This window comes from Chryseobacterium sp. WG14 (genome assembly GCF_024586945.1).
GTDB lineage: Bacteria > Bacteroidota > Bacteroidia > Flavobacteriales > Weeksellaceae > Chryseobacterium.
Genome location: NZ_JALCZD010000008.1, coordinates 173,014 through 217,518 on the forward strand (window position 1 = coordinate 173,014; position 44,505 = coordinate 217,518).

Genomic DNA, 44,505 nt, shown 5'->3' on the forward strand with positions numbered 1-44,505 from the left:
TTGGTGAAATGTGAAAAATTAGCACCTCCTCTTACTCCCAGGCTAAATGTTACCTGTGCAGATGAAAAGGCAGCCCAAAAAATAAGAGCCAGGAAATATAGTTTTTTCATGTTTTAATTTGCTTCCGTATCGGTTATCTGTACCAGTTTTATATTGATCTTAAAATCTTTGTGCTGCAGATTTAAGCTGTCCGCGAAGATATGCTTTTTTGCCTCAAAAGTAAAATCGATTTTTTCCTTATTATTCCTGGTATAAATGACTCTTTTCAGTAAGCCGCTTTCTTTATTAAAAAATAAATAATAGCCTTTATGATCGGTTTTTGATAGATAAATTTTGGCATTTTCATTCTCAAAACTTTCACTGATAGGATATTGCTTTTTTAAAAGTTCCCGAAAGTCGTTTTTAAGAAAATTGATGACCATCTTTTTGTCGAGATCAGGAAGAACATAATTCAGTTTAAAATCATGTTGCGAAATCTCAAAATCAATAAGCTTATTTCCAAAATCTGAAGTTAATGCGACCCGGTGTGTCGTTTCATTGATTTTTTTGATGATCAGAATACCACTTACATGATTCTTATAAATGTCTATCTGACACTTGTATACATAATCTTGGGGAGAAGAAAAATAAAGGTTTTCAACCGTTTTCTTTGATTCAGAAACAGGTTTTACATCCGTAAGCTGATAAGACTTACAGGAAATAATCCCTATTGACATCAGGCTATAAACTAAACTCAGACGCAGGAATTGAAGCATTGATCTTGGTATTTTTGAAAACAATATGGGTAGTATCTCCTGAGGCTTCTGTCATATTAACTTGTGAAACTGTTGACTGGTTCTTCGGGAAATACAGTTCAATCTGCTTGATATACTTCAGAAGCTGGGATGTTTTTGGAATGAATTTCGCCATATTGTAGTTTCCGCTCTTAAAATAAGTTACGGTGAATTCAGGATCACTGAACATCGTTCCATTAGAGCTTCCTACAATAAGTTTATTGATCTTTTCAAACGTTTTGCTCTTTGCATCTACCGAAGACTTTTTCCCCTGATCATTGATAAATATCTTATTATTTTTAAAAACAATGCTGTATTGATAAGGTTTTGTATATTTCCAGCTCAGCATATTCGGCGCCTGTAATGACATTTTTCCGTTCGTCACGATGTTCTTGTCCAAAAAGTCCATTTTTTTGGTTTGGGTAAAATCGCTTTGCAGCGTTCTGATCTCTTTGGTTTCAGAAGAAACTTTAGAGACAAAAGCTTTTGCTTCAGCTCCGGACATTGCTGTATTTTGAGCCGAGAAAAGACCTGATATTAATAAAAATGCTCCGAAAGCAATGTTTTTAATCATTTTTCTTTGAATTTGTAATTGAATCAATGGTAAAAGCTGCATACTTTTTATCTTCCAAAAATACTAATAAATTAACCAGTACACGGTAAGTCTTCTCCGATGTATCATGGAGAAGGATGATACTTCCTTTTTTTAAGCCTTTCGTTATTCTTCTGTAAATTTTCTTTTCATTATCAATAACGGTATCTAAAGAGCGGACATTCCATCCTATACTTTTTTTATGGGTTCTTTTAATTGCTTTTGCAATATTTGGATTGGTAACCCCGAACGGTGGTCTGTACAGCTGCGTTTTTATATTCCCGACTCTGTATATCACTTCATCACATTTTTCAATCTCTTCAATCATTTTAGAGGCAGATAAAAAACCTGTTGTGCTAGAGTGAGTCAGCGTATGATTTCCAATGGTATGGCCTTCTTCAATAATTCTCTGAAAAGTTTCCGGGTATTTTTCAATCTGTTTTCCGATACAGAAAAAAGTAGCCTTTATCTGATGCTCCTTTAGTAAATCTAAAAATTGGGGTGTAAATTCCGTTGGCCCATCATCAAAAGTTAAAGCCACTTCCTGAGCTCTTGTCCGCTTATGGGTGATACTGTTGACGAAATATCCCAGTTCAATATGGAAAGAACCCCAAACAACTACTGCAGAAAAAGCCAGAAAACATGCTATATATACCCAAGAGCCTCCATGAAACGCATAAATAAAAACGTTACAGAAAAGGTAAAATAGAATGAAGAAATAGTGTTTCATCGTTCGTTGTTTAATAGTTTATTCGTTGTATGATAAGCAAATTTACGAATAACCTTTTGCTTTCACTTCAGTTAAGCTTTTTCCAGTAATACGAGACTATGATCAGAACCTGCCAGATGATTATATAAAAGTATGTTTTTTACTTCACTTTTTGTATTTCCGTTGATCATCATTACCTCCGGAATCTGCTGTTCTTTAAGAATATGACAGGCCAGAAAAGTTGAAAAACCACTGGCTGTATTGAATTCTCCACTCAGATGTTTGTAATAGAGTAAAGCTGAATCCGGAAATACATCCATTGCTTGTTTATAATAAGTATCTGAAGCTTCATCTCCACTAAAGCCTAAAATGACCACATCAATATGATTACCGGATAGATTGTTTTTAGCTAAAAAATCCTGAATAAAACCCTGAGTCTCATTCAATTCTAATGTATTGATGATCTGAATGTCGGTAAGCTTTGCATAAGAACTCTCTGTCTTATTTTTTCCTACCACAAAAAAACTGGCTCCTTCGCCCCAGATCACTCCATCCGTTGTAGAATGTAAATAATCAGCAGGAAGGTCTTTTTCTTTTTTAATGATATTGTGCAGACAGTAGAGTTCCATAGTTCTGCCGGTCTGTTCATCGGTAGAGCCCACCAGGATATTTTCAGCTTCTCCATCTTTGATCTGAAGCTGAGCATCCAGTAATGAAAACTCCAGTGATGAAGAGGTATTTACATAGGTGAAATTGTAAGCGTGACACTGCAGTGCCAGAGCAATTTGCCCTGAAACGGTATTGTGAGTAGACTGGATAAAAAATGTAGGTGTTAAAAACTCCTCATGGTTATCAATCACATTTTTCAAAAACTTTTCAGAATCCTGGGAGCATCCCATTCCGGTTCCTACAATAATGGCGTCAGGCATCGTAATTCCTGCCTCCTGTAAAGCATAATGTGAAGCTGCGGAACTCATTTTTACGGTTTTAGACATTCTCCTGATCATAGCAGGCGGAATGAATTCCTTGTAATTAGGTTCTATCGCTTTGAGCATTTGTACCGAACTTTCCGGGGCAAGATTCTGTAGGATATTTTCGTTTAAAGTGTCCTGAACAGATATGCAGGATGCACTGTTGATGTAAACGGAACTCATGATTTTGAGAATATTAAAGTGGAACAGTTTCCTCCAAATCCAAATGAATTGGAAAGCACATGATTGATATCCTTCTTTTTAAGTTCAGTGACAGGCGTTAAATCAAATTCTGCCATTTTCGTCGTAAAGTTCAGATTTGGAAAAATAAGACTGTTTTGCATGGCTAAGATTGAAAAAACAGCTTCAATCCCGGCTGCTGCTGCCAGGGTATGTCCTGTAAATGCTTTCGTGGAACTGAATTCAGGAACCTTGTTTTCGCCAAAGATTCTGATCATAGCAATTCCTTCCGATAAATCATTATTAGGAGTGGCGGTTCCATGAACGTTGATATAGTTTATATCTTCTTTGGCTAATCCTGAAACCTTAAGTGCCTGCTGCATGGCTAAAAATGCGCCCTGTCCGTTTTCTGAAGAAGCCGTCTGATGATGGGCATCATTAGCATTTCCATAACCGGAAAGGTAAGCAAGAACTTTCTTGTTTTCTTTTTTTACAATTTCTTCAGATTCAAGCACCAAAAAAGCGGCTGCCTCTCCTAAGTTTAACCCTTTTCTATCATTGTCAAAAGGAGTATTATAAGAATCTGTAAGGATCATCAGTGTATTGAATCCATTCAAAGTAAATTTCGAAAGAGAATCAGTGCCTCCAACAATAACGCGGTCTAAAACTCCGTTTTTAATCAGCTTGGCCCCCATCATAATGGCATTGGCTGCAGATGAACAGGCGGTACTAATAGTAGAAACCATGCCTTTCAATCCCAGATAACCCGCGATCGCCAATGAGGAATTTCCGGCATCATGAGCGTCAATATATTTTTGCTTTTCAGGGAAGTTTTCATAAGAGTAGAAATACTTTTCAGTGATATCCATCCCTCCTACACTGGTAGAAGAAATCAATCCGGTTCTGTATCCGTTGATCTCTGAAATTCCGGCACTTTCTACTGCTTCTTTTGCGGCAACCATTCCTAATAAAGAAGTTCTTGTTACATTATTGTCTTCATCAAGCTGAAGCTTTTGTATAAGTTCTTCATTAGATAATTTTACTTCACCCGTTTTAATGGCTCCGGCATGGCGGGTTTCAAACATCTGGATATCTGAAATTCCGTGTTTCCCGGATTGTAGTGAAATAAAATTTTCCTCCACATTGTTTCCAATAGAGGAAATGATGCCCATTCCTGTTATGGCAATTTTTTGGCTCATTTTATTAGGTAATGTAACAATGTATCAATGTAAGAGTTTCCCAATTATTGGTACATTGTTACACCATTAGATTGTTATATTAATTTATTTTGTTCTGTTGTTTTCGATGAATTGAGCCATGATTTCGATAGATTGGAAAATTTCCTTTCCTTTTTTAGGATCAGCTAATTTTATTCCGTAATCTTTATCAAGAAGGACGATGAGTTCCAAAGCATCGATAGAATCAAGTCCCAATCCGCCTCCGAATAATGGATCTGTATCTTTGATTTCCTCTACAGAAACATCTTCAAGGTTAAGAACTTCAATAATTTTGTGCTTCAATTCGGTTTTTAAGTTTTCCATAAAAAGTTTTAATTTAACAATGTACCAATATAACAGTTTACCAATGCATTAATGACTTATCATTACTACATTTTCAGATTGCCAGATGGTTACATTTTTTATAAGGTTAGCAAATATACAAAAGCTTTATAATTTTCCTGAAACAATTCCGCCCAGCCACATAATACTTTGTTTGCTTTTCCGGACCGGAGAATCTGTTCCGAATAATTGTTTAAAAAATTTTCATCAAATTCATCCAAAACAAAAAAAGCATTCTCCGTCTGCATTTTGTGTTTGATGCTGATTTCACCCACGCAAATATTGGGCAAGGTGTAAACAAATACAGCAGGACTTGGAAAATAGTTTTCCTGAGAATTAATGCTTTCCTGATATTTGAAATCAGTATCAAGACTGGATGATGTGTTGGCAAGAACCAAAGCGGTCCGGCTATGATCTCCGTCTTGCAATATCATTTCAGCAGCAAGGAAGGCCAGTTTGCTTAAACTGTCCATTTTGTGGAACTTGGGATAATTCAGCCCCAGATTTTTATAAGCTTCTTTTGCAAATTCAGGAAAAGAATGTGTTTCACTTTCAAAAACAACGTTTCCATCAACGGCTATTTTTGAATTTTCCAGGGTGCAGGTGGTTATTTTCTTCATCATATTCATTTTAACATTTTTCCAATACCACTGCTGCATTACATCCTCCAAATCCTGAAGCAGTTTTCAAAATATATTGAATGGTTGCAGTCTTATTTTCTCTGATAATATTAAGGAGTTGGGATACGCCCATTTCTTCAAAATTCTTAGACGGAAGCAATGTATTGTGGCGGGCACTCTCCATTGAAATAATGCTTTCCAGCAATCCGGAAGCTCCAAGACAATGTCCGTAAAAACCTTTCATGCTGTTTAACGGAGCATTTTGAAGTTCCATTCTGTTGAATGCAATAGCTTCCATTTCATCATTGTACAGGGTGGCCGTTCCATGAGCCGAGATAAAATCAATTTGCTCCGAAGAAACCTTTGCTTCTGTCATGGCATTTCTGATGCTGGCATACAGGCCGTCTCCGGTTCTTGAAGGTCCGGAAATATGATTGGCATCATTGACCGCGGAGTCACCTAAAACTTTAAATCTGAATTTCTCATTTTCAGAGGGAGAGAAGGTGATATATACCGCTGCCCCAGCTTCTCCGATATTTATTCCGTTCCGGTTTTTGTCATAAGGCTTACAGGGCTCTGTACCAAGGGCCTGGAAAGAATTAAAGCCCGAAATCACAAATTCTGTAATTTCATCTCCTGCGATCACAAAAGCGTCTTTATAGTATCCTGCCTGAATCATATTTTTGGCAACAGCAATAGCCATTACTCCGGAAACACAGGCATTGGAAACAACAATGGGTTTAGTTTTAAACCCAAAGAAATCTGCAATTTTCTGTGCTAACACAGCAAGGTAAGCACCTTCGGGTAAAACAGTCTGATTTTTTAATAAACTCACATTTCCTTTTGTGGTGGAAAGGATAAGTGCCGTGTTTGCTGTGACAGGATGGTTCTCTATCAAAGGTTTCAGGCTTAGAAGGATCATCTTCTCCAGCCTTGTGAAACTTTGATTTTCAAAGTTTTTACTGAATTCTTCGTTCAGCTTTTCAGAATCAATCATAGAGGCGTAAACAGCTTCCTGATTTTCTGTAATTTTATGCAGTGCTACTCCTGATTTCCCTTCTAACAGTGAACTCCAGTTGGAATTTACATTAAATCCAAGAGGAGTAACACAATTGTAATCTGTAATAAAAATTTCCTTCATCATGATAATCCCATTTTATCTTTCCAGCTTTGAAAAAACTCCGGATTGTAAAGACATAAATTTCCTTCGCTGTCCAGGAATACCTGGATGGTTTCTCCACTGCAAACCAGTTTGTCCTCCTGGTTGAAAAGCTCATATTTGTAGATCAGCTTGGCTGAAACTGTATTAATAAATGTAGTGACAATTCTGAAGGTCTCACCATATTTTAAAGGAAGAAAATGCTCACAGGTACTTTTTACAATAGGCGTTACAAATCCTGCCTTCTGAATATCAAGATATGTAAGGCCATGCTGACGGCCAAAGGCCTCTCTGCCATCTTCAAAATAAACAATATAATGACCATGCCAGACAATTCCCAGCGGATCTGTCTCATTGAACCGTACCCTTACTTCTTCGGTACAGGTTAATATGTTTTCTTTAGACTGCATTTTTTCTTTTCTTCCTATATTTTTTTCTTTCTGTGAGGTTCAGGAAACTCCTGATTTAAACATTATGGAGTTTTCTTTCGTAAAAAATCGATATGGATATGGTGGCAAGGTAAAATACAAATAAAAATACTAATTCTTTAGCAATTCCACCAATTCCGCTGTTCCTTAAGATAATGTCGTAATAAGCATTCAGCCCCCAGTTCATAGGAGAAAATTTGGCTACAGTCTGCATGAATTCAGGCATTAAAAATACAGGAACCCATATCCCTCCTATAGCGGCCAACACAACAACGGAAGTGGCTCCAAAAGGTGCCGACTGCTCCTGGGTATCCGCTATGGTACCCAGCAAAACACCAAATCCAATGGCTGCAAGCCCTGAAAACAAGGTTACCGTAATAAGTTGAAACATTTTTCCGGAAACATCAAATGCCGGAAGATCCATATAAGGGAAAAGATAGATTCCTACTGCTGCCATCAGTAAAAACTGGATGATGCAAATGATAAGATAGGTAAATGTTTTTCCTAAAATATGAACGAAATAGGGAGTAGGGCTTATTCTTGCCCGCACGCTGGTTCCCTGGCTCTTTTCTTTTACCAGATTGATAGATAGCGGAACAACAATGAAAAAGATAGCAAAAAGGGCCCATGCAGGAACGTTATGCTGAACGGAATTCGGCATCACATCCATTTTTCCTTTCTTAGGGGTGATCTCTTTAAAACTGATCAGATTTTTATTCTCGCTGAGGTTCTCTGTTGTTCCCAGCTGCTCCTGGAATGCTTTATAAATTTTTTTATTCTCGATTTCAAAAACCATCTTATTGACAGAATTTATGACAGAATTTTTGAATCCTGCATTGGTAGCAGGATCAAAGTATAAGTGAATTTCTTTTGTTTTTGAATCCGGTTTTCTGACTGCTGCAGAATCTGTTTCCAATCCAAATGAACTTACTATCGTCTGAACTTTTGAATCAATATTGGAATTGAGATCTTTCGTCAGATTTTCAGGAATGATAATGGCCATCTGATAATCTCCTGAGAAAACTGCTTTCTGAGCAGACTTTTCGTTGAAATTGGTCAGTAGCAGGAATGTCTTGCTGTTTTCCAGTTCCCCTTTTATACTTTTGGAAACCTCTGACTTGTCATTGTCAATAAAAATAATCGGGATTTTTGAGCCTTCAAGGTTTTTAAAGGTAGAATCCTGAATCAGGGTAATGGTAACAATTAAAAGTAACGGCATCACAAAAATGATGACTATTCCTCCGATATCTCTTTTCAGAAGAAGAATTTCCTTAATAAAGCTTCTCCACAGTTTATACAACAACATCTCTTAATTCTTTTCCGGTTAATGAAATGAAAACATCCTCCAGGTTTTCGGCGTGAGCAATCTGAGAAACCAGCTCTTCAGGGGTTCCTACAGCATGAATTTTTCCTTTATCAATGATGGCAATTTTCGTACAGAATTCTTCGGCCTCGGAAAGGTGATGTGAAGTATAAATGATACAAGTCCCATTTTTATTCAGTTCCTGAAGAAAATCAATAATCACTTTTTTGGACTGAACATCAACTCCTACCGTAGGTTCATCCAAAAATAAAACTTTCGGGTTATGAAGTGTTCCTGCGATGAGGTTACAACGGCGTTTCATTCCTCCGGAAAATTGTCCCACCTGTTTATCGGCAAACTTTGAAAGCCCCATCATTTCCAGGGATTCATCAATAGTTTTGAGGAGCTGTTTATGTTTTAATCCATACAGGCTTCCGAAAAACATGAGATTTTCTCTTGCCGTAAGCGTAGGATAAAGTGCATATTCCTGAGGGACAATACCAATGATCTGTCTGATTTTAAAATTATCCTTCTGGGGAGACAGCCCATTGATCAGGAATTTCCCGGAAGTGGGCTTGATAAGTCCAGAGAGCATGGAAATAAGGGTGGTTTTACCGGCTCCGTTAGGTCCAAGAATTCCGTAGATTTCATTTTTGTCAATATTCAACGTGATATCATTGACAGAAAATTCATCAGAATTTTTGTATTTTTTATATAGATTTTTAACCTCAATCATATTTTCTGCCATATCAGATTGCTTTTCTCAGTTTTTTATAGAAAGCTTCTTCGAGATCTGCAATATGAAGCATTGTTTTTGAAAGTTCATTGTAGATATTGCTTTTTGAATTTCTGTTTTTATACACTCTGGCAATGTCTACAGCAAAATCTCTCCAAAGGTCACCAATAGCTGTAATTTCCTGTGACAGTTCTTTTAACTGTTCATTTTTGAGGATTACTGCCGCTTCCTGAAGAAAGGCTCCGTAAATAAATCTGAAGCCACCTCCGCCGGTCCCTATTTCTTCCTGCATTCTGATCAGCTGCCCCAGATAGTGGTTGGTTACCTTTGTGCCTTTCTTTTCTGCCCATTTAGGGATGCTTTTGGCTACCCATCTCATGGCTCTCACACCAATAAGCGGTACCGGTGCCAGCATATTTTTACAGGTATCTTTGATTCCTTTCTTTATAGCTTCTTCAAGATTGATATTTTGAGGAACATAGACAGGATAATACATATGTCCTTTTGGGGGAAGGGCTCCTTTGGCATATCTTACTTTTTCCAGTTCGGCTTCCGAAAGTGAGGTGACATAATCCATGACAGGATCACTGATCAGGAATTTTCCGTCTTCTTTACCATATACCACAAGGTTGTGGGCATTGAAGTGAAATTTATATTCTTCAGGGAAATATGTAAGGTTGAAAACTCCTACCTGTAGCCCTGTAGGGATATTGTGCTCAAGATTTCTTTCCAGTGCTTTTTGAGCGTCCTGAGGATTGGAAAATTTCTCTCTCTTGATTTTAATTCCCAATCTTTTGGCTGCTTTGCTAAAAATAGCACCGGGCATCGGACGATAGCTGAAGCCAGGCGCAAAATTCACCTTTAAAAAGGGAAGATAGACGAAAAATAATCCGGAACCTATTCCGAAGATCATAGGCTCACTTAGTTTCAGTCCTTTATTAAGCAGTAGATTAGAAGCAACACCGTTTTCGCAATGCGCAGTCTGATGGTGTTCAAAGTTTAATTTCATTTGCAGCTTTTATCTTTTTCATTGGTTCAATGGAATTTTGCATAGAATGCTTCCATTTATTTCCCATCGAAGTTTTTTAATTCATCCACTGAAATTCCAAATGCATCAGCATATTTTTTCAGTGCAGTTTCGCTTAGTGTTGTAAATATTCTGGGCTTAAAATGTCTTTTCACCCTCCATTGCCACATTCCTACATAAGAGGCAAGTACTCCAAGATCCATTTTATTCAGCTCCATAAAATAAACGATAGGACTTACAGTTTTATTGGTAACGTTTTGCTTGGCTTCCTCAATTCTTTCATAAATGAGCTCCATAGATTCATCCAAAGCAGCTTTCTTTGCATCCCAGCCTGTGCTGTTTGCTGTAGTATAGTTGTTATTTTCGTCCGTTACATACAGTACTTCTGTCATGTTGGCGGATTTCAGGTTGCTTTCGTCTTGAGGTAGGTCTTGTTTTTTCATCTAAATAATACTATTTTTTAGATTCCAGATGAAAAATAGTTCACCTGTTTTGATTTTTTTAATCAGTTGGCTAAAATAGTGAAAATACATTATATGTAAATCATATTAAATTTTGAGGAGTTATTGTCGTGGAGTATAGTTATATGGAAGGATAATTTTGAGTTTTTATCAAGTTTGATCGAATATGTTTTTAGCTTTTACTATTATTTTAATTTAAACATAACTCATCGGAAAGAATATCATCCTAACCTTCAATAGGCTTTTATTATTTGTCTTGTAATGGATTTGCTGTAACAAGTGTATTGTATTGTGAGACTAATGTTTTTGAGAAATCTGATTATAAAAATTAATTGTTAACTACCAACTATGAAGAAATTTTTTATTTCTGTTTCGCTTTTCTGCATGTTAAGTGCAATGGCACAGAAATTCGAGACACAAAAACTTACGGATGCCCAAGGGTATACCTATGAAACGGTAAAGAATGATCAGGCCGGTGTAAGAGTATATACTTTGAAAAACGGACTGAAGGTTTATCTTGCAAAAAATGAAGATGCTCCGAGAATTCAAACCTATATTCCTGTAAGAACAGGATCTAATAATGACCCAGGTGATAATACAGGATTAGCCCACTACCTTGAGCATATGGTCTTCAAGGGTACATCCAATCTGGGAACTCAGGACTGGGCAAAGGAAAAGGCTTTGCTACAGCAAATTTCCGATCTTTATGAGCAGCATAAAGCTGAAAAAGATCCTGCAAAGAAGAAAGAACTTTACAAAAAGATAGATGAGGTATCTCAGGAGGCTTCAAAATATGCCATTGCCAATGAATATGACAAGGCAATCTCTTCACTGGGAGCAACAGGAACCAATGCCCATACGTGGCTGGATGAAACGGTTTATAAAAACAATATCCCATCCAACGAACTTGAAAAATGGCTGAGAGTAGAAAAAGAGCGTTTTTCAGAATTGGTACTGCGTCTTTTCCATACAGAGCTTGAAGCGGTGTATGAAGAGTACAACAGAGCTCAGGATAATGACGGACGTCTTGTAAACTATGCTTTAATGGAAGCTCTTTTCCCTAAACACCCGAACGGGCAGCAGACAACGATTGGAACTTCAGAACACTTAAAGAGCCCTTCAATGGTAGCAATTCATAAGTATTTTGATACCTATTATGTTCCTAATAATATGGCTGTCGTATTGGTGGGAGATATTGACTTTGACAAAACTATAAAATTAGTTGATCAATATTTTGGTGCTTTCAAATACAAAGACCTTCCGATGAAAAAGATGGTAACAGAAGAGCCTATGACAAAAGTGGTTTCCAGAGCTGTAAAAAGTCCGTCTACACAAAGAATGACCATGGCATGGAGAACAGATTCTTATGGAAGTCAGGAAGCAAGATTGGCAGATGTTGTTGCAGAGATCTTAAGTAATAATGGTGATGCCGGATTAATTGACCTTAATATTAATCAAAAGCAAAAGACCCTTGGAGCAGGTGCCTACGAATCACCGTTCAAAATGTATGGTCTGTTTGCGTTGACCGTAACTCCTAAAGAAGGGCAAAGTTTTGACGAAGCTAAAAAGTTATTGCTTGATCAGCTGGATCTTGTGAAAAAGGGACAATTTCCGGACTGGATATTCAAAGCTATTATAAATGATAAGAAAGTTCAGCGTATGAAAGGCTGGGAAACGGCAGACGGGTTAGCTACAGAACTTTACGATTCTTACATTAAGGGAAGAACATGGGAACAGGAACTTGATGAGATCAATCAGTATGAGAAGATCACAAAAGCTGATGTGGTAAAGTTTGCCAATGAATTCTTTAAAGATAATTACGTAGTCGTTTATAAAGAAAAAGGAGTCAATGATAAGCTTGTAAGGGTAGAAAACCCGGGAATTACTCCCATTAAACTGAACAGAGATGTTCAGTCTCCTTTTCTTAAAGGTATTTTAAGCACAAAAGTAGCTGAAATCAAGCCTGAGTTTATTGATTATAAAACAGCGATTCAAAACTCACAAGTGAAAGATAAGACGGTAAGTTTTGTAAAAAATAAGTATAATGAAATTGCCCAGGTAAGTTATGTTTTTCCTTTCGGAACGGATAATGATAAAGAACTTTCTATTGCAGGATCTGTTTTTGGATATCTGGGTACAGACAAATATACTCCCGAGCAGTTAAAAGAAGAATTCTATAAATTGGGAATCAGCAACAGCATCAGAACTTCCAACGATCAAATGATCGTTACCCTGACCGGTCTTGAGAGCAATATGAAGAAAGGGGTAGAGCTGATGAATCACTGGATGACGAATGTAAAAGCAGATAAAGCAATATACAGTCAAACCGTAAAAACGATCCTGGAGGCCAGAGCTGCAGGGAAGAAAGATAAAGGGAGAATCATGGCTGCTCTTTCGAATTATGCCAAGTATGGTAAGGATTCAAGAATGACGGATATTGTGTCTAAAGAGCGTCTTGAGAGCATAGATGTTACGGAGCTTATCAAAAAGATTAAAACACTGAACCAGTATCCTTATCAGATATTCCTTTACGGACAGGATCAGTCGGGGATGGAGAAAGCGGTTAAGCCTTATGTTGTGAATGCAAGCCTTCAGCCTGCAAAAGCTAAAGAATATGCAGAACCTGCCACAACGGGAAAGGTGTATTTTACCAATTATGATATGGTGCAGATGGAGATGGCGAAAGTGGCAAAAGGAAGTACGGTAAACCTTAGCAATTTTGGAAAATCAAATGTTTTCAACGAATACTTCGGAAGAGGCCTTTCCTCAATTGTTTTCCAGGAGATCAGAGAAAGTAAGTCTTTAGCCTATTCAGCCTATGTTTCTTATGGTAATGCATCAGAAAAAGGACATGCAAATTATGTTACCAATTATATAGGAACACAGTCTAATAAGCTTCCTTTGGCGGTAAGTGCAATGAACGATCTGATGGTAGAATTACCACAAATCCCAACACAGTTTGATAATGCAAGAGGTTCCGCACTGAAGCAGATTGCTTCCAACAGAGTAAACAGAACGAATATCTTCTTTAGCCAGCTTGCACTGAAAAAACTGGGTATTGATTATGATATCAGAAAAGATACTTATGCAGAAATCCAGGGGCTTACATTGCCTCAGCTTACAGGATTCTACAATACAGAAGTGAAACCTGTACAATACAATACGGCAATCATCGGTAAGAAAGAAAACCTGAATATGGAATCGATCAACAAAATGGGTGAATTCCAGGAAGTGTCTCTTGAAGAGATCTTCGGATATTAATCTTTTGGATCATATAGTCAAAGGTGAGGCAGGAATGTCTCACTTTTTTATTGTTCATATGAGCTTGTTTGTGATGATGCATGTTCCACGGATTTGTATAATGTTTCACGTGAAATACATCCGTATGATATTTTTTTTATCAAAGCCTGGAGTGACTTTTTTATCATGTAATTATTTGAAATGTAGTGTTTTGTGATTTTGTTCAGGAAGGGCTGTTGCCTTTATAACTCCGTATTTTTCAGATTTTAATGACAATTTTATTAGATTGTAACAAAATATATTACCGCTGAATTATAAGTCTGACTGTTATGAAAGAGATTAAGCATTGTGCTGTTAATAAAAAACAAAAGCTGTAACGTTGAGGTACAGCTTTTCCTATTGTATTTGGAATTAATATTACGATTTTACTTCCTGGATAAAAAGGTTGATATCAGCTCTGATTAATAATTCATCATGATTGAACGTTTCGCAGAAGATGTGGCAAATGTTTTCAAACTGGGAAACAAGCGAAGCTTTTGAAATGATTTTATCTCCCACTTTCGGAAGGGCAAAAACCTCAATTTTTTTGATATTGGTAATAAAACCGATCACTTTCGTATCTGCTTCAGGATTTTCGAAAAAACTCTGTCCAAGAATGGAAGAACAGGTTTGTGCCAGATTTTCAATCAGCCCGGCTTCAACGAATTCATTGTTATGAACAAAGATATTCTCTTCTTTTATTTCAAAGGAAGTCACAACTTTTTCTTTGGTTAATTCCAAGATATGGTCAGCCATCAACATCGGTTCACGATGAGGCAGAAAGTTGTGTATATTGATCATTTGGTCTTCCCTGATTTCCATTAGAATTATTTTACAGCAGTTTTCATTTGAGATTTTGCAATCACATCACCATTTAATCTGGTGACGATATCTACAAGTGTTACTCCCATTACTTCATTAAGAATGGTAACTTCTGAGATAAGACGATCTCCGGTTTTAGGAAGTACCTCCGCTTCAAAAGATTTTATAGCTCCAATATATCCTGTAGGAGCTTCTTTCCCCAGCAGGAAATATTTATAACCTGTGTGTAATGCAACACTTTGTGCCTGATGTTCTATCATACCTGAAGCCTGAAAAATTCCGTTCTGAACAAAGAGGTTGTCTTCTTTTATTTCAAATCCGGAAATCAGATGCTTTTCAGAGTATTCTGTAAGCTCATGTACCATTACAAAAGGAAATCTTTGAGGAATAAGGCTTTCTACAAAATCTTTATCGGATGTTGGCAGTCTGTTCTCCATTAGCAAACAGTTAATAAGGCGCAAGAATAAGCAAATCTTCCACTTTCAGGAACACAAAGAAGTACTTTCTCTCCTTTTTTCAGTTTGCCGGAATTCATGATTTCTTCTAATGCAATAAAAATAGAACCTGCACCAATATTTCCGACATCAGAAAGATTGTAGAACCATTTCTCCCAAGGGAAATCCATTCCTTTTTTAGCAAACTCATCTTTTAAGCCCTCTTTAAAATAACCTGAAGAAATATGAGCCAAAACATGGTCTATTTTTTCAGGATCCAAATTATGTTTGTCAAAAGATGATCTTAAACTTTCTGCTCCTTTTACCAGAATATATTTATCAAGGATTTTAGTATCCTGTTTTAAGGCAAAGATAGATTGCTTTAACCATTCATCAGATGAATAGTCTGCCCATGATTGTAAACTTCCGTCTTCCTGCTTTTCGCATCCGGCATACATACATGCTTCAATTTCATGAGCATAAGAGTAGAAATCAATAAAATCTATTTTTAAAGAGATCTGATTTTCCCGGGGTTTATTTTCTAACAGGAAAGAACCTGCTCCATCAGAAAGCATCCATCTCAGGAACTCCCTTTTGAAAGCAATAATAGGTCTTTCTTCCAGTAATTTTAAATTCTCAGCTTCATGGTTGAATTTATCAGCAGTCATCCATGCAGACATTCTCTCAGAACCCGCACATACAGCGCTTTCGTGTACACCGGCTTTTACAGCAAGAAATCCGTAGTTAAGGGCATTCATCCCGGAATTACAAAGACCTGTAGCGGTATTAATCTCGATAGATTTTCCGATATTCAGCTCCCCATGAACCATAGAAGCGTGTGAAGGCTGTATCTGGTCCGGAGAAGTTGTTCCTACAGATAATAATTTCATATCCTGCTTTTTGAAATTTTCATCAAAAAGACCTTCGATTGCCTTTGCTGTAATCTGCGCATTGGTGTGCGTAGAATTCCCTTCTTTATCTAAAGCGTAATATCTTGTTGTGATTTTATTATTTCTTAAAATAAGTGTTCTTGCTTTAGAAGGCGCATCATTGATCAGACCAAGATAGGTCTCCATTTCATCATTCGATACCGGCTCATTGGGTAAGTATGTTGATGCTTTTGTTATAAATACGTCGTACATTCTATTTTAAATTAATTCCTTGTAAATATCTTTTTTGTTTTTGTCTTTTAAACCAAAATATGGGGGTTGTAAGCAGATGTAAAACCAAAACGATTGGTGAGATAATCCATATCGCTGCCATCAAATATACCTTAAAGAATTTTATCAGCAATGGACGTTTCTCTTTTTTCTTTATAATCAGATTGGACCAAACGGTGAAAATTTTATTTCCTACCTTTTCTACCCGTACCAGAAACGGACGGATCTCAACGGCTCCGTTTTTTACCAGATCTGGCTGTAAATTCTCCAGATCATTATCTTTAAAATGCTTTTTAATGATTTCTCCATACTTCACAGATCCTGTAATCTCTTCATCAGAAATACCGGCTGCAGGAAGTATTCCCGACTTTTCTTTCTGCCCTGTAGTCAGCCATCGTAAGATCGTTAGTACACTGGTATAATTGTCATGTCTGTCTACCAGGGCTATATTTCCAACAAGGTTGGCTTTTAAGTCTTTTAAATAGACCTTAAGTTTCTCCTGGGAAAGCATCCACATATTTCTTGTCCCGGAAATGGTAACAACAGGGGTGTCTTTAAGAATTTTCTCTGCATACCCACTTTTCAGGAATGAAATAATAGGAATAGATGGCGTTAAATACCATACCTGATAACCAAACAGGATGAGGTCATACTTTGTATTCAGTACCTCTTCCGATGGAGGGAGTATTTCTTTAGGGATCTGAAGATAAGACTCCGGGAAGGTATTGAAAAAAACATCACCTGGCCAGGGAAAAGGAAAATCTTCCTTCAGCTGAATGTTGTAATAGGTAACATGATATTCTTCCTTCTGAGCTTCAAAAGGTCTGGCAATATTTCTCACAATATCTTCCAGTTGGCCGGTTTGTGAATAATATATTACAAGTATGTTTTTTTTCATTACTATTTTTTAACGGTTACAAAAATATGTTTTTCATATTTATTATTCAGCCTTAAATACTTTTAATGAGTCAGAACTGAATTTTAATGTATAATTTTCGTTTTTAAATGATGCATTATTTGCATTAACAAAAATGATAATTTCCGGAAGAACCTGAATGGTGTTCACGGAAAAGCTGTCGTCTGAAACAAGAAGGATATCTATTTTTTTATTGACTTCTGAAAGATCTTGTATATAGTGAAGCTTCCTGCTTTTCACCAGATAAGTTTGAGAGGCAACTTCTCTTTTTTCACTGTTTTTAATGAATGAAAAGATTTTTCTGCTTGCCTGATAAAGCACCAGTAAAGCATCTTTTTGCCCAAAATCATTTGCTATATGCAGAATATTGGCGTCTTTAGGAATGTGTTTATTGAGTTCAAAATAAACAGATTTATAGGTGTTGAAATCTTTTTTTACTTCTTGTACCACATCAGTGTTCTTATATAAGTAGCTTAGGAACAATTTCTTTTTAAAATAATTCTCATCCTCAAGTTCTTCTCTCAGCCTGGCAAATTCATCCCTGAAATAGGCATTGATCTTTTTTGTTCTTTCAGAATAGTTAGTCCCAAAGCTTGTATCATCTTTGCTGATTCTGTTTCCTACTTTTACAGTAATACTTCCGTCATAAATAATAAAATCTCCTTTCGGCAATACTTCAGAATTCCCATGAATATAAAGAGGCAGAATATCTAAGCCAAACTGCTCAGCAAGATAGAATGCTCCTTTGTGGAACCTTTTGACATCATGAGTATAAGAGCGTTCTGCTTCAGGAAAAACAACAAGGGAATATCCCTGGTTAACCTTTTCCTTCAGTTTATCCATTCCATTTTCAATACCCTGTGAAACGGGGTAGAAACCTAATGCTTTTACCAGCTTTCCAAATACAGGAGATTCATATACCCAGTCATTGACCAGGTAAATGATTTTGTGAGTAGCCATAGCAATAGCCAGAGTGTCTAAAAATGAAGTATGATTGGCAATGATCACTGCCGGTTTGCTAAAATCCTCAGAAGTATTTCTGATGACTTTCTTCCTGACAAAGGGATTTGAATAAAGTACCGACGTTAAAAAACGGGCTAAGATCAGTTTTATAATATCCAATGTTTTTCCTTTAGCATTTTTAACGAAAAAACTTCCGAAGGCTGAAAATAGCAATCCTCCCAATCCATAATATAAAAATGATAAAAATGAATTAAGAAATAGCCTGAATGTAATAGGAGAAAGCCCCTTTTTTGCTCTGTTGGTAATTAAGAACCTAAACCAGAACGGATATAATGTTGAGGTAATGATAATCACGGAGAACATCCCGATTAAAGCAACCAGTGCTAAAGAATGTAGTGCCGGATGCTTGGCAAAGATCAGGGATCCAATGGAAAGTATCGTAGTGAAAACTGCCAGGATAATGGACGTTCTGTAGGTTGGAAGTTCGTTTTTTCCTGTAGTATGCTCTTTTTGCATGGCCTGTGTAAGGAAAATACTAAAATCATCACCTACTCCAAAGACTAATGTACATACTACTGTACTGAAGATATTGAGTTCCAGACCTAGAAAATAAAGGATTCCTGCTGTAACAATTCCGGTTAAAACAATTGGAAACATGGTAAGAATAGTCAGCTCAAAATTTCTGAAGAAAATAATAATGGTTAAAACGATGGCTAAAAGAGAATAGTTGATTAAAGTACTGAAGTCTCTTTTCAATAAACCAAGGAAATTTTCATTCATTTGCTGGCGGTCAATAGCGAGAGCATCATGTTTCTTTTCAATATCTTTAATGAAAGTATCTCTTTTGTTTTCGTCAACCTTTACAATATTTGAAACTGTGTAAAAACCGTTTTCGTGGCTTAAGAATTCTGAAATCTGTAATGCCTTTACCCTTTCATAGTCCTTCAATGTTAAAACTGCGTATTTTTTATGTAAAACATCATTAAAATGATCAAAAGCCGAACTGTTGAAACCAAATTTATTTCCGTTGCTGATCAGCTCTGCAACGGTGTTATTCTTTTTGTTGGTATCCCAGAAACGTTCCCATTCGGCCAATTTCTTTTGTTGATCTTTTTCGGAAAGTACAATATTACCAATTGAATTGTAGCTTAAAATTTTTCCATCTTTTTTCTCTTTTTCAAGAAATTGGCTCAACTTTGAGTTCCGGGCCAATGCTTCTTCTTCGGAATTTCCGTACGAGATGGTGTATATCGACTTTGAAGTGATGTCTGAAAGCTTCTGGAGTTTAGCCTCACTTATTTTCAGCTCTTTGGGAATGTAATTCAGATCACCAATATCTTCATTGAAGCCTACATGCCTGAAGCCAAATAAACAGGCAAGAATAATTAAAGAACAGCCAATAAGTAGAGGTTTGTTTTTTTCATAAGGATATGAACCAATCCGGTCTATGAAATTTGTATTGTGCTTTTCCGATGTTTTTTTAGGCTTATAAAGCTGAGGTACGATGATCAATGCACTGATAGACGATAGAATAACAGTGATAGCTGCAAAAAGACCGAGGTCCTTCAATGCTTCAGAGCGTACAAAAACCAGACATAAAAAAGAAACAGCCGTTGTTGCGCTGCTAAGGATGATGGGCTGTGTAATATCCTTGTAAAGCTCTTCAATATTATTGTTGTGCTTATAATGAGTGAGGATATGCAAGGCATAATCTATGGTGATTCCAATGAGAATAGCTCCTACACTTAATGAGATGGCTGAGATTTTATCCTTAATAAAATACAGTATCAATAGGGCGAGCAGCACAGAAAATACAGTGGGTAGAAAAACAATAACAGGGGTGAAGAAATTTCTGAAATAATAGATCAAAAGGACCAACAGCACCGTCATTGAAATGATAACCGTATTCTGAATATCTTTTTTGATTTGCTGGGCATTGGCAACAGCAATAACCGGTGACCCGAAATAACTGATTTCAGTTTTGCCTTTGAACTGTTTGTTAATATTTTCCCTTATCGTATTAAGCTGGTTCACAAAAGCTTCATTGCCCTTGGTGTCATTGCTTTTGTTTTTCGGATCAATAAATAATAAGAGGTTCTTGCCATCTTTGGTAACGATAAAGCTGTCTTCAAGTTTGAAATCTTTACTGATGTTTAAAGCATTCAGTTTTTTGATCCCCAAAAAAGTAAGTCCCAAAGGATCTTTTTTAATGAATTCTTTGGTAACAAGACTTGTAGGAGAAACTAATGATATATAATTGTTCTCCACCTGCCTCGCAATACTGTCTTTCTGAAGTTTCTGTCCGATTTCTTTATAATCGTTCTCATTCAGAAACAGAGGAAGGTTCTGATTGACAAAATCAAATGTTTCTGAAATTTCATTGTCATTTACTTTGCCCTGAACCGAGCCAATGTATTTTTGTAAAGGGTCAATTTTCTGTAGAAAGATATCTGCCGTTTCAGAAAGCTGAAAGCTGTCTTCACCGGATTTATTCTCTATAATAACAATAATCTTATCTGAAAAGTTAAGTTGTTTAAGAACTTTGGCCGTAAGGTCAGATTTTTCATTTTTAGGGATAATCTGATTAATGTCTTCTTCAAAGTTAATTTTTGAAGCGGAAAAAATACACAAAGCCGCGATTCCTAATGCACTCAATACAGCAATAGTTTTGTTTTTAGAAATCAGATAATATAAAAATATGAAAAAACGATGCATTATATTTAAAAGTCAGTCTGCAAATTTAAATTTTTAAGTATTAGTTCAAAATAATTGAGGGATAAGTTTTGTCTGAAAATCAATAAAATATTCTAGGCAGAATGAAAAAATATTCTACTTTTGCAAAAGTTCCCCTTTAATGAAATGTATTTTAAACCACAATTATTATTAAAAAATAAGAATCTGTTTTAGATATGTTGGAAAAAAATGATGAAAAAATAAACGGATTTCTATTTGTGATAGTACTTCCGCTTCTGCTGTTTGCCATGTCCTATTATGGATTTGAATCTTCCTACACCAGGTTGAAAACATCAGAAAAAACTCCGGAATTTTTATTCTCCTCTGTATATGCGTATAGGGTGATTCCTAATTATCTCAGTGTGCAGATGACAGACATAGTGTATTACCTGATCAATGGGCCTTTTTCGTTCTTTAAGGATTTCCTGTCTAAGAACGGGACACCATTTTATCATGGTCTTTTTCTGATGAACAGTTTTTTCTTTATCCTCTGTTCGGTTCTTATTAATAAAATGCTTCAGTTTAAAACGTTGTTTTCTGACGTTAATGTAAGGAGAGTCATTCATTTACTTTCAGTTTTTTTTATCGTTATCACTCAGTATGCTCCCACAAATTGTGATACCATTGCTTTATTTTGCTACTTATCAGGCGTTTTTCTTACGCTGAAATATCTGCACACCCAGCAAAAGGTATATTATGGGATTTTAATTGTCCTGATTATTATTTCTACATTCGTAAGGGAAACAGCATGTCTTAATATTGCTTTTTTTGCAGCGGTTTTCTTTAATGTGAAAAATATTCAGGAAAAAAATTACCGGTTTATATGGATAATAATTCCTTTGGTTGTTGCTTTTCTAATTCCATATCTTGGATTAAGAAAGTTTATGACAACAGAAGAAACAACCTTTGTGGAAGGTTTTTATATAGACAGAAACTTTTCAAGTCCGTTTAATTTAGCGGGATTGATTTTTGCAGTCGTAGTTCTTTATTTTATATATAAGCTTTGTATTGATAAAGAAAACAGGTTGGTATTTGGCAAATATCTTTTCTTTTCACTGCCTTATCTTATTATGATTACCTTAGTCGGATTGTTTTGGGAAGTGAGACTCTTTCTTCCTTTAATTCTAACCGGGATTATCATAGCGTTTCACCAGTTTAAAAAACAGCAGAGATTCAATTAGTATGAGTTTATTACATCCATATTATATTATTGCAATTATATATATGCTGTTCTTCAGTGTTCAGGAGGTATATGGTAAAAAAGTAGATAAAAAATGGTTTTGGTTCCTGGGTATTTATCTGATTATCATTGCAGGGCTTCGTGATAGTGTAGGTCCGGATTATGGTAGTTACCGTGGTATTTATATTTATTCCGATACCAAAAGCTATTACAGTATCTTTATGAAGATGCTCCATATGACGGGGCCGGATACCCTGGACGTAGAGTGGCTCTATACCTTGATTAATAAGATATTGCTTAACGTATTTAATGCCCCTTTTTATATTGTTACCCTTGTTATAGCCATTTTTGCAATAAGCTTTAAGATAAAATATACAGAAGACAATACTTTTTATCCTTTTACCTTTACCCTCTTCATGTTTATTCCCAACTTCTTCATCGGAGAAAGTGGGCAGATAAGACAAAACCTGGGTACCTTTATTGTTTATTTTGCTATACGCTATATCAAAGAAAGAAAACTGTGGCATTATCTGTTTTTTATATTCTTAGGATCAGGAATTCACAGTGTATGTTATCTGTTTTTACCCATGTATTGGCTGGCCCGCATTCCTTTGAATAAGACCGTTATGCTGATTATGATTATAGGCTCTGTCTTTCTGTCACCATTTGAAGTCTATAAGGTTTTTGGAAGCTTTTTAAGTGGTATGGCTGAAGACAGTACACTGGTTGAAGGGTTTAATGGGTATGTGGAAGAAACTGCACAGAGATTGAATGGTGGCTTTGGGATCCCTGAGGCAATGATGGTAATTCTGACTTTTTTCCTTTTTGCTTTTGATACCAAGATGAAGGAACTCTATCCTTATTATGAATACCACCGGAATTATGCTGTGGTAGGAATATGTTTCTACTTTATTTTCAGGAATAATCCTATATTTTCATCCCGTCTTGCAGGAGCATTTATCGGATTTTCATATATCATAATTCCTAATGCAATGTATGTGGTCTCGGCCAGGGTTAAAAATATGGTCTATGCATTTATTATTACTTTGGTAGTATTCAATTTTGTCGTTTTTGCTTCCTTTAATAATATAAAAGCAGGAAGGTTCTCAATAGATTTATATAAAAACCATATTCTTCCTTAGAAAATATTTCAAAATTAAAAAACAAAAGACAGCTCTTAGTGAGTTGTCTTTTTTGCAATACAATGACATGGATGCCAGTTATATTTCAGTTTTTACGTGAATGATGAGTTTTTAGTGGTAATGAATTTATTTTTAATTATTTACATTTTAATTCAGATATGGTATGTTTATTTATAAATTAAATATGTTTTTTTTGAGCATAGGCTTAAAAGTTGTATTTCTGATAATACACACAAATCCAGAATATGAAACGTTTAGTTAAAAAATTAGCAGCAATTTTTTGCTTAGTGTCGATTGGTCTCTGTTTTAAAGGTAACATAATTTCCATAGAGGGTTTTTCCTCAGTTGGTTATAAAGTAAACGTTTTGACTGCAAAAGAGTTGGATTCGTTGAATAAACCTCAAAATAATCTACGTTATACTATCATTCCAGACTGGAAAAAGGCGCCCAACAGTTATTTTTTTGATCCCGGCCAAAGTAGCGAAGGCCTGTTTGTTCCGGTAAGAAAGGCTTATGCTATGTGGGAAGGAGATCCTTATATTAATGGCAATGGGATACCTGCAGGAACAGTAACGGCAGATGTACTTTGGGAAGATGTACATGGTTTAATTAAATCCGGGACGGGCTATGCCTTAGAGATTTCGGGATCAGGGCAGGATGCAAAAATAAAAGTTCCTGTTAATAAGACTAAAAAAGGAAATGCGGTGATTGCTTTCAGAGTGAATGGAGAAATCTACTGGAGCTGGCATATCTGGGTCACCGACGATCCTTCCAATGGTTCATCCTATAAAAGTTTTGAGAATGTTAAAAGGCTAAGGTCAGACGGAACTATTGAGTCTATTCCTGATTTCGAATGGAAATGGATGGACAGAAACCTGGGAGCCCTTACCAGTTCCATTACAGCATCAGACTGGAATAGAAGTAACGGATTGCTTTATCAGTGGGGAAGAAAAGATCCTATTCCACCTTTGGTAACAAGAGGTAACGATTTTTATGAAGCATCAGGATCTGTAGGAAGGATAAGACACAGAGGTGCAAAGAACTTTACCAACGCGATAAGTATTGATGACCTTACAAAGGTAGTGTTGCTTTCTGCAGCAGAGATAACCAATAATATAAGGCTTTCTGTAAAAAATCCTTTGAGCCTGATTTATGTTAATAAAAATGATAACTCTGGGCAGGCCTATTACAATAATAATGTCAATCTTCCTGTCAACTGGTTTGGAAGAACTGCTGATTTACCAGATAACAGACTCTCCGAGCTTAATCTTTGGTCTGATAATTCGCAGGGAAAAATTGCTGCGGGATATAATAATGACAGCAGTGCAAAGCCATATAGAGATAAATCCGCATATGATCCCTGCCCCAATGGCTGGCGTGTTCCATCCATGCTTGTAGCTAATCTTGGATCTTCATCTTATATAGATGATATCCGGATAGATTTTTCACCTTTTGGGGTTAAGACCAGTATGGGAAAAAATGTTTTTGAAGCTAATAAATACCATATTATAAAACCAACAGATGCAGGCGTTCCGGCGTTCATGACAGGTTTTAAGATTTACCCGAACTGGGGATTTGATCTCTCCAGTGTTAACGGCTATGATATGGGAGTATTTCCGGGGACCGGACAGCTTATCAGGAATGCTCATTTAGGGCAATATAGCGATCAGCATCATACTGCGTTATGGACGGCTACTATGACGAGGCATTTTGATGCATCTCCCTCAGTTGGTGTAAGGGGATTAACTATGATTCCGGATAAAGGGCAGCCGGATATACCGGATCCAAATTATCCCAATATCCATGGTAGGTATTTTTATATGCCAATGTCCGGAATGTATACCTCAGATGCCAACGGATGCAGATGCATAAAAGACCCATTGTATAAGGTTAATGATTATGATTTCCCAACGGAATATATACCTGCTGCTGTAACAGATTATAAAGAAGGAATCAACAACCCCAATACCTATCTGGCGACTAAAAGCACACAGCCCTATACTGTGGAAATTCCTGTCAGTAAGGCATTTTCTGTTCAAAGCCAGTTGCTTAATAATCAAAATATACTAATTCCCTCAAATTTCAATAATCTGAAAGCCAATGTCCTGTGGACTACCAATGTCAACCTCATAAACAAAGTTTCCCTGGTGAATCCATCCCCATCTGCATTACAGGATATCAGGTATTCCCGGATATCTGTAGAGATACGGCCTAACCAAAGCGGAAATGCCGTTGTTACGCTACATAACGGAAGCATTACAAACCCTGTATACTGGAGCTGGCATATTTGGATTACAGATACTCCTGTAGTTTCCTATGCCTATACAACAGAACTTCCGGTAAAAGAAGCCGTGAATTATGTAAATTATGTGAATAAAGCAGACGTCGTACTAATGACCGAGTTTCTGGACAGAAATATAGGAGCCTTATCTGCTTTTCCAAATGTTGGAAATCCATTAGCTCCTACTGCTGCTGAGCTTGCAGAGATAAGAGCTTCTACCGGATTGCATTATCAATGGGGAAGGAAAGATCCTATTCCTACCTTTCAGTATGCAGATAACCGGGCTTCTTTCAATGTGTTTTTGGGGAAAGTTCAGGAGAATGGTACCGTTTCATATACTACGCTTTCAGCTGCAGCCTATAATAACCTTTCGGCAGGATATATAGTTCCTTATGATACGTATGCTTCTGCTTCGGGTGTTCAGGGAATAGATAAACCGGTTGATAAAGTGAATAAAATAATGGCTTACTCAGTGCGGAATCCTTTGGTTTTTATGGTCCCGAGTACCTTTTCACCATTTAACAGTTCGGCTCCCAATTATACCAATGGAACAGACTGGATAGCTAATGAGCCAAACCTTGCCCCGGACAGATGGGGAAGAGGAGGAGGAAAGTCCCCTTTCGATCCTTGCCCTGACGGATGGAGAATCCCGGATCTTACCAGTGTGGCACTCGTTTCCGGACAGGATTTTGGACAAACCCCATGGTATAAAAAAGATAAAAATATAGCCACTTCTTATAGTATTGCTGCTGATTATAAGGGGATTCGCGTGAGAAACCCGTCTACAGCTTATACTATAGGGTATCAGTTTTCGGATAAGACATATACCATTGGAAATTACCCCGATTCTGGTTCCCGTGCATTCAGAAATGTTGTAGGAAACCAGTCTCCACAAGGAACTTTTAATGTAGTGAATTTTCAATATCCGGGAATATGGACCGATGCACTGGCTTCGAATTATCTGGGAAGAGCCGTTAATATATTGTTTGATGCAGCTTCTACAGCCAATCGCCTGATAGTCTTTCATGATAATAATGATCCGTATTTTGGAATGGGCTGCCGCTGTGTAAGAGTTAAATATAATGCTTTTGGAAAAGAAGAAGGGCCCGCTTCAAAATTTGTGATCAGTGCACTGCGAAATGGGATTATAACCTCTGTAGCTTTCAATAATACAGAACTTAAAACAGAAACCAAGCATATTTCAGTATTTCCCAATCCTTTTAAAGATACTCTTTATCTCAAGGAGTCAGAAAATAAGGAATATAACTATGAAGTATATGATGTTTCCGGAAGGCTTGTGAAATCGGGAATATTTGAAAATAAACAAACGGATCTTTCTTCTTTAGTTCCGGGAGGGTATTTAATAAGAATAAATAATTCTGAAGCAGTGGTGAAAATTATAAAAAGATAAATCTGCTGGAATAATGCTTAAAAAGGCAGAATACATGAGTTTATTCTGCTTTTTTTGAACAATACATATTTTCTGTGTCTATTACAGTTGGTGAAAAATTCTATATCCCTTAAGATTGATAAGTGGTTAACATGCTAAAACATACAATATAAAGGACTTGATTGGGCTGAAGAGGGTTGTCATAATACGCTCTTAAGAAATCTAATTGTCAAATTAAACGAATAGAACAAAAAGTATATAATAAAAAAGCTTTACTTTTGCAAAAAATTTTTAGAATGTCGAAAAATTTAGTAATCGTCGAGTCCCCGGCAAAAGCAAAAACTATTCAGAAATATTTAGGAAAGGATTTTGAAGTGAAATCCAGCTTCGGTCATATCCGGGATTTGCCTAAAAAAGGGATGGGAATAGATCTTGCCACATTCAGTCCAGATTACGAAGTTTCTGCAGACAAAAAGAAATTGGTAACAGAACTAAAAGCTGCAGTAAAGAAGGCCGAAATGGTTTGGCTGGCTTCCGATGAAGACCGTGAGGGGGAAGCTATTGCCTGGCACTTAGCAGATGAGTTGAAACTGAAGCCTGAAAACAGAAAAAGAATTGTTTTCCATGAGATTACTAAAAATGCCATTCTAAAAGCAATTGAAAACCCAAGAGATATTGACCAAAATCTGGTCAATGCTCAGCAGGCAAGAAGAGTATTGGATAGGATTGTAGGTTTTGAAATGTCTCCCGTTTTATGGAAGAAAGTAAAACCAGGGCTATCTGCAGGAAGAGTTCAGTCTGTAGCGGTAAGGTTAATTGTTGAAAGAGAAAAAGAAATCCGTGAGTTTGTACCAAAAGCAAGCTTTAAGCTGGATGGGATCTTCCTGAATAATGCAGAACAGGAAATTGCTGCCAAGCTGAAAAAAGATTTTGAAAAAGAACAGGACGCAGAAAAATTTCTTGAGCAGGCAAAAACTACAGAATTCAAAGTACTGAATGTGGAAACAAAACCTGGTACACGCTCTGCATCTGCTCCGTTTACCACTTCTACATTACAACAGGAAGCTTCTTCACGATTGGGATATAATGTGACCAATACCATGCGTCTGGCACAGAGATTATACGAAGAAGGATACATTACCTATATGAGAACCGACTCGGTAAATCTTTCCCAGGAAGCTATTGAAGGAGCCAAAAAGCAAATCATATCAGAATACGGAACAGAATATTCTTCTCCGAGAAATTACACTACAAAGTCGGCATCGGCACAGGAAGCTCATGAAGCGATCCGTCCTACAGATTTTGGAGTGAAAAGTATAGGAGATGCTCAGTTGAGTAAACTATATCAGTTGATTTACAGAAGAACATTGGCTTCTCAGATGTCCAATGCTAAAATTGAAAAAACTGTCATTGAAATTGGAAATGCATCTTTGCCACATCATTTTGAAGCACAGGGTGAGGTTATTATTTTTGATGGTTTCCTGAAAGCTTATGGTATTGTAAAGACGGAAGATGAAGATGATGAGAGCAACGAAAAGCTATTGCCAAAAGTAAAAGTTGGTGAGATATTAAACTATAAAAGCATTACTGCTACAGAAAAGTTTACAAGACCAAGTGCAAGATATACTGAAGCCGGGTTAGTAAGAAAACTTGAAGAATTAGGGATTGGAAGACCTTCTACATACGCTCCTACTATTCAGACTATCCAAAATAGAGAATATGTAGACAAGCGGGAGATTGAGCCGCAAACCCGTGAAGTGATTAAGATGTCTTTGGTAAAAGATAAAATCAAAAAGGTAGTTCTTGACGAGAAATTTGGTGGAGATAAAAATAAATTCATTCCTACAGATATAGGAGAAGTTGTGAATGATTTCCTAACAGATAATTTTAAAGAAATCTTAGACTATGGTTTCACAGCAAGAGTAGAAGAGAGTTTTGATGAAATTGCAAGTGGTGACCAAAAGTGGAAAGAAATGATGACCAATTTCTACTCAAAATTCCATCCAAGAATTGAAGATGTAGAAGAGAATGCTGACCGTGCAACGGGAGATAGGTTATTAGGGGTAGATCCTAAAACAGGTAAAAATGTTCACGCCAGAATTGGAAGATTTGGGGCTATGATCCAGATTGGAGAAACCGATGATGAAGAAAAACCAATCTTTGCTTCATTAATGACCGGGCAGAATATAGCTACAATTACTTTTGAAGAAGCTATAGAATTATTCAAATTACCTTTTGACTTAAATGAATTTGAAGGGCATGCCGTTTCTGTAGGAGTAGGAAGATTTGGGCCTTATGTAAAATGGGGTGATACTTTCATCAGTATCCCTAAAGGTGAAGATCCTTTATCTGTGAGCCAGAGCCGTGCAGAGGAAATTATCAACGAAAAGAAAAAAGCCGATGCGCCAATTGCCACTTATAAAGGCGAACCGGTAACCAAAGGTGCAGGAAGATTCGGTCCGTTTATCAAATACAAAGATATTTTTATCAATGTTCCGAAGAAATATAATTTTGACAACCTTTCCCAAAGTGATATCAATGAACTGATTGATGCTAAGTTGGAAAAAGAAGCAAACCGTTATATCCAGCAGTGGGAAAAAGAAAAAATCTCTATTGAGAACGGAAGATGGGGACCTTTCATCAAATTTGGAAAAGCAATGTTTAAAATTCCAAAGAAAAATGATGATACAAAATATGATGCAGAAGAATTGAAGGATGTTTCTTTGGATGAAGTGAAAAAATGGATTACCGATCAGGATAAAAATGCCTTTGCAGAAAAGAAAAAGCCTGCTGCCAAAAAAACTGCTGCTGTAAAGAAAACGGCAACAGCTAAAAAGCCAGCTGCCAAAAAAAAGTAATATTAAAATAATAATACAAAGCCGTTAACAAATAGTGTTACCGGCTTTTTTTATTAATAAATGCAGTGTAGAGGTAAGGAGTTGCTGTGGTTTTTTTTGTATGTTTGTTATATAAAGCAATTAGTAAATTATCACCTTATCAAATTTTTTTAATTAATATGGATTTTGGAGACTTTATCATTTCACCAAGAAATTTCAAAACAGAAACCTGGCAGATTGGAAGTCGGATTACAAAAGATATAAAAGAGGACAGTATTGTACTTTTATTTGTATCGGATTACAGAGGAGCAGGCGGTGAAGCGGAAGTACAGGACTTTACAGCAGTCAGAAAGGAATTCTATAAGCTTTCTCAGCTTGATTTTGAAATCCCTATTGTAGATCTTGGAGATTTGGTCTCAGGGAAATCTGTTCAGGATACCCATTATATTTTGCAGGAAGTTTTGTCGGCCTGTCATTATAAAAGAGCTGTTCCGGTAATTATTGGAGGTTCCAACGACTTTGCCTATTCCTTATTTTCAGCATTAAATTTTCATCAGAAAAGTCTCAATTTTACTCAGATCAGTAATATGATCTCTCTTAAGCAGGGGGAAGAAATTAATGAGCATACTTTTTTAAGCAAAATTTTTGGAGCCAAGAATTTTTCTATTAAAAATTATCACCATTTAGGATACCAGAAACATTTAAATGAAATAGACTCTGTCCGATTGATTAAGGAAGTAGAGTTTGATATTGTCCGTTTGGCTGAAATGATGAATTCTACTGAGAAAACAGAACCTTTCTTCAGAAGAGCAGATCTTGTAACAGTAAATTGCGATGCTATTGAAAGTTTCAGTGAGCCTTTTTCTATGAATCCTCAGGTGAATGGGTTGAACAGAAGAGAGATTTGTGCCTATATGAAAGAAATAGGACTGAGTGAACATCTGAAATCTGTAGGAATCTTTAATTATAATATCTATTCTGAAAATCAACTGAATCACCAGCTATTAGCTCAAATGCTCTGGTACCTCGCAGAAGGTATTAATATTCAAAGGTCTCATCCGAAAGAAAGACACTACGAAATATTCTATGTGTTGGTTGACGACAGACAGTACACTTTCAAACGGGATACTTTCAGTAACCTGTGGTATTTTGGCGAAGACGAGGATATAGAAAACTGTATTCCGTGCTCCCGAAAAGATTTTGATGATGCCAAAAAGGGCTGGTTGAATGCAAGGCTGACGAAAATTTAATGTATGATAAATAGCCTTTCAAAAGTTTCAATCATTGTTCCTGTATATAATGTCGAAAAGTATTTGGCAAAATGTCTTGACTCTTTGGTTAATCAGACTCTTCAAAATATTGAAATTCTTGTTGTGAATGATGGCAGTACAGACCGTTCTGAAGATATCATTAAAGAATATTCTCAAAAATATCCCGAGAAAATTAAAGCTTTCACCAAAGAAAATGGTGGGTTAAGTGATGCCCGGAACTTCGGAATTGACAGAGCTACGGGTGATTATATCGGGTTTGTAGACAGTGATGACTATGTTACAGAAAAAATGTTTGAAGAAATGCTTCTGCTGGCGGAAAAACATCAGACTCAAATGGTGATCTGCAATATTCAAAAGGTGGATCAACATGGAGCAATTACCCAGAAACTTACTCAAATGCCTAATATGCCTGAGAAAATAGACCTTGAAAAAAACTTCTCTGTCTTTTCTGATATCAGCTATTTTGCCTGTAACAAATTGTTTAAAAAAGAACTCTTTCATCAGAAAAGATTTAAGAAAGGAGTACATTTTGAAGATATTCAGCTTATTCCACAGTTGCTGCTGGAATGCAGTACTATTGCTCAGACTCAGAATTACCATTATCAGTACCTTGAACGTACGGACTCCATTACAAAGACCCATACTGAAAAAGGACTTGATATGCTGAAAGCAGTAGCAGATGTTGAAAATACTTTTAATGAATCCCAGTACACCCATAAAAGAAAAGAACTGAAAAATTTTCAGATTTTTGAAGGAGTGTACTCGTTTCTGGCGTATCTCGCATTCGTTAAAAAAGATGAAGTGTTTTATGAAATGGCTGAACAACTGGATTTTTTCATAAAAAAAAGACATATAAAAATTCAAGATATATTGAACTATAATCGTTTTGGTAAGAATTATCTTTTATCTTTGCCAGTGAAAAAAAAGATTTTTTATCTGTTATTTTTTGCAGGGCAGAAGAAACTGATAAGAAAATTAATGTAAACACAAGTGTAAGTACTATTGTTTCGGATAATAGCATTATGATGTAGATGATTCGTTATATCTATGTGATGATTTTTCAAACGAGGCATGTGTAACTGAATAAGAAAAAAAATGAAAAATTTTGAATTGTTCTTAAGCGGATCGGGAATACCTATTTTCTATGTGAAGATAGGGTTGGGTTTTATATTTTCCTTTTTAATCACTTTTTTTTCTATACCTACCATTGTAAAGATTTCAAGAAGAAAGAATCTGATGGATGAGCCTGGAATAAGAAGCTCACACCTCAGAAAAATTCCCAACCTTGGAGGTATAGCTATCTTCTATTCCATAGGAATCTGTGCTTCTATTTTTGCCTACGAGCTGTTTGATCTCTATAAGTTCTTATTTGCATCATTAATTATCCTGCTATATGTAGGAGTAATGGATGATATTGTGGTAATGAGAGCGTATAAAAAACTTGTAGCACAGATCATAGTATCTTCATTAGTGGTTATCGGCTCAGATATCAGAATCAGAAGTCTGTTTGGAATATTTGGAGTATATGAACTGAGTTACTTCATAAGTGTTGTATTTAGTATTATTACTTTCATTATTCTTATCAATGCCTTTAATCTGATAGATGGTATAGATGGGCTTGCGGGCGGATATTCCGTGATTTGCAGTGCCTTGTTCGGAATAAGCTATTACAGATTGGGGGAATACAATTATCCACTAGTTATTTTATCTGTTGTCATTATAGGAACTGTTTTGGCATTTCTGTATTATAATCTGTCAAACTATAGGACCAACAAAGTATTTATGGGGGATACAGGCTCCATGCTGCTGGGCTTTTTACTGGCATTTACTTCCATTTGTTTTATTGATATTTTTATTGATAAAAAACTGGCAGATGTACCAAGATACCACTTACAATCAGCACCTGTTGTGGCTGTTGCTATTTTGATCCTGCCTATTGTAGATACGTTAAATGTAATTATGATAAGGCTTTACAATAAAAAGTCACCCTTTGATGCAGATAAAAACCATATCCACCATAAGCTGCTGAAACTTGACCTTACCCACAGGAGATCATCCTTCTATATCATTCTTTACTATCTGATGATTGTAGGAATTGCCTATTATTTAAGACATATGAATGTAAATCTACTGCTATTGGTTATTATTTCATTGGGCTTTTTGGGAGCTTATTTACCGGATTTATTGTATCGGTTAAGAAATAACAAAAATTAACAATTTAATCTTTACTTTTGTAAACATATTTTAACATGATGAAGAACTTTAAGTATTTATTTTTAATATTACCCTTTTTAATTACTTCCTGCATCACAACAAAGGATGTGCGATATTTACAGCCAAGTGAGAGTCTTGTCATAAACGAAGAAGGTCTTGTTCCCTACAATATCCCTGTTTATAGGATTACTAAAAATGATATCCTCAATTTAAACATCGTTACCACCCCTAAAGGAGATGCTGCCCAGTTTTATTCTGCCTATAATGCATCCGGAGGAGTAGGTATTCCCGTTTTGAATAATGCCAGTTCCGGAGCAGGAAGAGCCAGCGGAGGAACTGGAGAAGGTTCCAGTTTTGGAGGAAATACAAGCTTTTATTTTAACGGTTTGAAAGTAGATTCTAATGGAGATATCAATGTTTTTGGAGTAGGCTATATAAAAGCTGAAGGAAGAACATTGGATGATATAAGCAAAGAAATTCAAGGAAAAGTAAATGAAAACTTTCAGGATGGTAAATCTGAAGTAAGATTAAATACGAACGGAATTACCTATTATATTCTTGGAGATGTAGAAACTACCGGTATTTCAGGGGAAAAAGTGGCTCATAAAAATACAATGACCATTACCGAAGCCTTAGCTATAAATGGTGGACTGAACAGAACAATTGACCGGAAAAATGTTGTAATTCATAGAAAATTACCGGAAGGAATTAAAATTGCTAAAATAGACCTTACCCGGGAAGATCTTATGAATTCCCCTTTTTATTATGTGCAGAACGGAGATGAAATTTATCTTAACACCAGAAAGAAAAGCCTGAACGGATTCGGAAAAGATCCTATTCAGACCTTACTTACCAGTGTGACGGCAATTACAACGGCACTTACTTTATATACAATCCTACAAAAACTTTAATCCTATGATTCCAGGAAAAGACAATACAGTAGGGAAAAATGACTCCTCAAAAGAAAAGTATGGGGTGTTTGCATTATTTGATATTGAACATTTTGTAAGAAGAGTACTTAAAAACTGGTATTGGTTTGTGCTTATGCTGTTTATTGGATATGCCGTTTCTTGGGTATACAGTAAATATTATGCACAGAATATATTTGCCTCAGATATTTCTTTAAGTACCTCAAACAATACTGCCAGCTTTTTACAGCCCACTCAGGCAAGTCAGTCTATTAATTTTATCTGGGGACAAAATGGCAATCAGGATGGAATATTTTTAAAGAAGATGCTTTTATCGAGATCTCACAACGAGTTTCTGGTAAAAGAACTGGATCTTTTTGTTAATTATTCTACCAAAGGACTTATAAAGTCTACCTATTTGGATAAGGATGACTCTCCTGTATTTCTTGAAATTGATAAAAAACATCTTCAGCAGACCCATTACCCAATTACACTAATCCCAAAAGGAAATGGAACATATGAGGTAGTTCTTCCGGAAGAAGGAGAATCTACCAACTTATACAGCTACGAAGCAGAAAACTTTCAGGCCATTAGACCTTATACCAGACCTGCTAATAAGATTATTAGGATAAATGAATGGTATAATTCTCCTAACTTAAGATTTAAGCTGGTTCAAAACTCGGTAACTCCTAAAATAAAGTTTGAGAATATTATTATTAATCTGAATACTGTCAATGAAAGTGTTAATGATATTGTTTCTACAATTTCTGTAGATTTCGATAAGGAGATCAGTACGATAATGGTTATTGTAAAAAAAGGGTACAACCTGAACAGTACAGTAAACTTTCTTAATAAATCTGTAGCTGAACTTCAAAAGAAAAGACTCGCTGATAAAAATATAGTAAATAAAAACACGGAAATTTATCTGCAGGGAAATTTAAGTAATATAAGAAAGAAGTTAGATTCCAGTGCTTCAGTGCTGAATTATTTAAAAACATCAGAGAAACTTTATAATATTAAAGACAGGGATGAGAAGTCTCTGGATAAGATAAAAGAACTTGAAGCACGAAAGGCTGATCTGGTAAGTAAAATAAGTTCACTGAATACGATTAAGAATACCCTTCAGTCTCAGGATTTCGACAAAATGATCGGAACGAACGCTGCAGGCTTCGAAGATGGTATGTTCTCTGCATCGGTTACCGAATTGAAGGCTTTGTATGCCAAAAGATCAGAAATGGCTTTGATTTATAAAGCGAATTCTGAACCCATGAAAGAAATTAACAGGCTTATTAATGAGTCAAGAATGGGTGCTTCAAATAGTCTGAGAAATTATTATACTAAATATTATGATGAGATCAATAAAATTGATCGGGAAGTCTCGGACGCCAATTCAGACCTTGCTTTATATCCTGAAAAAGAAAGAAAATATCTGGATGCAGAACGCGGGTATAATATGATAGAATCTACATATAACAGTCTTTTAGGAAGGCAGAATGATACCCAGATGAGAATGGCAACCAATCAGTCTGATATCACGGTTATTGACCCTGCCAAAAATTTAGGGCAAAACCCTATCGCACCTAATATAAAGCTGGCCAAGATTATTATTATGTTGGGAATGTTACTCCTTCCTTTCTTATTTATTTTAATCGGAGAACTTCTTGACAATAAAGTTAGAAATATCAAAGAACTATTAAGTGCAACAAAAATTCCGCTACTAGGTGTTATAGGAAACAACAATAACGAAAATATGCTTACTGTTTTGGAACAACCAAAGTCATCTGTTTCAGAGGCATTTAGAGGAATAAGAGCGAGTATTAGATTCTTAATGAATAACGATAATGAAGAAGAAAAAGGAAAAGTAATACTGGTGACTTCTTCCATTGGTGGAGAAGGAAAAACCTACGTTTCTATCAATTTAGCTTCTGTGATTGGATTGAGTGATAAGAAAGCAATTCTGTTAGGGATGGACCTTAGAAAACCAAAGATCTTTGGAGATTTTAAAATTGATAATAAATATGGTATTTCAAATTATCTGACAGGAGAAGTAGAAATAGACCAGATTGTTAATAAAACCAGAATTCCGAATTTAGATGTAGCAACCTCTGGACCTATCCCGCCAAATCCTTCTGAACTTTTAATGAGCCAGAGAAACATTAAGTTTTTGGAAGAGCTAAAAGAAAAATATGACTTCATTATTATAGATTCTCCGCCAGTAGGTCTGGTAGCAGATTCTTATGAATTAATGAAATACTCTGATGCCAATATCTATGTCGTTCGTCATGAGTATACTGAGAAATATATGCTTAAAATGATTACTGATAAGTACCATAATAATGAAATTAATCATTTAGGACTTATTTATAATGATTATAACACAAAACAAGGTTACGGTTATGGCTATGGCTACGGTTATGGCTATGGTTACGGTTATTTTGATGAAGATAAAAATTATAAAGAACCATTACTAATCAGGATAAGGAATAAAGTACAGACAATGTTTAATAAAAAATAGAGCTTTAAACCCTCATATAATGGGGGTTTTTCTATATATTATGTATTTTCAATCTGTGAAAAAAAGAATATTTTTGCCACTTTATCGTTTACTTTATAACAAATTATGTTTTTTTGTTTATTTTTAACTAAACATTAAGATTATCATTAATATAAAAATGTTTTATATTTGCAAAAATTAAATTTTAAAATAACCATAAATCCATATTCTTTTATGAATAAAAAATTATTGTTTAGCTTCCTTGCTCTCCTTGGAGTAGTAAGTGTTAAGGCACAAAGAAACGAATTGGGAGTTCGTCTAGGTATGAGTAACCTAGTGGGAGATGTAGGAAGTACGAATTATATTTTACAAAAGCCGTTGGATTTAAATAAAGTTTCAGATTGGGGATTCCCATTTTATGGAGGATTATTATATAGATTTAATTTTAATCCGCACCAGACTGTTAGATTGGATTTAGGGTATAACCAGATTCAGTTTAGCGACAAGGTTGCGAAAGAAGAATACAGAAAAAATAGAAACTCATTTGGAAAGAATAATGTGTATGAAGCAAGCTTAATGTTTGAATACAACTTTTTTCCAATAAATAACGAGCAGATAAGCATGGTAAGTCCATATATTTTCGGAGGTATCGGAGCTTTAATGTTTGATGCTCCCAAGGCTACTCTTATAAATGATTTCAGAAGAGATGCTGATGGGGTAGCACAAGCGCCTATCAATGAATTGGACTTTAAAACTTCCACCGAGTATTCATTAGGAAAAAAAGTGACAATGCATATTCCTTTTGGTGTTGGTTTGAAATATAAATTTAACCATTCATGGGCTATATTTGCAGAAGCAACATTTAGATATACATTGACAGACCAGCTGGATCACAGCAAAGTTCTGCCTAAAGATATCAAAGCTTCTTATAATGCAGATATTTTAGACCCTACCACCGGAGGTTCATTATTGCAGTCAGGAAACTATTATGCTGTTGCTAAAGAAAGAGAAGAGGAGTTTATTAAAAAAAGAAATATTGGAGATGATAAATCTAATGATTGGATGAATACTTTCAGTTTAGGACTGACGTTTTCATTCGGAAGACCTCCATGTTATTGTGAGTAATTAATATGTCGTTGATTAAAGATAAAATAAATTCTGAGAATTTACCGAAACACGTGGCTATCATTATGGATGGCAATGGAAGATGGGCAAAATCTCGTGGTGAAGAAAGAACTTTCGGCCACAAAAATGCCATTAATGCTGTAAGAAATGCCATTAATGCATGTAATGAGATCAATATTCCCTATTTAACTCTTTATACGTTCTCTTCAGAAAACTGGAGCCGTCCTACTGAAGAAGTAAATAGCCTTATGAATCTATTGGTAGAGACTCTACTGCTTGAGGCAGAAGAGATCTTCAGTAAAGGATTAAGGATGCATGTTATAGGGAATATAGAGAAACTGCCTCCATTAGTAAGAGAACAATTGCTGCGTGTGGTAGAACTTACAAAAGAAAACACAAAAGGAAACTTAGTATTGGCTATAAGCTATGGCTCACAAAACGAAATTTTGAATGCCATAAAAAATATAAGTTCTGATGTAAAAGAAGGAAAAATAGAGGTAGAGAATATTGATGAAAATTTATTCGAAAACTATCTGTATACAAAAGACTTTCCTCCTGTAGATTTGCTGATAAGAACCAGTGGAGAAATAAGAATAAGTAATTTTCTTCTTTGGCAGATTGCCTATGCAGAATTACAATTTTTAAATGTTCTATGGCCGGATTTTACCAAAGATATCTTCTTTCAGTGTATTGTAGATTACCAAAACAAAGAAAGAAGATACGGATTAACCGGTGAGCAACTAACAGGCCAATAAAATTTTAAGAAAAGAAAGACTCGATAAAATGAAGTTTAGACTATTACCCATCATTATGTTTGCTGCTTCTGCGCATTTTTATGGACAAGTAACTCCACAGGATAGCACAAAAGTAAACAATGCTGTGCATGCAGAAAGTGAAGTAGGTACTTATACACTTAAAGACATTGTTGTAGATGGGGTAAAAAAATATACACCAGCTCAAATCTTACGATTTACAGGATTATCCAAAGGAGAAAGTGTAGACATTCCAGGACAAAAAATCAGCAATGCTGTTAAAAAGCTATGGGATACACAATCTTTTTCCGAAGTGGAAGTTTATGTTCAAAGTATTGAAGGGCAAACTGTAATTCTTAGATTCTATCTGGAAGACCTTAAAGAACTTGGAGAAGTAAAATTCAAAGGGAAAGGAATAGGTAAATCTAAAAGTGAAAAACTTGCTAAAGATAACAATCTGAAGCCGGGAACAAAGATTACTCAGAACTTAATCTCAAGCCTTAAGACAAACATTCCGAAAGACTACATTAAAAAAGGTTTTGCTGATGCTAAAATCAATATTGAAGATAAAGTTAATGCAGGAGATCCTGCGTTAGTAGACTGGACGATCAATGTGGATAAAGGTAAGAGAATAAAAATTGACCATATTGAATTTGAAGGCAACGAAAGTATTACAGACAGTAAACTTAGAAATAAAGCCTTCAAAGAAACAAAACAAAAACGTTTTGGTATCGGTGGAATTTTGAAATCTTCAAAATTCATCGAAGATAAATACCAGGAAGACAAACGTGGACTGATCAATTATTATAACTCCTTAGGATACAGAGATGCGAAAATTGTTTCAGATTCTGTATGGAGAAATAAGAGAAATAATTACGAAATCAATGTAAAGTTGAATGAAGGTAAAAAGTATTATATCGGGGATGTTACATTCACCGGAAATACCGTATACCCTACAGATTACTTACAGAGATTATTAGGATATAAGAAGGGAGATATTTACGATGCCGTAGGATTCAACAAAAAAGTTGGAGAAGATGGTGGTAAAGAAGATGATTCAGATATTAAATCTGTATACATGAATAATGGGTACCTTTTTTCCAATGTAACACCAATAGAAAAGTCCGTAACAGGAAATGCCGTTAATCTTGAAATAAGAATTAATGAAGGAGAACAGGCGACATGGAATAAAGTAACATGGCAAGGAAATACGACAACCCATGACCACGTTATCCTAAGAGCTTTAAGAACAAGACCTGGAGATCTTTTCAAAAAGACAGAAATTAAAAGAACTTATTTTGATCTTGCCGGGATGTCTTTCTTTGATCCACAACAGATCGGACAGGACATTCAGCCAAATCAGATAGATAATACAGTAGATGTTAACTGGAAGCTTGTAGAAAAAGGATCTTCTCAGGTTCAGCTGCAGGCCGGATATGGGGGCAACAGCTTTATCGGTACTTTAGGACTGACGTTTAATAACTTCTCTCTAAAGAATTTCCTTAAATTTAAAGACTTTAAACCAGTACCTCAGGGGGACGGACAGACATTATCTATCCAAATGCAGGCAGGGCAGTATTTCCAAAACTATGGTATTTCATTTACTGAACCATGGTTATTCGGAACAAGACCAACTGCACTTTCTGTAAGTTTAAATAACTCAAGAGTAAAATATAGTGATGCTGTTGGAGGCTCACAGAAATTAAATATCTTCTCGGCAACTGTCGGATTAAACAGATATTTGAACTGGCCTGATGATTACTTCTCATTGTATACAGGTATTCAGTTCCAAAAGTATAACTTCAGTAATTATCCTTTCCAGTTTGGAGATACTACAGAATATTATGGAGATGCTAATAACTTTAGTATCAATGTAGGTTTGAGCAGAAATTCAGCGGGTATTGACCCTATTTTCCCTACAATGGGTTCTAATATCGAGCTTTCTGCAAAACTGACCCCTCCATATTCATTGTTTGGTAATAAAGATTATTCTACAATGGCTGCTATCGATAAATATAAGTGGATGGAATTCTATAAAATTAAATTCAAGGCAGATGTATATAATGAAATTGCCGGGAAGTTGGTTTTAAGGTCTTCTGCTGAAATGGGTTTCATGGATGGCTACAACAGTAATTTAGGAGCTCCGCCATTTGAAAGATTTTATATGGGAGGAACCGGTCTTTTCGGAGGTAGATATGACGGTAGAGAATTAATCCCTTTAAGAGGATATGAAAATGCCTCTACCTATGGAGGAGATGCTTCTCAGGGAGATATTACTCCAAAAGGAGGCGGAACCATCTATAACAGATTTACCTTAGAGCTAAGATATCCGATTTCAATGAATCAGACAGCTAAGATTTACGCATTGACGTTTGCTGAAGGAGGTAATGTCTGGAATTCTTGGGGAAATTATAACCCTTTCCAGCTGAAGAGATCAGTAGGAATAGGGGTAAGGGTTTATATGGGAGCATTTGGATTAATTGGATTTGACTTCGCTTATGGATTTGATAAGACAATTTCCGGAACAGAACCATCAGGATGGAAGACTCACTTCTTGATGAACCAATCATTATAATTATAGATATGAAAAACTTTAAAGTAACTTTCACATTCGTATTGCTTTTATTGTTCGGGTTTAATAATGCCCAGAAAATAGGAGTGGTGGATACTGATTATATTTTAAATAAATTACCTCAGTATAAAGAAGCCGAAGCAAGATTAAACTCACAGATCGATACTTGGCAGTCAGAACTTCAGAATCTGCAATCAGAGTATGAAAGAAAGAAATCTGCATTTGAAAGTGAAAAAGTATTATTGATAGGAGATCAGTTAAAGCTAAGAGAAAAAGAAGTAGTAGATCTTGATAAGAATGTTAAAACAACTACCAGTCTTCGTTTTGGAGCCAATGGTGAAATTACAAAACTGAGAACAAATCTTGTTTTACCGTTTCAGGATCAGATATGGAATGCCATTAAAACAATGTCTGAGAAAAATGGTTTGGGCATAGTTCTTGATAAAAGCAATAACATTAGTGTTATTTTTCTCCAGAAAAAATATGATTTTACAGACAAGGTCTTAGACATTTTGTTGAAAGGTACAGATAAGAAAGAAAAATCGAATAGCAAAAATAAAAAGTAATTATCAAATTAACTTTTGCTTAAATTTAAAGTCTAAAAACAAATTAAATTATTTATTATACCAGTTATGAAAAAATTAAGTGTATTATTTGCAGCAGTAATGATGGTTGTATCGGTAGGTATGGCAAAAGCTCAAAAAATTGCTACTTTAGATGTGATGGGAGTTCTTAATGCAATGCCTGAAAAGAAAAAAGCAGATGCTGATATCAAAACATTCTTAGATACTAAACAAGCTGAGATTAAGAAAAAAGCTGATGCAGGACAGGTAAAACTAAAGCAGTATACTGAAGAAGCGCCTAAGAAAACTGCAGAAGAAAACAAAGCTAGAGAAGGTGAATTACAAAAAATTCAGGAAGAAATAGCTCAAATGCAGGACAAAGCTCAAAAAGATCTACAGGCAAAACAAGATGTTGCTTTCGCACCTATTGAGAAAAAACTAAACGATGCAGTAGAAAAAGTAGCTAAAGCTAGTGGATATGATTATATCATGGATGCAAATTCGGCAGCATTTGTTTACAAAGCAGGACCAGATGCTACTGCAGCTGTAAAGAAAGAATTGGGAATTCAATAATTTCTGCGAATTAACAAAGATTTATAAAACTAACCGCCTCTTTTAGAGGTGGTTTTTTTATTTTTGCGGAATGGAAAAAGAAGTATCAACCACGGTTAAAGTTAGATTTAGTGATTGTGACCCGATCGGACATTTGAATAATGTAAAATATCTGGACTATATGTTCAATGCAAGAGAGGATCATGTAGAAACATTTTATGGATTTACCTATGAGGAATATACTAAACAGACTGGCTGTACTTGGATCGCAATTCAAAATGAAATTGCCTATTTAAAAGAAGTAAGATACAATACCCAGGTCGTAATAAGCAGTAAAACAATAGAAATACAGGATAGGACAGCCAAGGTAGAAATTCTGATGAAAAGCTTGGACGAAAAGACTGTTCATGCAGTGCTTTGGGTAACGGTTATTTATTTCAATATTAAAACCAGAAAGTCGGAAATTCATCCTGAAGATATCAAAGAGACATTCCATAAGTTTTATGTAGATTTAGAACAGAAAGACTTTCAGCCAAGAGTTAAATTCCTGAGATCTCAAAACGCAAGAAACTCTTAAAGTTGAAAGCCAATCTTTATCAATTTAAAATAATAATATAAATGAAGAAAATACTAGTAATAGGAAGCAATGGACAGTTAGGAAACTGCATTAGAAAAATTGCTCCCGATTTTGAAAATACATATGAATTCTTATTTACAGATTCAAAAACCTTAGATATTACAAACGAAGAGCAGGTTAATGACTTTTTTTACGATAACAAGCCAGATTATTGCATCAACGCTTCAGCTTATACAGCTGTAGACCTGGCAGAAAAAGAGAAAGAAAAAGCATTTGCCGTAAATGCTGAAGGAGTTGCCCATCTTGCTCAGGCTTGTACAGACTATAAAAGTATCCTAATTCATGTCTCTACAGACTATGTCTTTGATGGAGATACAAACCTTGCCTATTCAGAAGATGATTTTACAAGTCCTATAGGAGTATATGGACAATCAAAAAGAAAAGGAGAAGAGCTTGCTTTGGAAATTAATCCCCAAACTATTATTTTAAGAACGTCATGGTTGTATTCTGAGTTTAATAAAAACTTTGTTAAGACTATGCTGAATCTATTCTCTCAAAAAGAAGAGCTGGGAATAGTTGCCGATCAGTTCGGGCAGCCAACCAATGCCAATGATCTTGCTGAAGCAATAATGAGCATTATTGAATCTCCGGTAAAAACGTTTGGTATTTTCCACTTTTCAAACTATCCGGAAACAACATGGTTTGAATTTGCTAAAAAAATTGCTGAGTTTTCAAAATCGTCAGTAAAACTAAATCCTCTGACAACAGAGCAATATCCAACCCCGGCAAAACGACCGGTCAGAAGTACCATGTCATTAGATAAAATAGAAGAGATCTACAATATAGAAGCTAAACATTGGGAAAATAGCCTGGAAGAATGTGTAAGCATACTTTCACAACAATAATTATACAGCATATGAAAAATTTAGCAATCGTCTTTTCAGTATTATGCTTCCAGTTTTGGAATGCACAAAATGTTTACCTGATTAAAGTAGAAAAAACAAATGATAACCAGGATAAATTTCTATACAGGAAAGATGATACCATATCAGAAACAATTTATCTGGGAGAAATAGAAGTTCAGGGATTTTCAAAAGATGACGCTGGAATTTTTTCATTAGTATATAAAAAAGCAAAAGAAATCGGAGCCAATACATTTGCACTAAAACCATTTGAAAATGTCGATGGAACTCCCCAGCCCTTTAATGTAGCAAACTATAAAATCGGACTCTATTATACACCCAAAGAAAAATTAGTAGGAAAGGACGGTATGGTATATGTATTTGCCTCTTCAGAAAAAGCACAGAAAATAAGCGTTAATCAGAAAGACTATACCTTACAGCCCCGAACATTTATAAAAGTAAAAATTGTTCCCGGAGAAATCTATACTGTTTCAACAAAAAAACTTTTAGGCTCTACTATAAAAGTTCAGCCAAAAGATAATAAGGATAATATGTATTTTCAGATTTCATCTTTGAAAGTTAAATCAGATACTTCCGGAAATGGTGGCTTGAATCTTAAATCCGGAGATGTTCATGGTTTGGAGAAATCCTATGCCGAGTTTCTGAGCCTTATCTATAAAGATGATACACCATTAAAATAAGGATATCCTATTTTATTCCTGTTTCTAAATACCAGATGCCCAAAATTTATATTTTGTTTAAAATTTTTTCACCTTACGTTCCAGCGTGTTAAGATAAAAAATGAACGGAATATGAATTTATTGTTACATAAACTTGTTTGGTATAGGTAAGTTGGCTTACCTTTGCCGCACTGAAAAACGAAAGAAGATCAGTAAGCGCAGAAGGGCTTTTAGATAAGC

Annotated in this window: 37 protein-coding genes (1 of these 37 only partly in view); 18 read left to right on the forward strand and 19 right to left on the reverse strand. The window is 35.7% G+C overall.

The annotated features are described in order from the left end of the window. The 14 genes from MP478_RS14820 to MP478_RS14885 all read right to left on the reverse strand — a co-directional run. Positions 1-110, reverse strand: partial view of a porin family protein gene (locus MP478_RS14820; RefSeq protein ID WP_257200868.1) — the start only. Its footprint begins 502 nt before the window's first position; the window shows 110 of its 612 coding nt (coding positions 1-110); it begins with the start codon at positions 108-110; its stop codon lies off the left edge, out of view. 3 nt (positions 111-113) lie between these two features. Next, positions 114-755, reverse strand: coding sequence for a hypothetical protein (locus MP478_RS14825; RefSeq protein WP_257200869.1), 642 nt, complete (start codon positions 753-755; stop codon positions 114-116). Beyond that, a complete protein-coding gene (locus MP478_RS14830; protein ID WP_230032454.1) occupies positions 721-1,347 on the reverse strand; it encodes an outer membrane lipoprotein carrier protein LolA in 627 nt (208 codons plus the stop codon). Before MP478_RS14830 ends, MP478_RS14825 begins: the two co-directional genes overlap by 35 nt. Continuing rightward, a complete protein-coding gene (locus MP478_RS14835) occupies positions 1,340-2,095 on the reverse strand; it encodes a polysaccharide deacetylase family protein (RefSeq protein ID WP_257200870.1) in 756 nt (251 codons plus the stop codon). The genes MP478_RS14830 and MP478_RS14835 overlap by 8 nt, the downstream gene beginning before the upstream one ends. 71 nt (positions 2,096-2,166) lie before the next feature. Next, a complete protein-coding gene (locus MP478_RS14840; protein ID WP_257189731.1) occupies positions 2,167-3,228 on the reverse strand; it encodes a beta-ketoacyl synthase N-terminal-like domain-containing protein in 1,062 nt (353 codons plus the stop codon). Further along, positions 3,225-4,424 carry a beta-ketoacyl synthase gene (locus tag MP478_RS14845; protein ID WP_257200871.1) on the reverse strand — a complete coding sequence of 400 codons (1,200 nt, stop codon included), beginning with the start codon at positions 4,422-4,424 and terminating at the stop codon, positions 3,225-3,227. Before MP478_RS14845 ends, MP478_RS14840 begins: the two co-directional genes overlap by 4 nt. A gap of 84 nt (positions 4,425-4,508) precedes the next feature. Beyond that, a complete protein-coding gene (locus tag MP478_RS14850; RefSeq protein ID WP_230032446.1) occupies positions 4,509-4,766 on the reverse strand; it encodes a phosphopantetheine-binding protein in 258 nt (85 codons plus the stop codon). A 98-nt stretch (positions 4,767-4,864) separates the two neighbouring features. Further along, entirely contained in the window at positions 4,865-5,404 is a 540-nt protein-coding gene (locus tag MP478_RS14855; protein ID WP_257200887.1) for a 3-oxoacyl-ACP synthase, read from the reverse strand. Positions 5,405-5,414: 10 nt separating this feature from the next. Next, the gene (locus MP478_RS14860) at positions 5,415-6,548 is read right to left on the reverse strand and encodes a beta-ketoacyl synthase N-terminal-like domain-containing protein (RefSeq protein WP_257189733.1); all 1,134 of its coding nucleotides are present in this window, start codon (positions 6,546-6,548) and stop codon (positions 5,415-5,417) included. After that, entirely contained in the window at positions 6,545-6,973 is a 429-nt protein-coding gene (locus tag MP478_RS14865; RefSeq protein WP_257189734.1) for a thioesterase family protein, read from the reverse strand. The genes MP478_RS14860 and MP478_RS14865 overlap by 4 nt, the downstream gene beginning before the upstream one ends. A gap of 55 nt (positions 6,974-7,028) precedes the next feature. Next, a complete protein-coding gene (locus MP478_RS14870) occupies positions 7,029-8,297 on the reverse strand; it encodes an ABC transporter permease (RefSeq protein WP_257200872.1) in 1,269 nt (422 codons plus the stop codon). Next, positions 8,284-9,042: an ABC transporter ATP-binding protein gene (locus MP478_RS14875; protein ID WP_257200873.1), complete on the reverse strand. Its 759-nt coding sequence runs from the start codon at positions 9,040-9,042 to the stop codon at positions 8,284-8,286. Before MP478_RS14875 ends, MP478_RS14870 begins: the two co-directional genes overlap by 14 nt. A gap of 1 nt (position 9,043) precedes the next feature. Continuing rightward, positions 9,044-10,039 (reverse strand): BtrH N-terminal domain-containing protein, encoded by a 996-nt coding sequence (locus tag MP478_RS14880; protein WP_257200874.1) that lies wholly within the window; start codon positions 10,037-10,039, stop codon positions 9,044-9,046. Positions 10,040-10,095: 56 nt separating this feature from the next. Further along, on the reverse strand, positions 10,096-10,500 hold the full coding sequence (locus tag MP478_RS14885; RefSeq protein WP_257200875.1) for a hypothetical protein: 405 nt from the start codon (positions 10,498-10,500) through the stop codon (positions 10,096-10,098). Between the two features lie 366 nt (positions 10,501-10,866). On the opposite strand from MP478_RS14885, the gene MP478_RS14890 reads away from it, so the two are divergent. After that, a complete protein-coding gene (locus MP478_RS14890) occupies positions 10,867-13,779 on the forward strand; it encodes a pitrilysin family protein (RefSeq protein ID WP_257200876.1) in 2,913 nt (970 codons plus the stop codon). A gap of 396 nt (positions 13,780-14,175) precedes the next feature. On the opposite strand, the gene MP478_RS14895 is transcribed toward MP478_RS14890, so the two are convergent. The 5 genes from MP478_RS14895 to MP478_RS14915 are packed head-to-tail and all read right to left on the reverse strand — an operon-like array spanning position 14,176 to position 20,807. Then, positions 14,176-14,619, reverse strand: coding sequence for an ABC transporter permease (locus tag MP478_RS14895; RefSeq protein WP_257189738.1), 444 nt, complete (start codon positions 14,617-14,619; stop codon positions 14,176-14,178). Positions 14,620-14,624: 5 nt separating this feature from the next. After that, positions 14,625-15,056, reverse strand: coding sequence for a hypothetical protein (locus MP478_RS14900; RefSeq protein WP_230032414.1), 432 nt, complete (start codon positions 15,054-15,056; stop codon positions 14,625-14,627). After that, the gene (locus MP478_RS14905; RefSeq protein ID WP_230032413.1) at positions 15,056-16,195 is read right to left on the reverse strand and encodes a beta-ketoacyl-ACP synthase III; all 1,140 of its coding nucleotides are present in this window, start codon (positions 16,193-16,195) and stop codon (positions 15,056-15,058) included. Before MP478_RS14905 ends, MP478_RS14900 begins: the two co-directional genes overlap by 1 nt. A 1-nt stretch (position 16,196) precedes the next feature. After that, positions 16,197-17,111, reverse strand: a complete 915-nt coding sequence (locus MP478_RS14910; protein ID WP_257200877.1) for a dialkylrecorsinol condensing enzyme DarA — start codon at positions 17,109-17,111, stop codon at positions 16,197-16,199. A 42-nt stretch (positions 17,112-17,153) separates the two neighbouring features. Beyond that, positions 17,154-20,807, reverse strand: coding sequence for an MMPL family transporter (locus MP478_RS14915; RefSeq protein WP_257200878.1), 3,654 nt, complete (start codon positions 20,805-20,807; stop codon positions 17,154-17,156). 194 nt (positions 20,808-21,001) lie between these two features. Between MP478_RS14915 and MP478_RS14920 the strand changes: the two genes are divergently transcribed. The 17 genes from MP478_RS14920 (at position 21,002) to MP478_RS15000 (ending at position 44,286) form a co-directional block, all read left to right on the forward strand. After that, a complete protein-coding gene (locus MP478_RS14920; RefSeq protein ID WP_257200879.1) occupies positions 21,002-22,006 on the forward strand; it encodes a hypothetical protein in 1,005 nt (334 codons plus the stop codon). Between the two features lies 1 nt (position 22,007). Then, on the forward strand, positions 22,008-23,147 hold the full coding sequence (locus MP478_RS14925) for an EpsG family protein (RefSeq protein WP_257189741.1): 1,140 nt from the start codon (positions 22,008-22,010) through the stop codon (positions 23,145-23,147). A 365-nt stretch (positions 23,148-23,512) separates the two neighbouring features. Then, entirely contained in the window at positions 23,513-26,839 is a 3,327-nt protein-coding gene (locus MP478_RS14930; RefSeq protein WP_257200880.1) for a T9SS type A sorting domain-containing protein, read from the forward strand. Between the two features lie 275 nt (positions 26,840-27,114). Next, a complete protein-coding gene (topA, locus tag MP478_RS14935; protein ID WP_257189743.1) occupies positions 27,115-29,676 on the forward strand; it encodes a type I DNA topoisomerase in 2,562 nt (853 codons plus the stop codon). A 158-nt stretch (positions 29,677-29,834) separates the two neighbouring features. Continuing rightward, positions 29,835-30,905 carry a formimidoylglutamase gene (locus MP478_RS14940; protein ID WP_257189744.1) on the forward strand — a complete coding sequence of 357 codons (1,071 nt, stop codon included), beginning with the start codon at positions 29,835-29,837 and terminating at the stop codon, positions 30,903-30,905. 3 nt (positions 30,906-30,908) lie between these two features. Continuing rightward, positions 30,909-31,910 (forward strand): glycosyltransferase family 2 protein, encoded by a 1,002-nt coding sequence (locus MP478_RS14945; protein WP_257200881.1) that lies wholly within the window; start codon positions 30,909-30,911, stop codon positions 31,908-31,910. Between the two features lie 111 nt (positions 31,911-32,021). Next, the gene (locus MP478_RS14950) at positions 32,022-33,140 is read left to right on the forward strand and encodes a glycosyltransferase family 4 protein (RefSeq protein ID WP_257200882.1); all 1,119 of its coding nucleotides are present in this window, start codon (positions 32,022-32,024) and stop codon (positions 33,138-33,140) included. Between the two features lie 38 nt (positions 33,141-33,178). Further along, positions 33,179-34,051, forward strand: a complete 873-nt coding sequence (locus tag MP478_RS14955; protein WP_047492515.1) for a polysaccharide biosynthesis/export family protein — start codon at positions 33,179-33,181, stop codon at positions 34,049-34,051. Between the two features lie 4 nt (positions 34,052-34,055). Then, a complete protein-coding gene (locus MP478_RS14960; RefSeq protein ID WP_257200883.1) occupies positions 34,056-36,563 on the forward strand; it encodes an exopolysaccharide transport family protein in 2,508 nt (835 codons plus the stop codon). A gap of 213 nt (positions 36,564-36,776) precedes the next feature. After that, the gene (locus MP478_RS14965) at positions 36,777-37,667 is read left to right on the forward strand and encodes a porin family protein (protein WP_257189749.1); all 891 of its coding nucleotides are present in this window, start codon (positions 36,777-36,779) and stop codon (positions 37,665-37,667) included. 5 nt (positions 37,668-37,672) lie between these two features. Then, complete coding sequence (locus tag MP478_RS14970) at positions 37,673-38,422, forward strand: isoprenyl transferase (protein ID WP_230032382.1); 750 nt, start codon at positions 37,673-37,675, stop codon at positions 38,420-38,422. Between the two features lie 28 nt (positions 38,423-38,450). After that, the gene (locus MP478_RS14975) at positions 38,451-40,994 is read left to right on the forward strand and encodes an outer membrane protein assembly factor (RefSeq protein WP_257189750.1); all 2,544 of its coding nucleotides are present in this window, start codon (positions 38,451-38,453) and stop codon (positions 40,992-40,994) included. An 8-nt stretch (positions 40,995-41,002) separates the two neighbouring features. Continuing rightward, positions 41,003-41,557, forward strand: a complete 555-nt coding sequence (locus MP478_RS14980; RefSeq protein ID WP_230032380.1) for an OmpH family outer membrane protein — start codon at positions 41,003-41,005, stop codon at positions 41,555-41,557. Between the two features lie 66 nt (positions 41,558-41,623). Then, entirely contained in the window at positions 41,624-42,127 is a 504-nt protein-coding gene (locus MP478_RS14985; protein WP_230032378.1) for an OmpH family outer membrane protein, read from the forward strand. Between the two features lie 70 nt (positions 42,128-42,197). Next, on the forward strand, positions 42,198-42,683 hold the full coding sequence (locus MP478_RS14990; RefSeq protein WP_084087138.1) for a thioesterase family protein: 486 nt from the start codon (positions 42,198-42,200) through the stop codon (positions 42,681-42,683). A 41-nt stretch (positions 42,684-42,724) separates the two neighbouring features. After that, complete coding sequence (gene rfbD, locus MP478_RS14995; protein WP_257200884.1) at positions 42,725-43,588, forward strand: dTDP-4-dehydrorhamnose reductase; 864 nt, start codon at positions 42,725-42,727, stop codon at positions 43,586-43,588. Between the two features lie 11 nt (positions 43,589-43,599). After that, positions 43,600-44,286 (forward strand): hypothetical protein, encoded by a 687-nt coding sequence (locus tag MP478_RS15000; protein WP_230032374.1) that lies wholly within the window; start codon positions 43,600-43,602, stop codon positions 44,284-44,286. Positions 44,287-44,505: the final 219 nt, after the last annotated feature.

Bases quoted from the DNA above. Each gene is read 5' to 3' on its own strand.
- MP478_RS14825 (WP_257200869.1), bottom strand. From the start codon at position 755: ATGCTTCAATTCCTGCGTCTGAGTTTAGTTTATAGCCTGATGTCAATA.
- MP478_RS14830 (WP_230032454.1), bottom strand. From the start codon at position 1,347: ATGATTAAAAACATTGCTTTCGGAGCATTTTTATTAATATCAGGTCTT.
- MP478_RS14835 (WP_257200870.1), bottom strand. From the start codon at position 2,095: ATGAAACACTATTTCTTCATTCTATTTTACCTTTTCTGTAACGTTTTT.
- MP478_RS14840 (WP_257189731.1), bottom strand. From the start codon at position 3,228: ATGAGTTCCGTTTACATCAACAGTGCATCCTGCATATCTGTTCAGGAC.
- MP478_RS14845 (WP_257200871.1), bottom strand. From the start codon at position 4,424: ATGAGCCAAAAAATTGCCATAACAGGAATGGGCATCATTTCCTCTATT.
- MP478_RS14850 (WP_230032446.1), bottom strand. From the start codon at position 4,766: ATGGAAAACTTAAAAACCGAATTGAAGCACAAAATTATTGAAGTTCTT.
- MP478_RS14855 (WP_257200887.1), bottom strand. From the start codon at position 5,404: ATGAAGAAAATAACCACCTGCACCCTGGAAAATTCAAAAATAGCCGTT.
- MP478_RS14860 (WP_257189733.1), bottom strand. From the start codon at position 6,548: ATGATGAAGGAAATTTTTATTACAGATTACAATTGTGTTACTCCTCTT.
- MP478_RS14865 (WP_257189734.1), bottom strand. From the start codon at position 6,973: ATGCAGTCTAAAGAAAACATATTAACCTGTACCGAAGAAGTAAGGGTA.
- MP478_RS14870 (WP_257200872.1), bottom strand. From the start codon at position 8,297: ATGTTGTTGTATAAACTGTGGAGAAGCTTTATTAAGGAAATTCTTCTT.
- MP478_RS14875 (WP_257200873.1), bottom strand. From the start codon at position 9,042: ATGGCAGAAAATATGATTGAGGTTAAAAATCTATATAAAAAATACAAA.
- MP478_RS14880 (WP_257200874.1), bottom strand. From the start codon at position 10,039: ATGAAATTAAACTTTGAACACCATCAGACTGCGCATTGCGAAAACGGT.
- MP478_RS14885 (WP_257200875.1), bottom strand. From the start codon at position 10,500: ATGAAAAAACAAGACCTACCTCAAGACGAAAGCAACCTGAAATCCGCC.
- MP478_RS14890 (WP_257200876.1), top strand. From the start codon at position 10,867: ATGAAGAAATTTTTTATTTCTGTTTCGCTTTTCTGCATGTTAAGTGCA.
- MP478_RS14895 (WP_257189738.1), bottom strand. From the start codon at position 14,619: ATGGAAATCAGGGAAGACCAAATGATCAATATACACAACTTTCTGCCT.
- MP478_RS14900 (WP_230032414.1), bottom strand. From the start codon at position 15,056: ATGGAGAACAGACTGCCAACATCCGATAAAGATTTTGTAGAAAGCCTT.
- MP478_RS14905 (WP_230032413.1), bottom strand. From the start codon at position 16,195: ATGTACGACGTATTTATAACAAAAGCATCAACATACTTACCCAATGAG.
- MP478_RS14910 (WP_257200877.1), bottom strand. From the start codon at position 17,111: ATGAAAAAAAACATACTTGTAATATATTATTCACAAACCGGCCAACTG.
- MP478_RS14915 (WP_257200878.1), bottom strand. From the start codon at position 20,807: ATGCATCGTTTTTTCATATTTTTATATTATCTGATTTCTAAAAACAAA.
- MP478_RS14920 (WP_257200879.1), top strand. From the start codon at position 21,002: ATGTTGGAAAAAAATGATGAAAAAATAAACGGATTTCTATTTGTGATA.
- MP478_RS14925 (WP_257189741.1), top strand. From the start codon at position 22,008: ATGAGTTTATTACATCCATATTATATTATTGCAATTATATATATGCTG.
- topA (WP_257189743.1), top strand. From the start codon at position 27,115: ATGTCGAAAAATTTAGTAATCGTCGAGTCCCCGGCAAAAGCAAAAACT.
- MP478_RS14940 (WP_257189744.1), top strand. From the start codon at position 29,835: ATGGATTTTGGAGACTTTATCATTTCACCAAGAAATTTCAAAACAGAA.
- MP478_RS14945 (WP_257200881.1), top strand. From the start codon at position 30,909: ATGATAAATAGCCTTTCAAAAGTTTCAATCATTGTTCCTGTATATAAT.
- MP478_RS14950 (WP_257200882.1), top strand. From the start codon at position 32,022: ATGAAAAATTTTGAATTGTTCTTAAGCGGATCGGGAATACCTATTTTC.
- MP478_RS14955 (WP_047492515.1), top strand. From the start codon at position 33,179: ATGAAGAACTTTAAGTATTTATTTTTAATATTACCCTTTTTAATTACT.
- MP478_RS14960 (WP_257200883.1), top strand. From the start codon at position 34,056: ATGATTCCAGGAAAAGACAATACAGTAGGGAAAAATGACTCCTCAAAA.
- MP478_RS14965 (WP_257189749.1), top strand. From the start codon at position 36,777: ATGAATAAAAAATTATTGTTTAGCTTCCTTGCTCTCCTTGGAGTAGTA.
- MP478_RS14970 (WP_230032382.1), top strand. From the start codon at position 37,673: ATGTCGTTGATTAAAGATAAAATAAATTCTGAGAATTTACCGAAACAC.
- MP478_RS14975 (WP_257189750.1), top strand. From the start codon at position 38,451: ATGAAGTTTAGACTATTACCCATCATTATGTTTGCTGCTTCTGCGCAT.
- MP478_RS14980 (WP_230032380.1), top strand. From the start codon at position 41,003: ATGAAAAACTTTAAAGTAACTTTCACATTCGTATTGCTTTTATTGTTC.
- MP478_RS14985 (WP_230032378.1), top strand. From the start codon at position 41,624: ATGAAAAAATTAAGTGTATTATTTGCAGCAGTAATGATGGTTGTATCG.
- MP478_RS14990 (WP_084087138.1), top strand. From the start codon at position 42,198: ATGGAAAAAGAAGTATCAACCACGGTTAAAGTTAGATTTAGTGATTGT.
- rfbD (WP_257200884.1), top strand. From the start codon at position 42,725: ATGAAGAAAATACTAGTAATAGGAAGCAATGGACAGTTAGGAAACTGC.
- MP478_RS15000 (WP_230032374.1), top strand. From the start codon at position 43,600: ATGAAAAATTTAGCAATCGTCTTTTCAGTATTATGCTTCCAGTTTTGG.